The organism is Bradyrhizobium sp. F1.13.3, assembly GCF_040548265.1.
Taxonomy (GTDB): Bacteria; Pseudomonadota; Alphaproteobacteria; order Rhizobiales; family Xanthobacteraceae; genus Bradyrhizobium.
This window is the reverse complement of the sequence record NZ_JBEPRI010000004.1, coordinates 115344-167881: the sequence shown is the minus strand read 5'-3', so window position 1 is coordinate 167881 and position 52538 is coordinate 115344. Positions and strand designations below refer to the sequence as shown.

Annotated in this window: 63 protein-coding genes (1 of these 63 only partly in view); 23 read left to right on the top strand and 40 right to left on the bottom strand. The window is 64.2% G+C overall.

Annotated features, from left to right (window positions below; all coding sequences use genetic code 11):
* Positions 1-50: 50 nt before the first annotated feature.
* Genes ABIB66_RS13115 through ABIB66_RS13105 form a run of 3 tightly spaced genes read right to left on the bottom strand, consistent with a single transcriptional unit; the run spans position 51 to position 2795 of the window.
* A complete protein-coding gene (locus ABIB66_RS13115; protein ID WP_275167247.1) occupies positions 51-1274 on the bottom strand; it encodes an ABC transporter substrate-binding protein in 1224 nt (407 codons plus the stop codon).
* 26 nt (positions 1275-1300) lie between these two features.
* Positions 1301-2047, bottom strand: a complete 747-nt coding sequence (locus ABIB66_RS13110; protein WP_354055201.1) for an ABC transporter ATP-binding protein — start codon at positions 2045-2047, stop codon at positions 1301-1303.
* Entirely contained in the window at positions 2040-2795 is a 756-nt protein-coding gene (locus tag ABIB66_RS13105) for an ABC transporter ATP-binding protein (RefSeq protein ID WP_018459153.1), read from the bottom strand. Before ABIB66_RS13105 ends, ABIB66_RS13110 begins: the two co-directional genes overlap by 8 nt.
* Positions 2796-3130: 335 nt before the next feature.
* Here ABIB66_RS13105 and ABIB66_RS13100 point away from each other — a divergent pair, with 335 nt between their 5' ends.
* Entirely contained in the window at positions 3131-3814 is a 684-nt protein-coding gene (locus ABIB66_RS13100) for a PAS domain-containing protein (protein WP_354204011.1), read from the top strand.
* Between the two features lie 3 nt (positions 3815-3817).
* On the opposite strand, the gene ABIB66_RS13095 is transcribed toward ABIB66_RS13100, so the two are convergent.
* Positions 3818-4192: an ArsC family reductase gene (locus ABIB66_RS13095; RefSeq protein WP_354204013.1), complete on the bottom strand. Its 375-nt coding sequence runs from the start codon at positions 4190-4192 to the stop codon at positions 3818-3820.
* A gap of 105 nt (positions 4193-4297) precedes the next feature.
* On the opposite strand from ABIB66_RS13095, the gene ABIB66_RS13090 reads away from it, so the two are divergent.
* Entirely contained in the window at positions 4298-4669 is a 372-nt protein-coding gene (locus ABIB66_RS13090) for a tRNA-binding protein (RefSeq protein ID WP_354204015.1), read from the top strand.
* A gap of 19 nt (positions 4670-4688) precedes the next feature.
* Here the strand turns inward: ABIB66_RS13090 and ABIB66_RS13085 are convergent, their stop codons facing one another.
* The 10 genes from ABIB66_RS13085 to ABIB66_RS13040 form a co-directional block, all read right to left on the bottom strand.
* A complete protein-coding gene (locus ABIB66_RS13085) occupies positions 4689-5393 on the bottom strand; it encodes a glutathione S-transferase family protein (RefSeq protein WP_275167795.1) in 705 nt (234 codons plus the stop codon).
* An 89-nt stretch (positions 5394-5482) separates the two neighbouring features.
* Positions 5483-5626 carry a hypothetical protein gene (locus tag ABIB66_RS13080; RefSeq protein ID WP_007609210.1) on the bottom strand — a complete coding sequence of 48 codons (144 nt, stop codon included), beginning with the start codon at positions 5624-5626 and terminating at the stop codon, positions 5483-5485.
* A 111-nt stretch (positions 5627-5737) separates the two neighbouring features.
* Positions 5738-6403: a DUF429 domain-containing protein gene (locus ABIB66_RS13075; RefSeq protein ID WP_354204017.1), complete on the bottom strand. Its 666-nt coding sequence runs from the start codon at positions 6401-6403 to the stop codon at positions 5738-5740.
* Between the two features lie 34 nt (positions 6404-6437).
* Complete coding sequence (locus ABIB66_RS13070) at positions 6438-6785, bottom strand: carboxymuconolactone decarboxylase family protein (protein WP_354204019.1); 348 nt, start codon at positions 6783-6785, stop codon at positions 6438-6440.
* Positions 6786-6788: 3 nt separating this feature from the next.
* Complete coding sequence (locus tag ABIB66_RS13065; protein WP_354254926.1) at positions 6789-7310, bottom strand: RNA polymerase sigma factor; 522 nt, start codon at positions 7308-7310, stop codon at positions 6789-6791.
* Positions 7307-7516 carry a YgaP family membrane protein gene (locus ABIB66_RS13060; RefSeq protein ID WP_354204023.1) on the bottom strand — a complete coding sequence of 70 codons (210 nt, stop codon included), beginning with the start codon at positions 7514-7516 and terminating at the stop codon, positions 7307-7309. The genes ABIB66_RS13065 and ABIB66_RS13060 overlap by 4 nt, the downstream gene beginning before the upstream one ends.
* Before the next feature lie 98 nt (positions 7517-7614).
* Complete coding sequence (locus ABIB66_RS13055) at positions 7615-8799, bottom strand: serine hydrolase domain-containing protein (protein WP_354204025.1); 1185 nt, start codon at positions 8797-8799, stop codon at positions 7615-7617.
* Between the two features lie 74 nt (positions 8800-8873).
* Complete coding sequence (locus tag ABIB66_RS13050; RefSeq protein WP_354254925.1) at positions 8874-9566, bottom strand: GNAT family N-acetyltransferase; 693 nt, start codon at positions 9564-9566, stop codon at positions 8874-8876.
* A gap of 4 nt (positions 9567-9570) precedes the next feature.
* On the bottom strand, positions 9571-9918 hold the full coding sequence (locus ABIB66_RS13045; RefSeq protein ID WP_354254924.1) for a Lin0512 family protein: 348 nt from the start codon (positions 9916-9918) through the stop codon (positions 9571-9573).
* Between the two features lie 180 nt (positions 9919-10098).
* Positions 10099-11763 (bottom strand): acetolactate synthase large subunit, encoded by a 1665-nt coding sequence (locus ABIB66_RS13040; protein WP_354204029.1) that lies wholly within the window; start codon positions 11761-11763, stop codon positions 10099-10101.
* A gap of 173 nt (positions 11764-11936) precedes the next feature.
* On the opposite strand from ABIB66_RS13040, the gene ABIB66_RS13035 reads away from it, so the two are divergent.
* The 3 genes from ABIB66_RS13035 to ABIB66_RS13025 all read left to right on the top strand — a co-directional run bounded on the left by ABIB66_RS13035 (position 11937) and on the right by ABIB66_RS13025 (position 13680).
* Positions 11937-12290, top strand: a complete 354-nt coding sequence (locus ABIB66_RS13035; protein ID WP_354204031.1) for an MmcQ/YjbR family DNA-binding protein — start codon at positions 11937-11939, stop codon at positions 12288-12290.
* A 73-nt stretch (positions 12291-12363) separates the two neighbouring features.
* Positions 12364-13236, top strand: coding sequence for a bifunctional helix-turn-helix transcriptional regulator/GNAT family N-acetyltransferase (locus ABIB66_RS13030; RefSeq protein WP_354204033.1), 873 nt, complete (start codon positions 12364-12366; stop codon positions 13234-13236).
* A 57-nt stretch (positions 13237-13293) separates the two neighbouring features.
* The gene (locus tag ABIB66_RS13025; RefSeq protein WP_354204035.1) at positions 13294-13680 is read left to right on the top strand and encodes an ester cyclase; all 387 of its coding nucleotides are present in this window, start codon (positions 13294-13296) and stop codon (positions 13678-13680) included.
* A 22-nt stretch (positions 13681-13702) separates the two neighbouring features.
* Here the strand turns inward: ABIB66_RS13025 and ABIB66_RS13020 are convergent, their stop codons facing one another.
* The 3 genes from ABIB66_RS13020 to ABIB66_RS13010 form a co-directional block, all read right to left on the bottom strand.
* Positions 13703-14923 carry an MFS transporter gene (locus ABIB66_RS13020; protein ID WP_275167265.1) on the bottom strand — a complete coding sequence of 407 codons (1221 nt, stop codon included), beginning with the start codon at positions 14921-14923 and terminating at the stop codon, positions 13703-13705.
* Between the two features lie 271 nt (positions 14924-15194).
* Entirely contained in the window at positions 15195-15773 is a 579-nt protein-coding gene (locus tag ABIB66_RS13015) for a DUF308 domain-containing protein (RefSeq protein ID WP_275167266.1), read from the bottom strand.
* A gap of 98 nt (positions 15774-15871) precedes the next feature.
* On the bottom strand, positions 15872-16456 hold the full coding sequence (locus ABIB66_RS13010) for a TetR/AcrR family transcriptional regulator (RefSeq protein WP_275167267.1): 585 nt from the start codon (positions 16454-16456) through the stop codon (positions 15872-15874).
* Positions 16457-16532: 76 nt separating this feature from the next.
* On the opposite strand from ABIB66_RS13010, the gene ABIB66_RS13005 reads away from it, so the two are divergent.
* The 3 genes from ABIB66_RS13005 to ABIB66_RS12995 all read left to right on the top strand — a co-directional run bounded on the left by ABIB66_RS13005 (position 16533) and on the right by ABIB66_RS12995 (position 17981).
* The gene (locus tag ABIB66_RS13005) at positions 16533-17030 is read left to right on the top strand and encodes a peptide deformylase (protein ID WP_354204040.1); all 498 of its coding nucleotides are present in this window, start codon (positions 16533-16535) and stop codon (positions 17028-17030) included.
* A gap of 110 nt (positions 17031-17140) precedes the next feature.
* Positions 17141-17554 (top strand): GFA family protein, encoded by a 414-nt coding sequence (locus ABIB66_RS13000; protein ID WP_354055227.1) that lies wholly within the window; start codon positions 17141-17143, stop codon positions 17552-17554.
* Positions 17555-17576: 22 nt separating this feature from the next.
* Positions 17577-17981: an MAPEG family protein gene (locus tag ABIB66_RS12995; protein WP_354204042.1), complete on the top strand. Its 405-nt coding sequence runs from the start codon at positions 17577-17579 to the stop codon at positions 17979-17981.
* A 38-nt stretch (positions 17982-18019) separates the two neighbouring features.
* Here ABIB66_RS12995 and ABIB66_RS12990 read toward each other — a convergent pair whose 3' ends face one another.
* The 3 genes from ABIB66_RS12990 to ABIB66_RS12980 all read right to left on the bottom strand — a co-directional run bounded on the left by ABIB66_RS12990 (position 18020) and on the right by ABIB66_RS12980 (position 20633).
* Positions 18020-18382 (bottom strand): ArsR/SmtB family transcription factor, encoded by a 363-nt coding sequence (locus ABIB66_RS12990; protein ID WP_354055231.1) that lies wholly within the window; start codon positions 18380-18382, stop codon positions 18020-18022.
* Positions 18382-19044 (bottom strand): SRPBCC family protein, encoded by a 663-nt coding sequence (locus ABIB66_RS12985; protein ID WP_354055233.1) that lies wholly within the window; start codon positions 19042-19044, stop codon positions 18382-18384. Before ABIB66_RS12985 ends, ABIB66_RS12990 begins: the two co-directional genes overlap by 1 nt.
* A gap of 329 nt (positions 19045-19373) precedes the next feature.
* Positions 19374-20633 carry a serine hydrolase domain-containing protein gene (locus ABIB66_RS12980; protein WP_354254923.1) on the bottom strand — a complete coding sequence of 420 codons (1260 nt, stop codon included), beginning with the start codon at positions 20631-20633 and terminating at the stop codon, positions 19374-19376.
* Between the two features lie 240 nt (positions 20634-20873).
* On the opposite strand from ABIB66_RS12980, the gene ABIB66_RS12975 reads away from it, so the two are divergent.
* A complete protein-coding gene (locus ABIB66_RS12975) occupies positions 20874-21224 on the top strand; it encodes a EutQ-related cupin domain-containing protein (protein ID WP_354055237.1) in 351 nt (116 codons plus the stop codon).
* A gap of 86 nt (positions 21225-21310) precedes the next feature.
* Here ABIB66_RS12975 and ABIB66_RS12970 read toward each other — a convergent pair whose 3' ends face one another.
* From ABIB66_RS12970 to ABIB66_RS12950, 5 genes are all read right to left on the bottom strand, one after another.
* Positions 21311-22069: an SDR family oxidoreductase gene (locus tag ABIB66_RS12970; RefSeq protein WP_354055239.1), complete on the bottom strand. Its 759-nt coding sequence runs from the start codon at positions 22067-22069 to the stop codon at positions 21311-21313.
* Positions 22070-22229: 160 nt separating this feature from the next.
* Positions 22230-23111, bottom strand: a complete 882-nt coding sequence (locus ABIB66_RS12965) for an AraC family transcriptional regulator (protein WP_354204048.1) — start codon at positions 23109-23111, stop codon at positions 22230-22232.
* 238 nt (positions 23112-23349) lie between these two features.
* Positions 23350-23754, bottom strand: a complete 405-nt coding sequence (locus ABIB66_RS12960) for a nuclear transport factor 2 family protein (RefSeq protein ID WP_354204050.1) — start codon at positions 23752-23754, stop codon at positions 23350-23352.
* 1 nt (position 23755) lies between these two features.
* A complete protein-coding gene (locus ABIB66_RS12955) occupies positions 23756-24652 on the bottom strand; it encodes an MBL fold metallo-hydrolase (RefSeq protein WP_354254922.1) in 897 nt (298 codons plus the stop codon).
* Between the two features lie 72 nt (positions 24653-24724).
* Positions 24725-25369, bottom strand: a complete 645-nt coding sequence (locus ABIB66_RS12950; protein ID WP_354204052.1) for a DsbA family protein — start codon at positions 25367-25369, stop codon at positions 24725-24727.
* Between the two features lie 111 nt (positions 25370-25480).
* On the opposite strand from ABIB66_RS12950, the gene ABIB66_RS12945 reads away from it, so the two are divergent.
* Positions 25481-26386 carry a LysR family transcriptional regulator gene (locus tag ABIB66_RS12945; RefSeq protein WP_354204054.1) on the top strand — a complete coding sequence of 302 codons (906 nt, stop codon included), beginning with the start codon at positions 25481-25483 and terminating at the stop codon, positions 26384-26386.
* Between the two features lie 107 nt (positions 26387-26493).
* Here ABIB66_RS12945 and ABIB66_RS12940 read toward each other — a convergent pair whose 3' ends face one another.
* Complete coding sequence (locus ABIB66_RS12940) at positions 26494-27501, bottom strand: methyltransferase (protein ID WP_354204056.1); 1008 nt, start codon at positions 27499-27501, stop codon at positions 26494-26496.
* A gap of 223 nt (positions 27502-27724) precedes the next feature.
* The gene (locus tag ABIB66_RS12935; protein WP_354204058.1) at positions 27725-28621 is read right to left on the bottom strand and encodes a LysR family transcriptional regulator; all 897 of its coding nucleotides are present in this window, start codon (positions 28619-28621) and stop codon (positions 27725-27727) included.
* A 266-nt stretch (positions 28622-28887) separates the two neighbouring features.
* On the opposite strand from ABIB66_RS12935, the gene ABIB66_RS12930 reads away from it, so the two are divergent.
* The 5 genes from ABIB66_RS12930 to ABIB66_RS12910 all read left to right on the top strand — a co-directional run bounded on the left by ABIB66_RS12930 (position 28888) and on the right by ABIB66_RS12910 (position 32182).
* Positions 28888-29622, top strand: coding sequence for an SDR family NAD(P)-dependent oxidoreductase (locus tag ABIB66_RS12930; RefSeq protein ID WP_354204060.1), 735 nt, complete (start codon positions 28888-28890; stop codon positions 29620-29622).
* 50 nt (positions 29623-29672) lie between these two features.
* The gene (locus tag ABIB66_RS12925) at positions 29673-30425 is read left to right on the top strand and encodes an SDR family NAD(P)-dependent oxidoreductase (RefSeq protein WP_354204062.1); all 753 of its coding nucleotides are present in this window, start codon (positions 29673-29675) and stop codon (positions 30423-30425) included.
* Positions 30426-30457: 32 nt separating this feature from the next.
* Positions 30458-31057: an NADPH-dependent F420 reductase gene (locus ABIB66_RS12920; RefSeq protein ID WP_473318094.1), complete on the top strand. Its 600-nt coding sequence runs from the start codon at positions 30458-30460 to the stop codon at positions 31055-31057.
* Between the two features lie 70 nt (positions 31058-31127).
* Positions 31128-31538: a nuclear transport factor 2 family protein gene (locus ABIB66_RS12915; RefSeq protein ID WP_354204064.1), complete on the top strand. Its 411-nt coding sequence runs from the start codon at positions 31128-31130 to the stop codon at positions 31536-31538.
* A gap of 11 nt (positions 31539-31549) precedes the next feature.
* Positions 31550-32182, top strand: coding sequence for a class I SAM-dependent methyltransferase (locus tag ABIB66_RS12910; RefSeq protein WP_354254921.1), 633 nt, complete (start codon positions 31550-31552; stop codon positions 32180-32182).
* Between the two features lie 83 nt (positions 32183-32265).
* Here ABIB66_RS12910 and ABIB66_RS12905 read toward each other — a convergent pair whose 3' ends face one another.
* The 4 genes from ABIB66_RS12905 to ABIB66_RS12890 form a co-directional block, all read right to left on the bottom strand.
* A complete protein-coding gene (locus ABIB66_RS12905) occupies positions 32266-32649 on the bottom strand; it encodes a hypothetical protein (protein WP_354204068.1) in 384 nt (127 codons plus the stop codon).
* Positions 32649-32801, bottom strand: a complete 153-nt coding sequence (locus ABIB66_RS12900) for an integrase (protein WP_354204070.1) — start codon at positions 32799-32801, stop codon at positions 32649-32651. Before ABIB66_RS12900 ends, ABIB66_RS12905 begins: the two co-directional genes overlap by 1 nt.
* A 162-nt stretch (positions 32802-32963) precedes the next feature.
* The gene (gene gstA, locus ABIB66_RS12895; RefSeq protein ID WP_354204072.1) at positions 32964-33566 is read right to left on the bottom strand and encodes a glutathione transferase GstA; all 603 of its coding nucleotides are present in this window, start codon (positions 33564-33566) and stop codon (positions 32964-32966) included.
* A gap of 34 nt (positions 33567-33600) precedes the next feature.
* The gene (locus ABIB66_RS12890; protein WP_354204074.1) at positions 33601-34248 is read right to left on the bottom strand and encodes an NADPH-dependent F420 reductase; all 648 of its coding nucleotides are present in this window, start codon (positions 34246-34248) and stop codon (positions 33601-33603) included.
* A 103-nt stretch (positions 34249-34351) separates the two neighbouring features.
* On the opposite strand from ABIB66_RS12890, the gene ABIB66_RS12885 reads away from it, so the two are divergent.
* Positions 34352-35236, top strand: coding sequence for a LysR family transcriptional regulator (locus ABIB66_RS12885; protein ID WP_354254920.1), 885 nt, complete (start codon positions 34352-34354; stop codon positions 35234-35236).
* 124 nt (positions 35237-35360) lie between these two features.
* Here the strand turns inward: ABIB66_RS12885 and guaA are convergent, their stop codons facing one another.
* Positions 35361-36959 (bottom strand): glutamine-hydrolyzing GMP synthase, encoded by a 1599-nt coding sequence (guaA, locus tag ABIB66_RS12880; RefSeq protein ID WP_473318228.1) that lies wholly within the window; start codon positions 36957-36959, stop codon positions 35361-35363.
* Between the two features lie 147 nt (positions 36960-37106).
* On the opposite strand from guaA, the gene ABIB66_RS12875 reads away from it, so the two are divergent.
* From ABIB66_RS12875 to ABIB66_RS12865, 3 genes are all read left to right on the top strand, one after another.
* A complete protein-coding gene (locus ABIB66_RS12875) occupies positions 37107-37478 on the top strand; it encodes a nuclear transport factor 2 family protein (protein ID WP_354204080.1) in 372 nt (123 codons plus the stop codon).
* 312 nt (positions 37479-37790) lie between these two features.
* A complete protein-coding gene (locus tag ABIB66_RS12870) occupies positions 37791-38123 on the top strand; it encodes a DHCW motif cupin fold protein (RefSeq protein ID WP_219683300.1) in 333 nt (110 codons plus the stop codon).
* A 258-nt stretch (positions 38124-38381) separates the two neighbouring features.
* Complete coding sequence (locus ABIB66_RS12865) at positions 38382-38591, top strand: cold-shock protein (protein WP_007592195.1); 210 nt, start codon at positions 38382-38384, stop codon at positions 38589-38591.
* Positions 38592-38715: 124 nt separating this feature from the next.
* Here the strand turns inward: ABIB66_RS12865 and ABIB66_RS12860 are convergent, their stop codons facing one another.
* Together ABIB66_RS12860 and ABIB66_RS12855 are read right to left on the bottom strand one after the other, a co-directional pair.
* On the bottom strand, positions 38716-40014 hold the full coding sequence (locus tag ABIB66_RS12860) for an RsmB/NOP family class I SAM-dependent RNA methyltransferase (protein ID WP_354204082.1): 1299 nt from the start codon (positions 40012-40014) through the stop codon (positions 38716-38718).
* A gap of 34 nt (positions 40015-40048) precedes the next feature.
* On the bottom strand, positions 40049-40471 hold the full coding sequence (locus ABIB66_RS12855) for an MAPEG family protein (protein WP_275167293.1): 423 nt from the start codon (positions 40469-40471) through the stop codon (positions 40049-40051).
* A gap of 168 nt (positions 40472-40639) precedes the next feature.
* Between ABIB66_RS12855 and ABIB66_RS12850 the strand changes: the two genes are divergently transcribed.
* Both ABIB66_RS12850 and ABIB66_RS12845 read left to right on the top strand, forming a co-directional pair.
* A complete protein-coding gene (locus ABIB66_RS12850; protein WP_354204085.1) occupies positions 40640-41299 on the top strand; it encodes an acriflavin resistance protein in 660 nt (219 codons plus the stop codon).
* A gap of 70 nt (positions 41300-41369) precedes the next feature.
* Positions 41370-42212, top strand: coding sequence for a metallophosphoesterase family protein (locus tag ABIB66_RS12845; RefSeq protein ID WP_354204087.1), 843 nt, complete (start codon positions 41370-41372; stop codon positions 42210-42212).
* Positions 42213-42228: 16 nt separating this feature from the next.
* Here ABIB66_RS12845 and ABIB66_RS12840 read toward each other — a convergent pair whose 3' ends face one another.
* The 3 genes from ABIB66_RS12840 to guaB form a co-directional block, all read right to left on the bottom strand.
* A complete protein-coding gene (locus ABIB66_RS12840) occupies positions 42229-42519 on the bottom strand; it encodes a hypothetical protein (protein WP_354055370.1) in 291 nt (96 codons plus the stop codon).
* A 150-nt stretch (positions 42520-42669) separates the two neighbouring features.
* A complete protein-coding gene (gene curA, locus ABIB66_RS12835) occupies positions 42670-43692 on the bottom strand; it encodes an NADPH-dependent curcumin/dihydrocurcumin reductase (protein WP_354204089.1) in 1023 nt (340 codons plus the stop codon).
* A 255-nt stretch (positions 43693-43947) separates the two neighbouring features.
* A complete protein-coding gene (guaB, locus tag ABIB66_RS12830; RefSeq protein WP_354254918.1) occupies positions 43948-45438 on the bottom strand; it encodes an IMP dehydrogenase in 1491 nt (496 codons plus the stop codon).
* 388 nt (positions 45439-45826) lie between these two features.
* On the opposite strand from guaB, the gene ABIB66_RS12825 reads away from it, so the two are divergent.
* Positions 45827-47317, top strand: a complete 1491-nt coding sequence (locus ABIB66_RS12825) for an MFS transporter (protein ID WP_354204093.1) — start codon at positions 45827-45829, stop codon at positions 47315-47317.
* 104 nt (positions 47318-47421) lie between these two features.
* Here ABIB66_RS12825 and ABIB66_RS12820 read toward each other — a convergent pair whose 3' ends face one another.
* The gene (locus tag ABIB66_RS12820; RefSeq protein WP_007592230.1) at positions 47422-48108 is read right to left on the bottom strand and encodes an RlmE family RNA methyltransferase; all 687 of its coding nucleotides are present in this window, start codon (positions 48106-48108) and stop codon (positions 47422-47424) included.
* 1 nt (position 48109) lies between these two features.
* A complete protein-coding gene (locus ABIB66_RS12815; RefSeq protein WP_354055378.1) occupies positions 48110-49177 on the bottom strand; it encodes a Ppx/GppA phosphatase family protein in 1068 nt (355 codons plus the stop codon).
* 211 nt (positions 49178-49388) lie between these two features.
* On the opposite strand from ABIB66_RS12815, the gene ABIB66_RS12810 reads away from it, so the two are divergent.
* Positions 49389-51761: a xanthine dehydrogenase family protein molybdopterin-binding subunit gene (locus ABIB66_RS12810; protein WP_354254917.1), complete on the top strand. Its 2373-nt coding sequence runs from the start codon at positions 49389-49391 to the stop codon at positions 51759-51761.
* Between the two features lie 124 nt (positions 51762-51885).
* On the opposite strand, the gene ABIB66_RS12805 is transcribed toward ABIB66_RS12810, so the two are convergent.
* Positions 51886-52538: the 3' portion of a hypothetical protein gene (locus tag ABIB66_RS12805; RefSeq protein WP_354254916.1), read on the bottom strand. Its footprint extends 148 nt past the window's final position; 653 of the gene's 801 nt are visible here — the last part of the coding sequence; the start codon falls outside the window, past its right edge; its stop codon occupies positions 51886-51888.

Genomic DNA, 52538 nt, shown 5'->3' with positions numbered 1-52538 from the left:
GGCGTTCCCTGAAAGTCGCCCGCAGGCCTGATGGCCTGCGGGCGGTTATCTTACTTCTTCAAGAGAGCGCACTTGCTCTCGGACAGCGGCGTGAAGGCCTGGTCGCCCGGCACCGTGCCGACCAGCTTGTAGAAGTCCCACGGTCCCTTGGACTCGGAGGGCTTCTTCACCTCGAACAGATAGGCATTGTGGATAGTGCGGCCGTTGGGCTGGATCTCGCCCTTGCCGAACAGATCGTCTTCCGTCGGCATCGACTTCATCTTCTCGACGACCTTGGCGCCGTCATGCGGGTTGCCGCCGAGCGCTTCCAGGGCCTTGAAATAGTGACGCACGCCGGCATAGACCCCGGCCTGCACCATGGTCGGCGGCGCGTTGTTCTTCATCTTCTCGGCGAAGCGTTTAGAGAACGCACGGGTCTGGTCGTTCATGTCCCAGTAGAAGGTCTCGGTGAAGTTGAGGCCCTGTGCGGTCTCGAGGCCGATCGCCTTCACGTCGGTGAGGAACAGCAGCAGCGCCGCGAGCTTCTGGCCGCCCTTGACGATGCCGAATTCAGCCGCCTGCTTGATCGTGTTGGTGGTGTCGCCGCCGGCATTGGCAAGGCCGATGATCTTGGCCTTGGAGGCCTGCGCCTGGAGCAGGAAGGACGAGAAGTCCGGCGTGTTCAGCGGGTGCTTGACGCCGCCGACCACCTTGCCGCCATTTGCGGTAACGACAGCGGTGGTGTCGCGCTCCAGCGCCGCGCCGAAGGCGTAGTCCGCGGTCAGGAAGAACCAGGTGTCGCCGCCGGCCTTCACCAGCGCCTGGCCGGTGGTGTGGGCCAGCATGTAGGTGTCGTAGGTCCAGTGCACCGTGTTGGGCGAGCACTGCGCGTTGGTCAAATCCGAGGTCGCCGCGCCCGAGTTGATATAGACGCCGTTCTTTTCCTTGATGACATTGTTGACCGCAAGCGCCACGCCGGAATTCGGCACGTCGACGATGAGGTCGACCTTGTCGACGTCGAACCACTGCCGCGCGATCGCGGTGCCGATGTCGGGCTTGTTCTGGTGATCACCCGAGATGATATCTATCTTCCAGCCCTTCGCGACCAGGCCGGAATCTTCAATGGCCAGCTGCGCGGCGAGCGTCGAGCCGGGTCCGCCGAGGTCGGCATAGAGCCCGGACTGATCGGACAGCGCGCCGATCTTGACGGTCTTGTCCTGCGCGAAGGCTGCACCGGTGGCAGTCACGGCCAGCGCCGTGCCGAGCAGAAACGACGCAATCGACTTTGTGATCATGCTACTTCCCTGTGAATCTTATTGTTCTAGACGCCGAGATAGGTGTGGAGCTTGTCCATGTTGGCGGCAAGCTCCGCATTGGCAAATCCGTCGATGATCTTGCCGTGCTCGACCACGTAATAGCGGTCGGCGACGGTGGATGCGAAACGGAAGTTCTGCTCGACCAGGAGGATCGTAAAACCCTCCTTCTTGAGCCGCGCAATGGTGTGGCCGATCTGCTGGATGATGACGGGCGCGAGACCCTCGGTCGGCTCGTCCAGCATCAGGAAGTTCGCGCCGGTGCGCAGGATGCGCGCGATCGCGAGCATCTGCTGCTCGCCGCCGGAGAGTTTGGTTCCCTGGCTGTTGAGCCGTTCCTTCAGGTTCGGAAACAGATCGAATATCTGCTCGAGCGGCAATCCGCCGGGGCGCACCACCGGTGGCAACAGCAGGTTCTCCCGGACATCGAGACTGGCGAAAATTCCCCGCTCTTCCGGGCAGAATGCGATTCCCATCCGCGCGATCTTGTCCGAGCTCGTGCGGATGATGTCCTGGTTGTTGAACTTCACCGAGCCGGTGCGCTTGCCGATGATGCCCATGATCGACTTCAGCGTGGTGGTCTTGCCGGCGCCGTTGCGCCCGAGCAGGGTGACGACCTCACCCGCGTTCACGTCGAAGTTGATCCCGTGCAGGATGTGGGACTCGCCGTACCAGGCTTCGAGGTTGCGGACCTGGAGGAGGTTGCCGCCGCTCGCGGCCTTTGCGGGAGCTTCCGCCGATGCAGTCTCAGCCATGACCGGCTCCGAGATAGGCTTCCTTGACGCGTTCGTCCTTGGTGAGCTCGCTGTAATGGCCCTGCGCCAGCACCTGCCCGCGCGTCAACACGGTGATGATGTCGGAGAGATTGGCCACGACGCTCAGATTATGCTCGACCATCAGGATGGTATATTTCGCGGAGATGCGCTTGATCAGCGCCGCGATCTTGTCGATGTCCTCGTGGCCCATGCCGGCCATCGGCTCGTCCAGCAGCATCATCTCTGGGTCGAGCGCGAGCGTGGTTGCGATCTCCAGTGCGCGCTTGCGCCCGTAGGGCATCTCGACCGCGGGCGTATTGGAAAACTCGCTGAGGCCGACATCGTTCAACAGCTCGCGCGCGCGATCGTTGAATTGGTTGAGCACGGATTTGGAGCGCCAGAAATCGAACGAGCTACCGTGCTGGCGCTGAAGCGCGACGCGGACGTTTTCCAGCGCGGTGAGATGGGGAAATACCGCCGAGATCTGGAACGAGCGAACCAGCCCCAGGCGGGCCACGTCGGCGGGCGCCATCGCGGTGATGTCCTGTCCCTTGTACAGGATTTTTCCGGCAGACGGTTTGAGGAACTTGGTCAAAAGATTGAAGCACGTCGTCTTGCCGGCGCCGTTCGGGCCGATCAACGCGTGAATGCTCCCACGGCGAACCTTGAGCGCAACGTCGCGGACGGCGAAGAAGCCCGCGAACTCCTTGGTCAAGCCTTCCGTTTCGAGAATGAACTCATCGGCCAAACAGTTTTCCCCCTGCCCGCACAACGCGCGTGGCTATCCTTGTTGCTTCGGCTTTCCGGAGGCCTTGGAGCCACTCCTTGGAGCCCATCCGGAACGCCGCCTCCGGGCGCGGAATATGCCGGAGGTGACGGGGGTTAGGCAAGGCGGAAAGCTGAGCAGGTCAGGCCTCCGGCCGGGAGACTTATGCTCCCTTAGTCGGACGTGTTTTGATGTCGCGCCTGCCCGGCCTCCCGGTTCGCAAAGCGCCGGTCATCAAGCCGTCGTTAACGGTCTTTCGTTCCCTGCGCCAGCCTTCATAGAAAATTTTCCCGCAGCGAGGATCATGCGCGGGTTTCATGCGTCCGGAATTTCTATTCGCCGGGAATATTGTCTTGGATTTTGCAAGCGCGGCTCCTTCCGTGGTCAAGTCGATCAGGCAGCGTGATCTCCTGAACACGTGGCTGCGGCTCTATGCGCGCCAGCAGACGGCCCCGGCGATCTGGGAGTACCAGCCTGCGCGGCTCGAGGAAGAGCTCTCCGATCTGATCTATTATACGGTGGATGCGTCGACGCCGACGCCGCGTCTGACCATCCAGAGCGAAGGTACGAGAATCTCTCGCGCCTATGGGCACACCGGCAAGGGCGTTCTGCTCGACGAGTATATCGGGCCGCGTCTCGTGCCTTTGGTGATGCCGGTCTATCATGAATGCGTGGCGCGCGGGCTGCCTGTCTACAGCGTTGCCGACGTCGATGACATCTACGGCCGTATCGTCGCCTATGAGCGCCTGCTGCTGCCTTTCCAGACCGACGGCAAGGTCTGTCACATCATCGCATCGCTCAAGACGTTCTGCGAGGACGGCGGCTTCGAGATCAAGAATCTGATGCGCGGAAATGACGCGCTGCCGCGCCCGAGATTGCGCGCGGTGATCGACCGCGACCTGTTCCATCGCCCCCCCGGCCGCATCGCGCCCGCCGAGCCGATCGAGTTCGCGGACCAGCAGGGCTCCGGTGTTCCCACCGAGATCATCGAGCTGAACTAGCGCTCAGCGCGATTTGACGGCGGCTTCCTTGGTCGTGACTTCCTTGGCATAGATCTCCGGCTTGAAGCCGACCAGCAGCTTGCCGCCAACTTCAAGCACCGGCCGCTTGATCATCGATGGTTGCGCTAGCATCAACGCCAGCGCCTTTTTCTCGGAGAGGCCTTCCTTGTCGGCATCGGGCAGCTTCTTGAAGGTCGTCCCGGCGCGGTTGAGCAGCGTCTCCCAACCGACCTTGTCGCTCCACTGCTTGAGCTTGTCCTTCTCCACGCCCGCCGTCTTGTAGTCGTGAAACGCGTAGGCGACGCCATGGGTGTCGAGCCAGGCGCGCGCCTTCTTCATGGTGTCGCAGTTCTTGATGCCGTAGATGATGTTGGGCAAGACAGTCCTCGCGCGTGCGTCATATCGTGATGCTTCGGCGTTGTACGCAACTCCGGTTCGCGCGACAATATTGCGAACGACGCCAGCTCTCCGAACGGACACTCCATGCACGTCACCCACGATCCAGCCGCGACCGCGTCGCCGACCATCGACTTCAACGCCTTCCTCGCGGTCGATATCCGTGTCGGCACCATCATCGATGCAAAGCCGTTCCCGGAAGCGCGCAAGCCGGCCTGGCGGCTGTGGATCGACTTCGGTCCCTCGATCGGCGTCCGCAAGAGCTCGGCCCAGATCACCGAAAATCATCCGCTTGAAACGCTGGTGGGCCAACAGGTAGCTGCGGTCGTGAATTTCCCGCCGCGCCAGATCGGCCCTGTTGTCTCGGAGGTGCTGACCCTCGGTTTCCCCGATGCCGAAGGCAAGGTCGTGCTGGTGCAGCCGAGCAAGCCGGTGCCAAACGGCGGACGGCTGTTCTAGCCTCAAGCCGCTTCGAGCCTCACGGCCGCTTCGGAATGTTCAGCCCGCGCTCGACCGCCGGACGCGCAAGCCCGCGTTCGAGCCAGGCAGCGACGGATTGGAACTGGCTGAACTCGACGAGATCGCCTGCGCCGTAGAAACCGATGAGGTTGCGCACCCAGCCGAGCATGGAGATGTCGGCGATGGTGTAATCGTCGTCCATGAACCATTGCCGGCCGGCAAGATGCATCTCCATCACCCCGAGCAGCCGCTTGGCCTCGCCCACGTAGCGCTCGAGCGGCCGCTTGTCCTCGAAATCCTTGCCGGCGAATTTGTGGAAAAAGCCGACCTGGCCGAACATCGGCCCGATGCCGCCCATCTGGAAATGCAGCCACTGGATGGTCTGGTAACGGCGCGCGGCATCCTGCGGCAGCAGCTTGCCGGTCTTCTCCGCGAGGTATTGCAGGATCGCCCCGGATTCGAACAGCGGCAGCGGCCTGCCGCCGGGACCATCGGGATCGAGGATCGCCGGGATCTTGCCGTTCGGATTGAGCGAGAGGAATTCCGGCGTCTTCTGGTCGTCCTTGCCGAAATCGACGAGATGGACTTCGTAGGGAAGCCCGATCTCTTCCAGCATGATCGAGACCTTGACGCCGTTCGGCGTCGGCAGCGAATAGAGCTGGAGCAGCTCCGGGTGCTTGGCCGGCCAGCGCTTGGTGATGGGAAAGGCGGACAGATCGGACATCAGGACCCCGGCTTCGTTCACGAGATGCCGCCTAGTCTAGGCGAGCGAACGACGCAAGGTCGAGTGGTCAGATCATTTTCCCGCGCAGGTCACAACGGCCGCAGCAAATGGTTGGTGGCGTGCATCACATCGCGCTGTGCGCGTTGCTCGATGAAGAGCTGGCCGGTGACGAGCAGTGCTCCGGTGAAGACGAGCGCAAGCATCGCGGTCGCGAATTGACTGGCATCCCTCATCGGACGAGCTTCTCCCTGGTCGGTTCGCAGGGGAACGCGGGCCGGCCGTCGTCAGTTCCTGCAAGCTTCAAATAAATTGCAGCTTTTTCCCGAACCGCCACACAGACGGCCTCAATAATTGATCTCCATCCGCAAGCCCCGCGGATCGGCCTCCTCCCCTCCGACACATTGCGTGCTGTCGCGCGCTGCGACGGCGCAGGCACAGGCATCGATGAGATCGTCACGGCCGATGCCGGTGCCATGTCGCTGAATCAGCCATTTTGGCAAGCGCGCGAAGCCGCGCTGCTCCAGGAGCGCGATACGCTGCTCGCGGCCCTCCGCCGATGTCTTCTTTGCAAGCCGGACCTGCTCAGCCAGATTCCAGAAAATCAATTCCGGATGCGCTTCGCCGAAGGTCGCCTGCCGCGTCGGCGTCATGATCTCGTCGACCTCCCTGATCTTGTCCCTGATGTTCCAGAGCTGCGCCGACACGCCCCTGCCCTTGCCCTCGCGCTCCCAGTAGTGGCGATTGGCTGCCGGCATATCGGCGAATGTCCAGAGGTCACGGCGCGCGCCGAGAAACACGGCGGGACCGACCAGCTCGCGCGCGCGCAAATCGCAGATGCGATAGCCGCTCGGCTTCAAGCCGACCGGCATGTCGATCATCGCGCGCGCATGCGGCAGCGCGAGCAGCCGCGCGAGACCCGGCGAATAATCGAAGCCGTGATCGCCGCGCTCGTTGATCCAGGCGGCGACCCAGCCGAAGCGGAATCCATCGAGGCCGAGATAGTTTGGCAAGCTCCTGATCCCTGACGGGCATCCGCCCGCTCCTCTATCCCAGTTCCTCGCCCCGATGCCGCTCGAACAGGCGCTGCGCCAGCAACGCATGGCCGAGCGTGCCGCCGGCGCGAACCGGCGCCGCGATCAGCGCGGCTTCCGCGATTTCTTCGCGCGTTGCACCGGCCTTCGCCGCTTGCGCCGTGTGCACGTCGAGGCAATAGGCGCACTGCGTGGTGAGCGCGACAGCGAGCGAGATCAGCTCGCGATATTTTGGCGGAATCAATCCGTCCGTCCGCTCGACCGCGTGGTTGAACGCAAGAAACGCGTTGGCCTCTACCGGCGCCAGCGCCACGAAGGCCGGGATGGATTTCAGATCGTCAGGGCTTTGATAACAGGTCATGGCTCATCTCGTCAGATATTCGCGCATCAGCGCGCGGGCGCGATGCAGGCGGGCCTTCACGGTCTGCCGGGTCGCGCCGAGTGCGACGGCAATCTCGTCGATGGTCATTTCCTTGACATCGCGCATCAGCGCGACATCGCGGTAGTGCGACGGCAGCGCCTCGAAGGCCGCTGCGACGTCGAGCCGCAAATCGGCTTCAGGACGCGACAGCAACAGCGCCTCCGCCTCTGCGTCTTCGATCGCCGGCGCGAGGCCTGCCTTACGGGCGAGCCGCAGGCATTCGCGGCGGACAACACTGAACAACCAGGCCGAAAACGCCAGCCATGAGCGGATCGTGCCGACATGGCGAAACAGGATCCACAGCACCTCCTGCGTCGCATCCTCGGCATCCGCCGAACTGCGACAGGCGGCCCGGGCGTAGCGGCGGATGTTCGGCTGCGCCGTCTCGAGCAGAGACGCGATCGCCTGGGGATCGCCGAGGCGCGCGGCCTCGAACAGGTCCGGCGAGATCACAGTGGCGCTCACGACACGCCTCCCCTTCCGATGCCGGCCATCGCGCACATCGGACAATAGCCGACGAGGCCGGTCAGCGCGAAGCCGCCGCCGCCGAGCGCCACCAGCCACGCCGCGGCGCCGGTCAGATAGACGAATGCCGCGGCGGCCACCGCGACGCCCAAGGCGATCCGCACGGCCTGGTGCAGGCCGCCGATGTTCTTCCTGTAAAATGCCATCACATCCTCCGACATAAGCCGAAGCAAAATGCCTCGGCCGTCAAGAGAGGGCGCGACGATCAGAAAGGATTCGCGGCGACGTGCAATTTTCTTCGCGATCAGCCTCCGACGGCCTGATAGGCCAGACGCTTGAATTCGAAGAAGAATGGATTCCAGAAGCCCATGTAGCGCTGCGCCATCAGCACACCGGCGGTATTGGCCTGCGGGCAGATCCACCAATGGGTGCCGGCAAGGCCGCCCCACTGGAATTCGCCGGTCGAGTTGGGAGGATCGAACGGCATCGGCGCGAAGGTGACGGCGCCGCCGAGGCCAAAGCCCTTGCCGGGGATCGGGCCGAGATTGGCGAAGCGGATGTTCTCGCCGGCGGGCAGCTGGTTCGTCATCATCTGCCGCAGCGTCTCCGGCTTCAGTAGCGCATCCGAGCCGGGGAGCAGCGCCCGTATCAAAGCGAGCATGTCGGGCAAGGTCGAGACCAGTCCGCCGCCGCCCGACAGCCGCGGGAATTGCCGCCGATAGGCCTGCGGATAAGGCAGGTCGTCGGCCCGGGTGAGGCCTGGCTTCATGGGATCGAGCACATCCGTGCCGTTGTAGAGCGCGACCAGCCTGCCCTGCTGCGCGTCCGGCACGTGGAAGCCGGTGTCGGCCATGCCAAGCGGATCGAAGATGCGCGCCTTGAGGACGGCGTCGAGCGGCTTGCCGGAGACGACCTCCACGACACGCCCGAGCACGTCGGTCGCCACCGAGTATTCCCAGGACGCGCCCGGATGAAAGGACAGCGGCAGATCGGCGAGCTGGTCGATCATGGCGGCCAGCGGCGTCAACGGATTGAGAACGCGCGCCTCGTTATAGCCTTTGAACACCACCGTACCGGGATCGAAGATGCCGTAGCTGAGGCCGGAGGTGTGGGTCAGAAGCTGCCGGATCGTGATCGGGCTCTTCGCCGGCTCGACGTCGGCAAGGCTCAAAGCACCCGGCTTCAGAACCTTGCGATTGCCGAGTTGCGGCAGGAATTTCGCGACAACGTCATCGAGCCCGATCCGGCCGTCCTCGACCAGCAGCATGATCGCGCAGGTGACGAAGATCTTGGTATTGGAGAACGCGCGAAAAATGTGATCGGGCCGCAGCGCGGTGCTGGCCTCGCGATCGGCGAAACCGATGCACTGCTGATCGACGACCTCGCGGCCCCGCAGCACCGCCCAGGACGCACCCGGAATGATCTCCTGATCGACGTAACGCTGCATTGCTGTCCGCGCGGCGGAAAAATCAGGTGTTCTGGCGTCCATGTGTTTCCCTAATGATGGCCGGGATCGATATAGCGTGAATTCGCCAGATGAGAAGCCTGTCCGGACGGCGCAGCTCATTCCTGCTTCATGAACGCAGTCACGTGCAGGCTGCGCCGAATCCACATCCCCTGCCGCTGATACAGCGCGATGGCCGATGAGTTGCTCGAGAACACGTGCAGGAACGGAATTTCGCCGCGCGCCTCGATCTGGCGCGCGACCGCCGCCAGCAGCGCCTGCGCGTAGCCCCGCCCGCGATGGTCGGGGTGGACGCAGACAGCCGTCATCTCGACGAAATTGCCGGGCCTCATTCGCTCGCCGGCCATCGCGACCAATTCGCCGCCGGCGCGCATGCCGAGAAACGTTCCGAGCTCGTGCGTGCGCCGGGCGAATGGACCGGGCTTCGTCAACTCCGTCAATGCCATCATGGCGGGAACGTCGGCCGCACCCAGCTGGACGATCTCGGCATCGCGAAGCGGACTGTCGGCCGGAGCACCGATCATCTGCTCGCAGGGACCGGCCAGCACGACTTTGAAACCTGCGGGAACATCGACGGCCTCCGGTGTGAACAGTGCGGCGACCTGTGAGCCCGACAGGAGATCACGGAGCGCGGCAAAGCTCGCCTCGGACATGTCGACCATGTCGGCAAAGGGCGTCACGTCCACCGGATAGCGCAACGCTCGCGGGCCACCTTCGGCCAGATGTTTGTGGCTGGTCGTCAGCGCGCTCCAGATCGGGCGATCCAGCAGCGTCACGTCACCGTTGGACACCGGCCTAGTCCTTTTCGAAGCTGACGATGACGGCGGCATTGGCGATGAGGATGGGGTCGTTGCCCTGTTCCGGGGCTGAGGGAATTTCCAGCCCGCCCTTCACCGCGTTGACGGTGACCGTGCCGTAAGGCAGCTCCTTCGCGACCGCGTCCTTGTCGACGGCTTCGGGATTCGGCACCGCAATCGTGACGTCTACGAACATGTCGTTCGCAGTCTTGTCGATCATCCGGAAGAAGCCGAGGCTCGAATGCCTGATGGCATCGTAGACGGCACGCTTCGCCGCCTTGGTGGCGTCCCTGCCATGGACGTCGACACCCATGCCCATCTCGGTGATACAGCGAACGCGAGCCATGTCTTTGTCCTGTGATTGATTAGATTGGGTTGATGCAAGTTGTTATCGCATTTTGGTTGATCGTCATACTCCGTCATTGCGAGGAGCGAAGCGAGGAAGCAATCCAGACTGCCCCTGCGGAAGCACTCTGGATTGCTTCGCTACGCTCGCAATGACGGTGTGGCTTGAGTGATGAGCACATCACGCCTTCGACTTCTCCCGCCCCCGCAGCTCCTCCACGAGCACCCGCACATTCTCCGAATAATCGATCGGAATCACCACCAGATGCACGCCGCCCTCCTTGAAGGCGGCATCCAGCGTCGGGCCAAAACTGTCGATGCTCTCGATGCGATGTCCCTTCGCCCCATAGGCCTTCGCGTACAGGACGAAATCGGGATTGCCAAAGGTCATGCCGAAATCGGCGAAGTGATCGACGGCCTGTTTCCAGCGGATCATGCCGTAGGCGTTGTCCTCGAGCACCAGGACGACCAGATTGAGCTTGAGGCGGACGGCGGTCTCCATCTCCTGGCTGTTCATCATGAAGCCGCCGTCGCCGGCGACCGCGAGCACGCGGCGCTCCGGATACAGCATCGCGGCCATCATCGCCGACGGCAGGCCGGCGCCCATCGTCGCCAGCGCATTGTCGAGCAGCAGCGTGTTGGCGACGCGGGTCCGGTAGTTGCGCGCGAACCAGATCTTGTACATGCCGTTGTCGAGCGCGACGATGCCGTTCTCCGGAATGACCTGCCGGATATCGTGCACGATGCGTTGCGGCGTCGGCGGCCAGCGCGCTTCGGTGGCGCGGTCGGCGATCTGCGCGAGAATCTTTTCGCGCAGTGGCAGCAGCGCGGCGGCTAGCGGCAGCTTGCCTTCGAGCCGGTCGGCGAGCAGCTCCAGGCTCGGGCCGACGTCACCGACGACTTCCGCATCGGGGAAGTAGACCAGCTCGACGCTGGCCGGCGTGTAGCTGACGTGAATCACCTTCGGGCCCGACGGCCCCATGATGAAGGGCGGCTTCTCGATCGGGTCGTGGCCGATCGCGACGATCAGATCGGCGGCGTCGATCGCGTCATGAACGTAGTCGCGCTCGGACAGCGCGGCGGTGCCCATGTAGAGATTGGTGCCGCCGGGCACCGTGCCCTTCCCCATCTGCGTGGTGAAGAAGGGAATGCCGGTCCGCCGCACGAAGCTGGCGATGCCGTGGGTCGCGCGCGGCCGGCTGGTCGCGGCGCCCATCATCACCAGCGGGTGCTTCGCGGCCAAAATCATCTCGGCGGCGCGGTCGAGCGCGGCGCGATGGGCGACCGGGATCTCGATCGGATGAACCGGGATTATCGGGACATCAGGCACTTCATCGCCTGCGATGTCCTCAGGCAGTTCGAGATGCACCGGCCCCGGTCGCTCCTCCATCGCCACGCGAAACGCCTCGCGGACCACGGTCGGGATGCTGGAGGCGCTGATGATCTGCCGTGACAGTTTCGTCAGCGGCTTCATGGTGGCGACCACATCGACGATCTGGAAACGCGCCTGCCGGCTGCTCATGATCGGCTTCTGGCCGGTGATCAAAATCATCGGCATCGCGCCAAGATGCGCATACGCCGCGCCCGTCGACAGATTGAGAGCGCCCGGGCCGAGCGTCGAAAGACATACTCCGGGCTTGCCGGTCAGCCGTCCGTGCGTCGCGGCCATGAAGGCGGCGGCCTGCTCGTGACGGGTCAGGATCAGTTCGATTTTGGAGGTGCGGAGCGATTCCACCAGATCGAGATTCTCCTCGCCGGGCACGCCGAAGATGCGGTCGACACCTTCGTTCTCCAACGCGGCGACAAACAGGTCGGATCCTTTTGCTTTGCGTTCCTGCCCACTCATGTCGCCTCCCGGTCACAATGTCGGCTCCCGTGTTCCACGGCAGCCGGTGCATGGTAACGGTCCGCGGCGCGGGCACAACTCACAAAGAGGCGCGCAGCTGCATCATCCCCGTGGCGACAAGCTCGTCCCTTCGTGTCCTTGCAAGCCCCATGCGCTGTGCTATCGCTCAGGCGATGACTCCCAAAACTTTCGAAACCCGCTGCCTGCGCCTGCCCGCCGTCACCAAGGTGGTGCAGTGGGAGGGCACCTCCGTGTTCAAGGTCGGCGGCAAGATGTTCGCACTCGGCGGCGGCTTTGCCGCGCGCTCCGGCGGCTACATGTTCAAGGTCTCGAACATGGCCTATGCCATGCTGATCGAGCACGGCCTCGCGCGGCCGGCGCCGTATCTAGCGCGCGCCAGATGGGTGCAGCTCGTCGGCAACAACGCACTGCCGGACGCCGAGCTCACGGGCTATCTGGCGCAGGCGCACGCGCTGATCGCGGCGAAACTCACGCGGAAGTCCCGCAAGGCGCTGGGCCTCGACTGAAGCGCAGCCGCAGCTGAAGCGAAAGCCTTGCACAGATTGACTCCGATGATATGCCTGACTAAAGTCAGACATCATGCTCGACCCTGTTTCCCGCGTCCGCCGCTTCAACCGCGCCGTCACGTCCGCTGTCGGCGCGCTCGACACGTCGTTCCTGGGACGCGGACGGCCATTGGGGGCGGCGCGCGTGCTCAACTCGATCGGGCATGGACGTTCGGACGTGGCCGAGATCCGCGACTATCTGGCACTCGATTCCGGCCTGATGAGCCGTCTGCTCCGCAGCCTCGAGGATGAAGGGCTGGTCGAGACCAACGCGCATGACGACGATGCCCGCCGCCGCGTGGTATCGTTGACGCGTGCGGGCCGGCGCGAGTTCGCCGCCTATGAGGCGCTGTCGAACACGCAGGCCGAGGGCTTCCTCGCACAACATTCGCAACGCGAGGCGCTGCTGGCGGCGATGGATTTGATTGCTTCCGCATTGACGCGCGAGCGCGTCGCGCTGGAGGAGATGGATCCGCGCAGCGAACAGGCCCGTTATTGTCTCGGCGAATATTATGGCGAGCTCGGCCGCCGCTTCAAGCAGGGGTTCGACGTCTCCCTGTCGCGCGATCCTGACGCCAAGGACATGCGCCGCCCGCGCGGCACCTTCATCGTGGCGATGTCGGACACGCTGCCGGCCGGCTGCGTCGGGCTGAAGGGCACGGATCACGGCTATGCCGAGATCAAGCGGCTGTGGGTCGCACCGGCGGCGCGCGGATTGCGGCTCGGCCGGCGCCTGATGGACGCGACCGAGGATGCCGCGCGCGGGCTCGGCATCAAGCTGCTGCGGCTCGACACCAACAGCGCGCTGGCGGAGGCCGGCCAGCTCTACCGGCGAAGCGGCTGGAGCGAGATACCCCGCTTCAATGACGATCCCTACCCGGACCTGTTCTTCGAAAAACGTCTGTGAGCGCGGGCGCCGATCGCCCTGTTGCCGCGTTATGGCCGAAGCCGCAGGAGCAACTCCATGACCAGGTCCGATCTCGCCGACATCTACCGCAACTACATCGCCTGCCTGAACCGGCAGGATTGGCCCGCGCTCGGACAGGTCGTCCACGATGACGTCGTCCACAATGCGCGACCGTTCGGACTGTCCGGCTATCGAGCCATGCTGGAGCAGGATTTTCGCTCAATTCCGGATCTGCATTTCAACATCGAGCTGCTGGTCTGCGATCCGCCCCACATCGCGTCCCGGCTGACGTTCGATTGCACGCCGGCTGGAAAGTTTCTGGGGCTCGATGTGAACGGTAAGCGCGTGTCATTCTGCGAAAACGTGTTCTATCAATTTCGCGACGGAAAAATACGGCAGGTGTGGTCCATCGTCGACAAGCCCGCGATCGAGGCGCAGCTCTAGCGCTACGCCTCGATGAACCTGCTTACGCCGCCGCCGGCGCCAACTCCGCTCGCGGCTTCGGGAACGGCTTGAAATTCATCGCCATCAGGAAGGCGCCGAGACCCATCGCCCAGGAGGCGATATAGAGCCAGACGTAGCTCGAGAACGCATCGTAGATCAGGCCGCCGGCGAGCGGGCCCGTGGCCATGCCGAGACTGCCGGCCATCGCGGTGCCGCCGATCACCGTCCCCATCATCTTGAGCGGAAAGTTTTCGCGGATCAGCACCGCGTATAGCGGCATGGTGCCGGCATAGATGAAACCGAAGACGGCCCCGACCGCATAAAATGTCGTGAGCTGGTGCGCGAAGACATAGGCGAGTGCGCCAAACGCCTGCAGCAGCAGGCCCGAGACGAGCACGCGCTTGGCGCCGAAGCGGTCACCCATCAGGCCGAAGGCGATGCGTCCGCCGAGGCCGGCAAAGCCCTCGATGCTGTAGATCGTCACCGCCGCGACCAGCGGGATGCCGCAGCTCACGGCATAGGAGACGGTGTGGATGATCGGGCCGGAATGGGTGGCGCAGCAGAAGAAGTTGGTCGCGAGCAGGATCAGGAATTGCGGTGAGCGCAGCGCCTCTCCCATCGACATCTCACCTTGCACGGCGCTCTCGCCCGCTGGCGCGACGGCGGCGTGCGCGAGCGCCGGCGGGCGGCGCACCAGGAACGAGACCGGGATCATGATGGCGCCGACCACCAGCGCCACGATCTGCATCGAGGTGCGCCAGTCGTGGCCGGAGACGAGCCAGGCCGCGAGCGGCGCCATCGTCATCGGCGCCATGCCCATGCCGGCCGAAACCAGCGAGACCGCAAGGCTGCGATGGGTGTCGAACCAGCCGGTCACGGTCGCCATCATCGGCGCGAAGATCGCGGCACAGGACGCCCCGACCAGAAGGCCAAAGACGAACTGAAACGCCAACAGCGAGGTGGCATGGCTCGCCGCGAACAGGCTCACGGTCAGCGCCGTGGATCCCGTCAGCACCACCGGCCGCGGCCCGAACCGATCCGTCAACGTGCCCCAGGCCATGCTGGTGCAGGCCATCGCCAGAAAGCCGATCGTCATCGCGCTCGAGATGCCGGTCACGGACCAGCCGGTATCCTTTGCGATCGGCTGCAGGAACACCGGCAGCGAAAACATGCCGCCGATGGCGACGCAGCCGAGCAAGCCGCCCGCGGCGACGATCACCCAGCGATAGGAGGAAGAGTTCATTTTGGTCTCCCGTCAGGTCTGTCTGGGTGGAAGACGAATGGGAACATGGTGGACCGACAGCCCGGCGCAAGTTTTTGCGGCACGCTTTTGTGACCTGCCAAACAAAAAATGCGAAAACAACCCCATGCACAGTAGCCGGACGCTTTGGGATCAAGGACTTACAGCGCAGCTCTTTGGGGTGCGAGGAACCGGCGTTTGACTCGTCGGGCAAAACACCTGCATGATGGCAGCATCCCGCAAATCCTATAGCAAGGCTTCAAAGCGCAAGGCTTCAAACAGCCTCGCTGCGCCGCCACTCGCCGACCGTGAGCCAGATCGCCGAGACCAGGAAGTAGAGCGCACCAACGCCGGCATATCCCGCGACAGTCGCGATCGAGGGAACCGCAGGCGTCGTCGCCTGAACGATGAAGAAGCCGCCTGCAAGCGCCGACTGGCCACCGCTGAGCACCATGGCCCATTGCGCGCCAAAACTCCGCCAGCGGCGGATGGCCGTCCCCAACTGCAGCAGTCCAGACACAATCGCCCACGCCCCGAAGATTCCGAGCACCCAGTTCATGCTCGACTGGAGGGCGACGACGACCGCGATGGTTGCCGCAACGCTTGCCATAGCGTTGAAAACCTGGGTGCGATTCTGATCGAAGCCGCCGCTGCGCAAGGCGTCCGCGAAGTTGGCCGCGGCGTCCCATGCCGGATAGAGGACCAGCAAGGCGCCGGCGATGACTGGAGAAGAAGCCCCGGCGGCAAACGCAGCAGCAACCCAGGCGACCGAGAACGCCGCTCGCACGAAGTAGTATTGCTTCAGCCATCGCGCACGATCGGCACGAACCAGATCCAATTGATATTGCGCCACTGCAGTCTCTCCTATACCTACTAGTTGGTAGTCTCGCACGCAGCGAAGCCGACTTCGCTCCAGCCCACCTGCGAGCTGCGTTCGTTCGCTGATGTCTCTCAGTGCTTGTTGGACAGCCGGTCCAGCAACGGGGTGGTGATCACACCGAACATTTTTGGATCGCCATAGGCACGCGCCGACAGCATCGCGCCGTGAATGGTCGCCATGAATCCTTCCGCCTCGACCCGGGCTGTGCCGGAGAGCTTGAGTTGCCCCTTCCGCTTGCCACGCTCCATGACGGCCGTCAGCCAGGAAGCCAGTGAGCGGAAGTGCGCACGGACTTCGAGCGCGACCTCCTCCGGCAAGATCGGGAGCTCGCTCGCCAGCAGCGCGCAGACGCAGAACGGCGCCGTCGCATCATTGATGCACGCCTTCCAATACGCGACATAGTTTTCGAGCTGGTCGCGCGGATCAGGGACATTGCGCTCGAGCGCGGACAGTCCGGCCTCGGCTTCGGCGCGGTAGCGCGACACGAGGGTGCGGACCAGATCGACCTTGCTGGCGAAATGGTGGTGGATGCTTGGCTTGCGGATGCCGACCACATCGGCCACGTCGGCGTAGCTGAAACCATTATAGCCGCCCGCGATGATCAAGCTGCGCGCGCAGGCCAGGATGTCGTCGGCAGTCGAGGAAACATTAGTCATGACCTTAAGCTACCTTCCAGTTGGTAGGGCGTCAAGAACAGGATGCTTCAACCATCCGTGAGTGCTAGGAGCCTGCATGACCATCCGCCCGATCGTCGGCTATCCCGACCGCCGCCTCGCGATGCCGGCCCGCCCCGTCACCGCATTCGATGCAACGCTGCGCGAGCTTGCAAACGATCTGCTCGATACGATGCGCGCCGCGCCCGGCATCGGCATCACGGCGCCGCATATCGGCGTGCCCTTGCGCGTCGTCGTGCTTGAGCTCGACGCCAAGGAGGGCGCGCAGACCTATGTCAATCCGGAGATCGAATGGGCCTCGCCCGAGATGATCCTGCATCGTGAAGGCAGCGTCTCGATGCCCGGTGTCAATGACGAGGTGCAACGCCACGCCCGCGTGCGGATCAGCTATCAGGATATCGACGGCAACATGCACAGCGAGGAGTCGGAAGCCTTGCGCGCCGTCTGCCACCAGCACGAGATCGACCAGCTCGATGGCATGTTCTGGATCCAGCGGCTGTCGCGGCTGAAGCGCGAACGGCTGGTGAAGAAGTTCGAGAAGATGTCGCGCGGGTGAGCGCGCCGGCGAAGATCGGACTTGTGTGAAATCGCGCCGCCTGTTCGATGTGGAGAAATCAAACCAGCCTGATATGATCAGACCGGTCGGCCCCGTCGGGAGCGAGACGAATGACATATTCAGGTCGTTGCGCCTGCGGCGCGGTTTGTTACACCATTACGTCCGCGCCGATCCGCGGCTTCCAATGTCAGTGCAGCGACTGTCAGCGCGACACCGGCAGTGGCCACAGCTCAATCTTCGTGTTCGCGCGCAGCGCAGTCTCGGTGACAGGCGAGGTGCGCGAAATCGAGCGCATTGCCGACAGCGGCGCAGTCAAGCGCAAGGGGTTCTGTCCGAACTGCGGCTCGCCGATCTACAACAAGCCGGACGAGAAGCCGGAGTTCATCGGCATCTATGTCGGCACGCTGGACGATGCCAGCACGTTCAAACCGTCCGTCGTGCTGTTCTGCTCGCGCGGATATGCCTGGGATCACCTCGATCCCGAGATCTCCAAACTCCCGGAATGGCACCCGGGATCGCGCTGATTTGCAGATTGGGGGACAGCCAATGGCGATGAGCTTCGAGCTATCGATGCTGGCCGCCGCAATCGTCTGGGGCTTCGTACAGCTTGTCGCCGCCGCGCAAGCCGCGAACCTGCAGTACGGCCTCAGATGGGCTGCGAGCCCGCGCGATATCGAGATGCCTCCGCTCAAGCCCATCCCGGGCCGCCTCAAGCGAAATTTCCGCAACTACATGGAGACGTTTCCGTTCTTTGCCGCCGCGATCCTCATCTCTCACTCCGCAGGCGTTCACAATGAGCTGACTTATTGGGGATCGATCGCCTATCTTGGCGGACGCATCGCCTACACCGCGCTTTACCTATCCGGCATACCGCTCGTCCGCTCGCTGTTCTGGAATATCGCCAGCTTTGGCATGCTTGCAGTTTTGGCCGCGGCTTTCGTGCCTCACTAAAGCGGCGCCATAGCGACTTTGCCTTTGCCGCGATGCCTTCACGCCCGCTTCCCGCTCCGCTTGGTCATTGGCGCGTTACGACGCTCGCGTTTGCCGCGTGCGATTTCCGTCGCCAGGGCGTCCAGCTTCGGCTCCCAGAAATTGCGGAACTGACCGATCCATGCATCCACGGCTTGGAGCCCCGCAGCATCGACCGAATAGAGCCGTCGCTGCGCCTCCGCCCGAACCGTCGCGAAGCCGTTCTCGCGCAGAACCTTGAGGTGCTGCGACACGGCGGCCTGCGTGATCCCGAACTCCGCCCCTATCGCCTCGACGACCTCACCGGACGCCATCTCGCAGTGCGCAAGCAGCTCGAGGATGCGACGGCGGACGGGGTCAGCGAGGACCTCGAAGATTTGCATCAGCTTCCTGTGCCAGGATGCGCGACGTCGGGCAGCGTCTCGCCGCGATAGAAAGCGATGGTGCGGTCGGACCGCTGCTTCGCGGAGGCAGGATCCACGCCGCTTGCGACATGCGCCGCGCGCCAATACTCGCCGCTGCTCGTCATGAATGCCTTACCCGCGGGAGAGACCATCCATGCCTCGGCCGTCTCATGGTCGACCGATGCCCCGGTCGCAACATATCGCTCCAGCCCCGCAATGGCGAGATCCCAGCCGATCCCGACCGCCCCCGGACCGAACTGCTCCCAATGATCCTCGATCATCGCGGTGTGCTCAAGCGTCAATCGCGCCTGGCTTCGTTCTGCCGTCAGCTTGACATCGATCCAGCTCATCGCGCCGCCGAATTCCCACGTCGCCGCAAAATGGGTCGGCGGCGTACACGCCGTGATGGTCCCGCCTGCATTCCCCTTGAGCTGGTACTTTCCGCCGAGCCGGAGGTCTCCCTCGACCGGCAGAAACCAGCGCGGAATGCGTTGCTCGCTGGTCACTGCGTCCCAGAGATCGTCGACGCTGGTCTCGTAAAGCCGCGTCAGTGTCACCGCACTGGCCGCTTTCCCGTCCTTCTCGAAATTCCTCACCGAGCGCGTAACCAGCCCCAATACTCTTGCGACGTCGATCTCCATGGCGCTTGCTCCCCTGTCGTTTCGCGCAAGGATGAATATCGGTCTAACCTAATATAAGTCAACTCTTATATTCAGGGGAGATGCCGCTCAGATATTTTCGAGCGCCTTTTTGAACATGGTGATGAAGGCCGCGACGGAGTCGTAGCCGAGACCCGAACGGATCCAGCCTGCCAGCCTGGCCGGCCTATGACGAGAACGACGTCGTGCAGATCCTCGGCAAACCGATCGAATCCCGCCCCAATCCGCAAGCCGCCCGCTTCCGCTTCCTCGACAGTTTCAGGCAGGATGGCATTTTGCCGATGCGCTGGCGGGAGCTGCCGTAGGCGCGCTCACTCGCCCGCCATCAGCTGCTTCGCCAGCGCCATGTAGGCCGGCAGCGTCACGGGGTCGTTGGCGGCGTTGCCCGCTGCGGGGTGCGAGGCGTAGCGCGCGATCACCATCTCGGCCATGGGATCGACGTAGATGCCCTGGCCGTGAACGCCGCGCGCCATGTAGGCGCCGTGGGCGTTGTGCGTGACCCACCATTGATTGCGATAGGACGCACCGGGCAACGTGGTGTAGCCGGCCGGCCTGAATTTTTCGGGATCGCCGCCGCGCGCGATATCCTTGACGACAGATGAAGGCACGATCTGCCTCCCGTTGAAGCGGCCGTGATTGCGCATGGTCTCGCCGAAGCGGGCGAGATCGCGCAAGGTGGTGGAGAGGCCGCCGCCGCCGCTTTCGGTGCCCATGCGATCGACGTGATAATGCGCGTCCTCCTCCGCGCCGATACGGGTCCAGATCCGTTCCGAGAGAAAATCGGACAGCGTCATGCCGCTGGCGCGCCTGATGATCCAGGCCAGCACATCGGAATTAACGGTCTTGTAGGCGAAGACCTTGCCGTGCTCACCCTGCTTCTTCTGACCGACGAGGAAATCGAAAATGTTGGTCGCGCCGTCATAGCCCGGTTCGATCGGCGCCATGCCGTTCGCCCGCCGCAACCCCCACACTGCGGAATTCCTGTCGGTGTAGACTTCGGTGTAGGCGAGCCCGGTGGTCATATCCATGGCCTCGTGCACGCGCGCATCGCCGAAGGCGCTGGCCTTCAGCTCCGGCACATACTCCGTAACAGGCGCCTGCGGATCGATCTTGCCCTCGGCGACCAGGATGCCGGCAAGCACGCCCGTGAACGACTTCGTCACCGACATCGCGATATGCGGCTTGTGCGGCTTCAACGCGCCGAAATAGCGCTCATAGATCAGCCTGCCCCGGTGCAGCACGACGATGCCGTCGGCATAGGTTTCCTCGAGCATCTTCGCGAACGTCATTGGCCGGCCGTCCATCGTGGTCGACGCGGAGGCGCCGATGTCATGGTCTTGGCACGGCAGCACCGATGCAGGCTCCGCCCCGCGCCAGACGTTTACGGTCGGCACCAGCTGGCGGATGTTGCTCCAGGCCCAGCGCAGCTCGGGGAAGCTGCGGAACGAGCCATTCTGGAAGGAGATGGTGCGGTTTTCCGGTGGCGGGAAGCCCTTCATCCAGCCGAGTGTTTCCGGATCGGTTTCGGCGGCGGTTGCGGGCGGCTGACTCGGGGCGGTGGCGGCGGACATGAATATTGGGCTCCGGAAGCGAACGACGGGGATCTCGTATCATGGCGATCGGTGGCGAACATCCAGTGTTTACGCCGAGGCGACCGTCGCCGCGCGCTGGGCACCAACCGTCTCCTGCGCTCCACCATCGTCCGCGCCATCTGCGTCAAACCGCCCCGCAAGGCGGGTTGAACAAAACACTTGCTTGCGACTTCTATCATCCTCACTCCGCCAACTTTGATCGCAGACGGAAGACATCTCATGCAAGTTCGCAAGTTTGCCATCTCGGACGCAACGCTCGAGCGTTCGCCGGGACAGGATGGCGACATATTCGTCGGCAATGTGATCGACCAGCGTCACGACGCGCCGGTCACCATCGGCTACGGCCGCTACGCGCCGAACCAGATCCTCGACGAGAAAATCGCTGTTGACGACGTCATGGTCGTGCTCGAAGGGAAGCTCTCGGTGTCGAGCAACGCCGGCACCGTGACCGCCGGTCCGGGCGAGATCGTCCACATGCCCAAGGGTGCGCAGGTCACCATCCGCTCGCACGAGCAAGGCGCCGTCACCGCCTATGTCACCTATCCGCACTGGCAGGAGGCGCGCGGGTGAGACAGGCTTTCGCGACCGCACCCCGTCATGAACTGGTCTGATCGACGGGGCAGAGCCCCGTCGATCAGACCCGAACGGATTCGTCATCAGGTCAAACGGACCGACATGCCGCCGTCTACCGTCATGGGGCTGCCCGTCATGAACGATGCCCGGTCGCTCAGGAGAAAAACGGCTGCCTGCGCGATCTCCTTGGGACTGGCCATCCGCTTCATCGGGTGGAGCCCGGCGATGAAATTCAGGGCGTCGGGATTTCCTTCGCCTGCCGACGGGGTGACGGTCCCTCCGGGCAGAAGCGCGTTGACGCGAATGCCTTCGGCCGCATGCTCGGCGCCCAGTGATTGAGCCAGGCCGATCAGTCCTGCCTTTGAAGCTGCGTACGCCGCCATTCCCGGCAAGCCCCCGTTGCTGAAGCCAACGAAGGACGAGGTGAAAACGATCGAACCGCCGCCCTGCTTGCGCAGCGCCGGGATCTGCGCCTTTGCGCCGAGGAATGCCGAGGTGAGATTCACCGCAAGCACATCGGTCCAATTTTCGACGCTCATCTCGGGGACCCGCGTCATGTCGCCGACGATGCCGGCATTGTTGAGAGCGCCGTCGAGCTTTCCGAAGGTCTTGACGGCGTGCTCGACAAGGCGGGTTGCATAGCCGGTGTCCCGAACGTCGCCCGGGAGAAAAGTCGCGCGCCCTCCGGCGCTCTTGATGCTTGCAACAATGGTCTGCAGCTCGGGGGCGCGGCGAGCCCCGAGCACCACATCGGCGCCTTCGGACGCGAACAGCGACGCCGCGGCAGCACCGATACCGCTGCTGGCGCCGGTTATGATGATCGTTTTGTTTGCCAGTTCCACCGCGAGACTCTCCTGATGTCAAAGCAAGCGAACAAGACATCAGGCACCGGCAAGCTGCCACCCGTTTCCCGAGTCACATGCGGGATCGGATGGCGGCGGCATTGATCGCGGATAGCGGCCCGCCGGCTTGTTGCGACCGAAAGCCAGGCCGCCGCCAGGGTTATTTCAGCGGCAGAAAGAGGTCCGCGACCGTCTCGTGCTCCGGCACCTCCGGAAAGAAGCTCAGCCGCTGACAATAGATCGGGAAGTCGCGTGCTTCCTCTCCGCTAGCCGGAAGCCAGTCGCGATAAAGGAAGAGCGCGGCCGGCTCGAGGTTGTCGGTGTAGCCGATAACGCGCAGCACCGCGCAGCGTCCGCCGGGGATGTCGCCGGCCTTGATTTCTTCGCCGTTCGCCACGATCGGCTGGTCGGTCCCGACGCAGAGGTCGACGCTGTAATCGGCGGGTGACGCAGGCCGCCGCTCGGAACGCCAGACATTGAAGGTCGGACTTGTGCTGGGGTGCAGGTGAGATGCCTTGCGCCACGCGATGAAGCGCTGGATGGTGGCGGGAAGCGTCGTGGGGTCGCCGCGATGCTCCATGATCGCCACCGGCGTCGGGGGCACATCGCGGATCGTCACGTCGTCGGTGGTAAACGTTTTCTGCATGAGCTTGCTCCTGGCATTGTCGAGAGGCCCGAAGGCCGCAAGCCACGGCTCCCAGTCGGGAGACTTCCGGAACGACGACGGCGATTGCCCGAACCGTTGCCGAAAGGCGCGGGCGAAGGCGTCCGGTGCCTCGTAACCGGCATCCATCGCGATCTCCGTGACATCAAGGGCGTCCATGTAGGCCAGCTGATGCGACGCGCGCTTCATGCGGGCCAGCTGGACATAGCGATGCACCGATACCCCGAAGGTCGCCGAGAACTGCCGGTGGAAATGAAACTTCGAGAAGGCCGCAACAGCACTCACCGTGTCCAGATCCAGATCGCCGTCGAGATGCCGGTCGATATGGTCCAGCACCCGCCGCATCCGGTCCTGGTAGTTTTGCAGCGCCGCCTTCATCGTCCCTCCTCCGTGGCGGCTCCATCTAGTCGTTGACGGCCATGACACGCTCGACCGATCTTGCGGATTAGCAGGCATCCCGTCGATCCTATTTTGAGCGTGCTGGGCGCCTGCGCAACGATCAAGACGGCGGCAACGGACGTGGCGAACTTCATCAGATCTGGCGGCCGTCAAAACGGAAAAAGGGAGCCCGCATGTCGCGGGCTCCCCTCTCCTAGATTCCGAGATCATACCGCTGTTACAGGCCAGCAAGCTCCAGCGCCTTCTGCACCATCGCGGTGTCGACATATTGCGTCATGCTGGCGATCTTGCCGTTCTTCACCAGATAGAGATGCGCGAACGTCGCGCGCATGGTCTTGCCCGTCGCCTTGTAGGTCCCGGAGTAGACGCCGAAGGCCGCGACGCGGTCGCCGTCTTCGAGATAGGTGTGAACGTCGGCGCGGTAGCCGGTCCATTCGGTGGCCAGACGCCGGAACACGCCTGATATGATCGCGTCGGGTCCGACATAGGTGCCCGCGTACGGAAACCCTTCCGCTTCGGTCCATGCGGCATCGGGAGCGAGAGCGGCCAACAGATTGCGGCCGTTCTCTTCCGACGACGATCCCTCGTAGGTGGCGCGGATCAAGTCGAGGTTCGCCCCCATCTCACCCCCATTTCATCTCGCCGGTGGCGACCTTGGCGCCGATGTCGAGCGCAACGCCCATGCCGAGGCTGGGGAAGCGCGCCTCCATCGCCGCCTTGAGCGCCGCGGACTCCTTGACCTTGGCCAGCTCTTCGTCGAACGCCTTGAGGTAGGTGATGGTGTGCTCGACCCCGGACAGATCGGTCTTCCCATCGACCGACAGATGGCCGGGGACGACGACCGCCGGCTTGCGCGCCGCGATCTTTTCGAGATTGGCGATCCAGGCGGCGCGCTGCTCCCGGGTCGGCGTGTCGGCGGTCCAGACATGGACGCCCGAGAAGATCAGCACGCCGCCGAACACCGCGTTGAGCGAGGGCACGAACAGGTAGCGCCGGTTGACCAGGCCATCCGCGCTGACGATCTCGATGGTCTCGCCGTCCACCTTGAGCGTCTTGCCGTCGAACGCTTCGGGAATGACCACATCGGCCAGCACCTGCGGGCCGTTCGCCTTGAGCTGCGGCCCCCAGACGGCAAGCTTCTTTTCGACGCTGGCGTTAATGGCCGCCAATGTCGCGGGCGCCGCGAGCACGCGGGCCTCCGGAAACGCCGCCTTGATGGCGCCGAGGCTGAAATAATAATCCGGGTCCGACTGGCTGATATAGATGGTGGTGAGCTTCTTGCCGGTGGCCTTGATGGCGTCAGCGACCGCCTTGCCATCGGACAACGTGAAGCCGCCATCGATCAGCACTGCTTCGCTCGGCCCGGACACCAGAACGGGAGCCCGGAAGAAGCCGTTCTGTCCGGCTGGAAAATGCTTCCAGGTGAGTCCGCCTGCGGCATGGCCGAGGCCTGCAGGTGCGAAGACTGCCGTGGCCCCCGCGGCGAGAGTGGTTTTCATGATGGTTCTCCTTGTCAGCATGTTGGTCTCCTGGTGCTGGTCTGCGATTTCGAAATTCAAATGGGATGGTCTCGACTGTGTTGATCGCTGCGCTCACGCCGCCTTCAGTCCATCGATCAGGACGTCCAGGCTGCCGAACAGCGCGCTTGCCTGCACAAGGCGGCGATCATTGCCGGTGCCTACGATCAGGGCCGGGACGCCGTTGGCGCCGAGCCGGCGCATTTCGGCACGCGCGGCCTCGAGGCGCGCGCGGTATGCGGTGATCAGTGCGACGTCGGGGCTCGCCAGACGCGCGGCAACCTCCGGCAAATTCATCGCGCAGAGCACATCCAACAGAACGGACATGTCCGTGCTGTCGCGGCCTTCGACATAGCGGACGAACTGGAAGGCCTTCAGCGCCGCGAACTCCCGATCAGGCGCCGTGAGCGCGACAGCCGTGAGCGCCAATGTCGCCGGGCCGGAATCGAACAGGCGCGTGCGGTCGCCCAGCACATCGCGACGATAGGCTTCACTGAAGGGCTGACCGCTCAGACGCGAAATCCGCTGGTCGCTGCTCCAGGCGTAGGCTGCAAAACCATCGTCCATCGGACGGGCGCCCTCGCCGGCGAACAGGCCTGTCGGCGCAAGTTCGACCGCAAAATCCGGTCGGGCGACGAGCTGTTCGAGCAACGTGGAGGCGCCGTGGCACCAGCCGCAGAGCGGGTCGAACAGGTAGGTGATTTGAATCGGCGCGGACATGGCGATCTCCTTGAACCGCAATGTGGCATGCGCACATTGGTAGATGAATATCAACAAAACAGACAGAATGTATGTGATATACTGACAGTAAGATCTCACCGAGCTGAGCCTATGAACCTGAACCGCCTCGCCTATTTCGCAGCCGTCGTGGACACCGGATCCTTCACGCGGGCCGCCGAGCGGCTCGGCATCACCAAGGCCGTGGTGAGCCAGCAGGTGGCACAGCTGGAGCGCGATCTCGGCACCAGCCTTCTCGTGCGCACGACGCGCCGGGTCCATCCGACCGACGCAGGCCGCATGTTTCATGCGCGCTGCGTCATGATCCTGCGCGAGGCGGAGGGTGCCTTCGACGAGCTCGCCCAGGCGGCCGCCGCGCCGACCGGCACATTGCGGATCACGGCGCCCAACGACTACGGCACCGCCGTCGTCGTCGCCGTCGTCACGGCCTACGCGGCACGCTATCCCAACTGCCGGGTGGAGTTGACGCTCGAAGATCAGACGGTCGACCTCGCCTCAGGCCAGATCGACATGGCAATCCGCGTCGGCTGGCTGGTCGATTCCAGCCTGCAGGCGCGCAAGATCGGATCGTTCCGGCAATGTCTGGTCGGCGCTCCCGCATTCACGGATCGGATTGCCGCCGCGCGCGATCCCGACGACCTCGCGACGCTCCCGTTCGTCGCCAACATGGCGCTGCGCGAGCCGCTGCTGTGGCAGTTCTCGCGCGGCGATCTTGATCGACGCGCCGTGCGCCTGCAGGCCAGCATCACCATCGACACGACGCCGGGAGTGCTCGCGGCCGTGCTCGCCGGCGGCGGCCTTTCGGTGTTGCCGGATTTCCTGGTGTCCGACGATCTCGCGGCGGGGCGGCTCATCCACATCCTGCCGCAATGGCAACTGCCATCTGGCGGCATCCACACGGTCTACCCTGCGGCTCGCTTCCGTCCGCCTAAGGTGACTGCGTTTGTGGAGATGTTGATCGCGGCTCAGCGACGGGAAGGTTCGGTTGGGGCGGATTAAGGCATGTACTCGCTAAGTGGCTAGCGGCCATAACCAGACCTCAGGTTACGAAAGCGCATTTGATGCGGCCTCCCTGCGGCGGAAGCAAGGTCCCACACCAGTTCGGTCTAAGCGGGAACTGCCTCGATGACCTGGAAGTGCGATCCCGCGCGAGTTGTGCCGCGCATCTCAAATCCGGCCGTTCGGCATAGCTCGGAATACTCTTCGTAGCTCCGTTCCAGCGCACCGAGCATGACGAGCATATTCAGGTCACTGAATTTCGAGATTGGTCCCTCGTTCGGCGGCTCCACCACACGTTCGACAAGGAGCAATCTGGCATCAGCGGTCATAGCGCGGCGGCAGCTCTTCAGGATAGAAATCGATTCCTTGTCGTCCCAATCGTGGATGATCGCCCGCATCACATAGGCGTCGGCCCCCTCCGGGATCGTTTCAAAGAAACTGCCTCCAACGATTTCGCATCTGTCGGCGACACCATGTTGGTTCAGAACTTCAGCCGCCTTGCCAACCACGTGGGGCTGATCGAACAGCGTTCCGCGCAGGCTCTTGTTTGCGGCGAGAATTCCTGCCAGCAGTTGACCTTGGCCACCCCCAATATCCGCGACGTGCCGAAAACGGCTGAAATCGTAGGCAGCGACGATGGCCTCGATGGCGCCGCGAGAATTGGCCGTCATGGCTCGGTTGAAGATCGCGTTCTCATCTGGACGGGTGCTGCGATACTCCCATACGCTCTGACCGTTGAGATGCCGAAAGGCATTCTCCCCAGTGCGAACGCTGTGTTCAAGATGGCCCCAGGCCTGCCAGGCATAAGGTCGGCCGACATATGCGGCCCAGCCATCGAGTGGCGTCGGCGAGTCAGAACGAAGACACTCGCCGATCGGAGTGAGCGAGAACGTCTTGTTCTCGGCCTCGTGGAAAACACCGGCTGAAGCCAGCGCCCGCAAGAGCCGATAAAGTGTCCTCGGATGCGATCCGCTGAGCCGAGCAAGTTCGTTGCTGCTTAGCGGCCCGTGACTGAGGTGGTCGGGTATGCCAAGCCGGGCCGCTACGTGAATGGCCTGCGAAATCTGATAGCCGTTAATCAGCCGCGTAAGGTCCGAGAAAGCATTCGCGGTCATGGTTTCATCTCCTTGCGCGGCCACGCGCACGGTGAATATCCATCGAGTGCGGGCATTCGTGCAAACGGATGATATCGCAGAAATTGCGGTACGCACGCTGTATCGCAACGAAGGCCCTTCAGATTCGACGCCCGCTTAGGGTCACAAGCCGCAGATCACGCTCAAGGTGGGTGAATCCCGCTTTGCTTTGGCGAGCCGAGCCAAGCCTGCAACCCACCGCGCCTCAGTCGCGCGCCCCCGCCAGCCCCGCGAGAAGCGGCGCGTACGCGGCGAGCCTGCGGGATATGAACTCGGTGAAGAGCCGCACGCGCTTGGTCTTGCGTGTCTCCCCCTGTGTGAGAAGCCAAACCGTTCCGTACATGTGCAACTCGGTCCCCGGCACCCGCACCAGCAGCGGGTCGGCATCGCCGACAAAGCACGGCAGTGTCGTGATGCCGAGCCCCTGCCGGACCGCGGCGATCTGCGCCCCGGCATCCGAGGTCCTGAATGGAATGCCCGTGGTGCGAACCTCGCCCGCGCCGGCCCAGTCCGGGATGCCATGCATGCTGATGACGATCCAGCGGAAGGGATCGGGCGCGCCGGCACGCCACGCGGCCAGCCGATCCCTGGACATGTAGACGGCGCCGAACAGCTCCGGTCCCTTCATGCCGTGAAGATTGAGCGGCAGGGTTTTGCGGTCGTAGACGACGCGGATCGCGACGTCGGCCTCACGGTTGGTCAGGTTGGCCAGCTCGCCAAACGACAGGATATCCATCTCGATATCAGGATGCAGACGCGCGAAATCGGCGAAATCAGGCATGAGCAGATGTGTCGCCATCGGCGGCGCCAGCGTCACCCGCAGACGCCCGCGCACGCCCTGGTCGCGCCCGAAGACGCGCGTCTCCAGCTGGTGCGACGACGCTTCCATCTGGTCCGCGAATTCGAGGACCTCCTCGCCCGCAGCCGTCAGGCGGTAGCCCGAAGGCAGCTTTTCGAACATCTGGACCCCGAGGCGTTCCTCGAGCTGGGCGATGCGTCGCAGCACGGTCGCATGGTTCACATCGAGGCGCTCGGCGGCGGCCCGCACCGAGCCTCCGCGCGCGACGGCTAGAAAGTAGCGAACGTCGTCCCAATCGATCATGGTGCGATCCCGCACCGCGCGGTGCGCCTTCCAAAGCTCGTACCTGAGGCATCTAACAGGAGTCCGGCGGTGATCATAGCCTCTGCCGGCAAGAACGGCACAATTCCGAGCGGCGGACGCCGATGGTGACCGCTGGCGTCAGTCGTCGGGCCGGATCGATTTCGCACCACCGATGTGCGCGCTTCCGCACTCAACGCCTGACGCCGGCGGACCTATGTCGCGGGTCTCGGGGGCAGATTCTGCCCGACACCACGACAGGAGAACTTATGGGAAAGCTCGACGGCAAGGTTGCAGTCATCACGGGTGGCGCAACCGGCATCGGCCGCGCCGCGGCAAAGCGTTTCATCGAGGACGGCGCCTTCGTCTTCATCTTCGGCCGCCGGCAGCAAGCGCTCGACGCAGCTGTCGCCGCCCTCGGGCCCAACGTCCGCGCGGTGAAGGGCTCGGTCTCGGATGAGGCCGACCTCGACCGGCTCTACGCGGCGGTGAAGGCCGAGCGCGGAACCCTCGACATCGTCTTCGCCAATGCCGGAGCGGGAAGCCAGCTTGCGCTCGGCAAGATCACGGCCGCGCACATCGACGAAACCTTCGACACCAATGTGAAGGGTACGATCTTCACGGTGCAGAAGGCGCTGCCGCTGATGCGCCGGGGCGGTTCGATCATCCTGACCGGATCGAGCGCGGGCACCACGGGCGCCCAGGCCATGAGCGCCTACAGCGCGAGCAAGGCGGCCGTGCGCAACCTCGCGCGGACCTGGGCGGAGGATCTGAAGGGCAGCGGCCTCCGCGTCAACGTGCTCTCGCCCGGGGCGACTGCGACCGAACTCGCGAAGGAAGCGCTGGGCGAAGAGGGCCAGAAGGTGTTCGCCGCGATGACCCCGCTGCAGCGCATGGCCGATCCCTCGGAAATTGGTGCCGTGGCGGCCTTTCTCGCCTCGTCGGACAGCAGCTTCATGACCGCCAGCGAAGTCGCCGTCGACGGCGGACTTGCGCAACTCTGACTCCCGGCGCGGTCCCGCGCCAGGCTCACACATAACGAAAGAGAAACGACATGAAAAAACTAGAAGGCAAGATCGCAGTCGTCACCGGCGGAAGCAGCGGGATCGGGTTGGCCACAGCCAAGCGCTTCGTGGACGAAGGTGCGCACGTGGTGATCACCGGGCGACGCGAGAAAGAGCTGAAGGAGGCCGCAGCGTTCATCAAGACAAACGTGACGACGGTCGTGAGCGACGTCTCTCGCTTGGAAGACCTGGACCGGCTCTATGCCGTCGTGAAAGAGAAACATGGTCACATCGACATTCTCTTCGCGAACGCGGGCGCGGGGACGATCGCGCCGCTCGCGCTAGCGACCGAGGCCCATTTCGACCAGACCTTCGATGTGAACGTGAAGGGGCTGTTCTTTACGGTGCAGAAAGCCCTGCCCCTCTTCAAGGACGGCGGTTCGATCATCCTGAATTCTTCGGTGTCGAATGTGTTGGGGTTGCCGGGGTTCAGCGTCTACGCCGCGAGCAAGGCGGCCGTGCGTAACTTCTCGCGCGCTTGGACGCTGGAGCTGAAAGACCGCAACATCCGCGTGAATACGATGAGCCCCGGACCGACCGAGACCCCTGCCCTGGAGACGACGACGGGCCTGACCCGCGAGCAAGCCGAGCAAGCGGCCGCTCAGTTTGCTTCACAGATCCCCATGGGTCGCAGGGGCAAGCCGGAGGAAATCGCGGCTGCCGTCACGTTCCTCGCCTCCGATGAAAGTTCTTACATCACCGGCGTGGATCTCGCCGTCGATGGCGGCATGGCGCAGGTCTGACCGCGGCATCAACACAAAATCAGAGAAACATCATGAGCTACGCAATTATCGGCTTCGGCCATATCGGCCAGGCGCTGGCCAGGGCGTTTGCCCGCAACGGCATCGAAGTATCCGTTGCAACCACGCGCGACCCGGAGAGCTTTGCATCCGCCGCGGCCGCGATCGGACCCACGATCATTCCCAAAACACTGGCGAACGCGGTCAAGGCGGACATCGTCTTCTTGGCGGTCCGTTTCGAGTCGCACCAGGATGTCGCGAAGGCGCTGCCGACGTGGCAGGGCAAGACGATCGCCGATGTGACCAATGCCTACGGCGTGCCCCCGGAGAAACTGGGGGGACAACCTTCGTCCAGGGCCGTCGCGCAAGCCTTCAATGGCGGTCGACTGGTCAAGGGCTTCAACCATCTGGGTGCTGCCGTGCTTGGCCAGGATCCGGCCGTCCATGGTGGCAGGAGAGTCGTGTTCCTGGCGAGCGACGATGATGCTGCTGCAGCGGAGGTTGGCGCGCTTGCGGAAAAGCTCGGCTTCGCGCCGATCAAGCTCGGCGGGCTTTCGGAAGGTGGACTGCTCGTGCAGGCGCGCGGAAACAGCTGGGGTCAGCTGATCTTCAAGGATTTGGTCAAGTTCGGCTGACGAACACGGGGACACGAAGCATGCGATCGGATCGCGCGCGATCCGATCGCAGCGAAATGGAGAAACTCGAATGAGCACCGAGAAAAACATCCAGACCGTAAAGGACTTCTTCGCCGCGATCGGCCGCGGCGACAGGGAGGCTCTGCTGGCGCTGGTCACTGAGGACATCGAGTGGATCATCCCGGGCGAAGACTGGCCGCTGGCCGGAACGCACCGCGGGCACGACGGGGTGACGGATCTGCTCGAGACGGCATCCAAGTCGATCGAAACGTCGACGGAACCCCGGGAGTTCGTCGCGCAAGGAGACCGGGTGCTGGTCGCCGGCTTCGCGAAGGGAAGGATCAAAGCCACGAACAAGATTTTCGAGGACGACTGGATCTTCGCCATCACGGTCCGGGACGGCAAACTGACGAACATCCGGGAGTACATCGACACCCAGGCGCTGGCGCGGGCCGCGCGCGCGTCGAATGCCCGACCGTAAAGGAGATCCCTATGTACGACCAATCCAGGCTATCGGAGTTGATCCGGTTCGCACGAATAGATGCGGGCGCCACCGTCATCGACGTTTATCCAGGCGACGGCGACTGGACCCGTCTCTTCTCCGAGATCGTGGGACCCGGAGGACGGGTTGACAGCTTCGTGCCGGCCGAGATCGCCCACTTCAAGAACGATCCCGTCGGCCGCATGCGGATGCTTGCGAAGGAGCCGGGCCGAGACAACGTCGAAGCCGTCTCGGCGGACCTCGTGGCGATGCCGCAGGCCACGCGACCAGCGGATGTCCTGTGGCTGCACCTGTTCTACCACGATCTCCACACCGCGCTGATCCAGGCCAGGGGCGCGACGGCGGCGCGCTTCAATCGCGCCGTCTACGAGCGGCTGAAGCCCGGCGGGTGCTACGTCATCGTCGACCACTCCGCCGCGCTCGGCGCGGGCACCAGCAACGCCCAATCGCTGCACCGGATCGAGCCTGCATCCGTTCGCAGGGAGGTGGAGGCGGCCGGCTTCGTGCTGGACGCGGAAAGCACCCTGCTCGCGAACAATAACGATCCGCACACGATCAAGGTGTTCGATCCCGCGATCAAGGGCAAGACCGATCGCTTCGCCTATCGGTTCGTGAAGCCGTGAGAGAGATCGTAGGGCGGATTAGCGAAGCGTAATCCGCCATCTTGAGCGCGACTCGGCGAGAGAGGGCGGATTGCGCAGCCGGATCACTTTTTAGTCGTGCTCTCAGATGGCTGCGCTGCCGACCCGCCGATTTTCGTCGAGACCACGTAGACGTCGACGGCGCTCATCGAGCATTCCTCGCTTGATGCCTGGTTTTTCGTGATGACCTCGATTGTCCTGCCATCCTTGGTGTGAAACGTGATGTCGTAAACCTGCTGGTGGAGGTCCTTGCCGATCTTTTCGGACGCGAGACGAACGGCCTTGGTCTGCGCCTCGATCACTGATGGGATATCAATCAGGCCGGCGTTCTTGAGGTGCACGAGGGCCATGTTCCTGGGCCAACTCGCGCAGTCCGGAGACTTCGCCAGAGCCACTGCAGCCGGCATGGCAAATATTGCGGCCATCACCACTTTCAACGCGGCGCGCATCAATGCAACACCTTGATGGTGTGGTCACCACTTTCACATATCTGCTTGCGCCTATCGATCGGCAGGACGGCAATGGACATGCCGTCGCGGTCGCCGTGCTTGCAAAGCTTCTTGCAAGGCTCGAGCTTCTGAAGTCCCGTATCGGTCAACAAGGTATTCTCCGTTCCTTCAACGCCAGATAGCATCATCGACCATGATGGTACAGAACCGACCGAAACGGAGCCCCTAAAAACGTGTCCTCGCGGAAAGAACTGTTTGACGTTGGGCAAGATAAAGATTGGTTCTCAGACACCTAGGCATCTAAATGCCGCTGCCTACTTTTCGGCGTCGAGTGCTAGCCGAACCGCAGGCCTAGCCATGACCCGCTCGGCGTGCGCAACGATGTTGGGAAACGGCGAGAGATCGAAGCCAGTAAACGCTCCCCATCGCTGGATCACGACAAGATAGGCGTCGGGGAGAGTGAAGGCCGAACCGGTCAGGAACGCCTGCCCATCGGCGAGCTCCTGCTCGATCAGCGCAAACCTGCGATTCAGGTAGGCTACGGTCGACGCACGGGAGTCAGGGGTCAGCGCTGGATCGAACAGCCGACCGAACGGCTTGTGCAACTCGGTGCCGATATAGGTCAAATAGCTGTTGACCCGCGCCCGCTCGATCGTGCCGGAGAGCGGCGCGAGTGTGCCAGGCGCGTATCTGTCGACGAGATACTGCGTAATCGCAGGACCTTCGGTTAGAACCTCCCCGTCATCGAGCTCCAGCGCGGGCACGTAGCCCTTCGGATTGATCGTCAGATAGTCGCTTCCAGACTCGGTTCGCTTGGTCGCCGGATCGACGCGGTCGAGCGTAAAGGGCAGATCGAGTTCGCGCAGCACGATGTGCGGCGACAAAGAGCACGAGGACGGAGAGTAGAAAAGCTTCATTGGAAGTACCTTCTAAAGAGAGAGTAGATCAGCTTCATGAGGTGTAGCCTGGCCTCCCTGCGAGATCGGCGAACACCAGCGCTTGGCGCCATCCGGCAGGGCTCGTCCTCATGGCCTGGCGGAACGCGTCGGCCATCGTCTCTGCCAGCCACGCCGCGTCCAGCCCCCCGAGATCAACCGCGGCCAGTCCGGCATCCGTCGCCAGCGCGGCAGCCACCATCTTCGCTTCCGCGTCGTCGCTGGCGAGCAATACCTGCGCCCCTGACGCCGTCAGCCGCTCGGGATTCTCCCTCAGCAACTGCATCACCACAGTATTGAACGCCTTCACCACGCGCGCCCGCGGTGCGGCCGCCTGCAGCCGCTCGGCAAAGCTTGGTCCTTGGGGACGCGGTGAGGCGTAATCGCCGATTGAACCGGGCTCGCGGTTGTTCGGGTCGAGTACGATCTTCCCGGCGAGCATGTCCGGGCTGGCGGGCATGACGCCGCGCGGCGTCCACAATACAACCTCACCGAACGCCGCAGCCTGTTCCTGTGTGGTCGCTCGCGCACCGGCAAGACCCGACACCGCCTCCGCCGCCCGAGCCGGGTCGCGCGAGCCGAAGGCCACTTCGTGACCCGCCCGCGCCCAGATGGTCCCCAAGGTCTGCCCCACCGGCCCAACACCCACGATTCCAATGCGCATCATCGTTTTCCTGCTTCTGACACTCCCAACGTAAGGGCGCGGGGCCGCGCAGGGCAGGACAAATGGTGTTGCGGCTGAAGCAACCAAATGTATTGAATGAAACATGGACACTCTGCGCGCCGCCGTCGTCGTTCTCCGTGTTGCCGAGGCGGGCTCCTTCGCCGGGGCCGCGCGCGAGCTCGGCGTGACCCCGGCCGCAATTGCCCGCCTCGTCGGCCGCTTCGAGGCCACGCACGGTGCGCGCCTGTTCCGCCGCTCGACCCGCGCACTCTCCCTCACACCCGACGGTGAGCGCTTCCTTGCCGAGGTCCGAGGCCCGGCGCTCGCACTCGCGGCTGCCGCCAGCCGTCTCGGCGCACCAGTAGGGGTCGCGGGTACGGTGCGCGTGACCGCAGCCGCCTCCCTCGCTCCGACCCTGCTGCACGCCTTGGCCTCGCTTCTGGAGCGGTACCCGGCCCTGCGCGTGGAGTTCACCCTCGATGACCACTTCGCCGACCTCGGCGGCGGCCGCTGGGATCTCGCGGTGCAGATCGCGCCCCGGATCGCCGACGCCAGTCTCCTTGCCCGGCGCCTTGCACCGTTGCCGCTCGTCACCCTTGCCGCGCCCGCCTATCTCGCCAGGCACGGGACGCCTCTAACGCCTGATGATCTCGCAAAGCACCGGCTGATCGGCCTGCGTTTTCCGGCGACGGGACGGCTGATGCCCTGGCTGTTCCGCGCACCGGGCGGCACGCGCCGCCTCCAGCCCGACTTCGCACTGACCGTGGACGGTTCGGATGCCCTGCGCGCAGCGACGGTGCTTGGGGCCGGGATCGGGCAGGCTGGAACGGCGGCTCTCCTCGGCTCGGGCGGTCTCGTGACGGTACTCGGCGCCTACGCACCGCCTCCTTGGGCCGTGTGGATGTTGCGCGCGCCGGGGCCCGCAGGATCGGCGCTTGCCGCAGTCATGGACGCGTTCGTCGCGGCGTTTCGGCGGAAGAAGAAATGACGACAGAGGCGATGGGCCGTGCCGGATGGGCGGACGCTTACCGGCCTTCCACCACTTTTCGTCACTCCAGGGCGGGCGGCCCACGTACCGTGGCGTATTCCCGGACACCTTCGGAGGGCGAAAATTATTCCCACTCAATCGTCCCAGGCGGCTTGCTGGTCACGTCGTACACCACCCGGTTCACGCCCTTCACCTCGTTGATGATGCGCGTGGCGGTCTCGCCGAGGAATTTCATGTCGAACTGGTAGAAGTCCGCGGTCATGCCGTCGGTGGAGGTGACGGCGCGCAGGCCGACCACAAAATCGTACGTACGGCCGTCGCCCATGACTCCGACCGTCTTGACCGGGAGCAGTACCGCAAAGGCCTGCCAGATGTCATCGTAGAGCCCGTGCTTGCGGATCTGGTCGATGTAGACGGCATCGGCCTTGCGCAGGATGTCGAGCTTCTCGCGTGTGATGTCGCCGGGACAGCGGATGGCGAGGCCGGGGCCCGGGAACGGGTGGCGGCCGACGAAGATTTCGGGCAGGCCGAGTTCGCGGCCGAGCTTGCGCACCTCGTCCTTGAACAGCTCGCGCAGGGGCTCGACCAGCTTCATGTTCATGCGCTCGGGGAGACCGCCGACATTGTGGTGTGACTTGATCGTCACCGAGGGACCGCCGGTGAAGGAGACGCTCTCGATCACATCGGGATAGAGCGTGCCTTGAGCCAGGAAGTCGGCCCCGCCGATCTTCTTGGCCTCCGCCTCGAACACCTCGATGAAGAGGCGGCCGATGGTCTTGCGCTTGGTTTCGGGGTCGGTGACGCCTTCAAGCTCGCCGAGAAACTGCTTCGAGGCATCCACGTGCACGAGCGGGATGTTGTAGTGGTGGCGGAACAGGTCGACCACGGTCTTGGCTTCGTCGAGACGCAGCATGCCGTGATCGACGAACACGCAAGTGAGCTGCTCGCCGATGGCTTCGTGAATCAAGACGGCCGCGACTGCGGAATCGACTCCGCCGGACAGGCCGCAGAGCACCCTGCCCTTGCCGACCTGGGCGCGGATCTTCGCGATCTCCTCCTCGCGGAAGGCGCGCATGGTCCAGTCGCCGGACAGGCCTGCGATTTTGCGAACGAAGTTGCGGATCAGTTTGGCACCGTCGGGGGTGTGCACCACTTCCGGGTGGAACATCAGGCCGTAATATTTGCGCGTCTCGTCCTGGATGATCGCGAACGGCGCGTTCGGCGAGGTGCCGGCGACGGAAAAACCCGGCGGCATTTTGGTGATGCGGTCGCCATGGCTCATCCAGACCTGGTTCTTGCCGCCCGGCGACCAGATGTCCTCGAACAGCTTGCTTGGCGCCTTCACCTCGACATCGGCGCGGCCGAATTCGCGGTAATGGCCGCCCTCGACAGTGCCCCCGAGCTGCTCCGCCATCGCCATCTGGCCGTAGCAGATGCCCATCACGGGCACGCCGGAATCGAAGATCGCTTGCGGCGCCCGGGGCGAGCCCGCCTCATGCACCGACTCAGGACCGCCGGAGAGAATCACCGCTTTCGGCTTCATCTCGTTGAAGGCTTGTTCGGCCTTGTTGAACGGGACGATCTCGCAATAGACGCCGTCCTCGCGCACGCGACGCGCAATGAGCTGCGTCACCTGGCTGCCGAAGTCGACGATGAGAATCTTGTCGTGCGCCGAGGCCACCGAGGGCGTCGACGCGGAGCGGTCGGTCTGTGCTGCTGTCATGGCAAGCAGATACGCGACGGGGGCTTTTCCCGCAACCGCGCGGGCCGCGCGCCCACATTCTTCTTTGGGCATGGACAAATCAATACAGGTAAGTATTATTGACCTAATTGCGCCATCCTCAAACAGCGCCAATCAGGGAGAACGCTCGTGTCACAACACAATCAGCCATCACAGCTCGCCGCGCTCGGCCGGACCTGGGTCGAGGCCTGGAACGCGCGCGATCTCGAGCGCGTGCTCACGCTCTATGACGAGGATACCGTGATGACGTCGGACCGCATCCCCATGTTGGGATTCGATGAAAGCGGCACCGTGCGCGGCAAGGATGCATTGCGCGCCTATTGGGGCAAGGCGCTCGCCTTGGTGCCGAACCTGCATTTCTCGCTGATCGAATTGTTTGTCAGCCCTGACAGCGTGGTGGTGTTCTACGAGAACGAGCGGGGAAAGCGGATCTGCGAATATCTGCGGGTGAATGCGGCCGGAAAGATCGTGCAGGGCTCGGCGAATCACCCGGTGCATTGACGCTCGCTGGGTTGGACGACGCGCCCTCACCCACCGCTGTCATTCCCCGCGAAGGCGGGAATCCAGTACGCCGCGGCTTTTCCGTATCACGGCACGGCCTCTGGAATACTGGATCGCCCGGTCGAGCCGGGCGATGACACCGAGAGTGAGGCGCGAGCGTGCCTCAAGCTCGTCATTGCGAGCGCAGCGAAGCAATCCAGGCTGCCGCTGCAGATGCATCACTGGATTGCTTCGCTGCGCTCGCAATGACGGAGACTGCTGGACGAGCGTGCGCTAACAACAGCGCTGCCGGCTCTGACACAGGATCCCCCCATGAAGCTCCCCACCTCCCCCTTCACCGTCACGGATTGGAGCAAGGTCGAGCCGACCATCCATCCCGGCGAGACCGGGCAGGCGCAGTGGCGCACGCTCAACATCGGCGATCTCCGGGTTCGGATGGTCGAGTATACGCCGGGCTATCTCGCCGACCATTGGTGCGACCGCGGCCACGTGCTCTACGTGTTGCAAGGCGAGCTCGACAGCGAGCTGCGCGACGGGCGTAAGTTCAAGCTCACGGCGGGGATGAGCTACCAGGTCTCGGATTTCGGCGACGCCGCGCACCGGTCCTCGACGGCGACCGGGGCGACGCTGTTTATCGTCGATTGAGCGCCCTGGACGGGTTAATTTGCACCGCAAAATAGCAAAATACGGGGACATCCCGAGCGGCGGGTGGTGCCTTGAAGTGGCCCCAAAATCTCGCTATATTGTGATCATCGATACTTGGCCGAACGACTGGGCCGCTTCGCTTCGTTGCTGACGGGCGCGCACGCTTCAGATGATTTCTCCAACATCGACTGATCAGGACTATGGGCGCAATAATGCGTACCGGTCCGCGTGTTAACTTCTTAAGCAAAGGAAATTCCCATGGCTATGGGCACCGTGAAGTGGTTCAACAATCAAAAGGGTTTTGGTTTCATTCAGCCGGATGACGGCGACAAGGACGTGTTCGTGCACATCAGCGCCGTCGAGCGCGCTGGCCTCTCGACCCTCAACGAAGGTCAGAAGGTCTCGTTCGACATCGTCGCCGATCGTCGCAGCGGCAAGTCCTCGGCGGACAATCTCCGCGTCGGCTAAAGCCCGCGCACCGTTCTGACCACGGACGTACCGGCAGAACGTCAACTTAGAAAACCCCGCGACCGGGTTCCGGTTCGCGGGGTTTTTGTTTGGGGTCGCCGCACCCCCAAGAGCGACTATGACGCTACGATTTCTTCAGCACCGAGACGAAGAACCCGTCCGTCCCCGTCCGCCGCGGCGTCATCATCCACCCTTCGGCGGATCGTAGCGCGGCTTGCTCAAACTCCTCCGCCTTGTCCCAGAGCACGCTCGCGGTCTGCTCGGGCGGCACCACCGCGAACTCGGGATGGCGGGCGGTGAACGCCCTCACCTGCTCGCCGTTCTCCTCTGAAAGCACCGAGCAGGTGATGTAGGCGATGCGGCCGCCGGCCTTGACCAGCGGAACCGCGCGGTCGAGCACCTCGGTCTGGTCCCGCAAGCGAATCTCCAGCGCGCCCGGGCGCATGCGCCATTTGGCATCTGGGTTGCGGCGCCAGGTTCCGGTTCCCGTGCAGGGCGCGTCGATCACGACGAGGTCGGCGGTGGCGCTGATCTCGGCCAGCGGATCGGCGTCGCCCTTGGGCGTGCGCACATCGGCATTGTGGACGCCGGCGCGCGACAGGCGTTCGTGGATGGGCGCGAGTTGCCGCTTGTCGCTGTCGGTCGCGATCAGCCGGCCCTTGCCCTGCATCATCGCGGCGAGCGCCAGCGTCTTGCCGCCGGCTCCCGCACAGAGATCGATCACCTGCTCGCCGGGTTTTGCCGCGGTCAAGGCAGCTGCAAGCTGCGACCCCTCATCCTGGACTTCAATGGCGCCCTTGATGAAATCCTCCTCGGCCTGGATGCCGGGGTTGCGCGCATCGGCCGAAAGCTCGATGCGCAGCCCGGTTGCGGACCACTGCGTCGGTTTCGCATGAAGATGAGCAAGCGCCCCCAGCACCTTGTCGCGATTGGATTTTAGCGTGTTGACGCGCAGGTCGAGCGGCGCCCGGCTCGCCATCGCGGCCGCCTCCGCGACACGCTCGTCGCCGAACGCCTTTGCCAAATACGGATCCAGCCATTCTGGATAGTCGCCGGCGATCGCGGCCGGGGCCCCTTCAAGCGACCGCGAGGCGAGCGCGGTCTGCTCGGCCTCGGTCAACGGCGCGGGAGCAAAGCGGCTGCCGTCGAACAGCGCGGCCATCGTCGCCGCATCCATGTTGCGCTCGAGGCGAAGCATGCCGATCAGCCGCGACCGCGCGGTGTCCGAATCCATCAGGTAGGCGCTCGAGGCATAGCGGCGCAGCACGTCCCAGACGAGGCCGGCAATGGCGGCGCGGTCGCCGGATCCGGCGAAGCGGTGCGCGGTGCCCCACTCCTTCAACGCCTTGGCCGCGGGCACGCGGTCCTTCTCGATGGTGTCGATCAGTTCGATGGCTGCGGACAGCCGGGCAGCGGGAGTCATTTGAATCTTTCAGATCAGGATCGGCGAGTAGCGCCTAGATCAGCAACAGCATTTTCAAAGCGAAGTAGATCCACATCGCGAGCAGGACGAGCACGCCCGCGAGCCAGATCGTGGAGCGGCGGCCGAGATTGTTGGAGGAGACGAAAATTCCGGCATGGACGAAGCGCGTCACCACGAACACCCAGGACATCAGCACGATGAACAGATCGGCATGGCGCAACGGGAGCGCCAGCGCGATCAGGGCGTAGAACAGCACCGGCAGTTCGAACTGGTTGCGGTAGCAATTGGCGAATTGTGTGGCCCCCTTCGGCCAGTTGGGCTCGCCCAGCGCAATGTCACGGCTCTTGGTCTCGCCGGACACGAGCGCGCGCCGGCGTCCCATCGCCATGGCGATCAGGAGCGCGAAGGTGAGACCGACCTGCACGAAAACCGGCAGCAAAACCATTTGAACGGACATCGGAATTTCCCGGGATTTCCCAACCGGCGGAAGCCGCAGCTAGCGTCCATTAGCGGTCACCGCTGGTCCTGACAATCAACGAGTTGAACCGGCGTTCCCGATGAGGCGACCAACTGTCGACAGTTAAAGCGATTTTGCCCCTTGGGGCGCGCAAGGCGAGAGACCGCCATGAACACCCTCTTCAGCCAGATCGGCAGCCTGACCGGTGCTTTGACCGAGTCCGCCGACGGCCAGTTCGGCATCCTGATGTCGGCACTGGCCGGCATCGCGACGGCGCTTGCGGTGGCGCTGGCGATGACGGTCTACTTCCGAATGAGCTATCGGACCTGGCGTGATGTCCTCAGGCACGGCCTCGCTGCGCTCGCCGCCCTCGCTCTGTTCGCGTTTGCCGCCTACGACATGCGCCATGCCGCGCTCGCCTATCTCGGCCTCAATCCCTCGAAACCCGCGATCGAGTTCGAGATCCGCATGCCGAGAGAGACCTTGGCGGCCGTGTCCGACACCCAGATCGAGCTGCATACCGACCGCAACCAGACGCTGGCGCTGGTCGACGGCGTGCGGGAGCTCGGTGATGGCCGCTCCGTGCTGCGTGGCGTGGTGGCGCTCAACCATCGCACCGCAGACCGCGTGCTGATCGTGAATCTGCCCGGCAAGGGCACCTTCGAATTCCGCCTCCGCCTGCCGGCCGAGCCGCATCGCTCCGAGCAGTTTGGCACCCAGTTCGGCCCTCAGTTCGGTCCCTGGCACCTCGCCGACCGCATCGCCTCGCCGCTGGCAAGCCCGGTCGCGCCGCAGGACGCCTACACGATCCGCTACCGCGTGCTTTAAACATTGTTCGATCGCGGACCGCGGACGCGCCGTCATCGTTCCGACGTCGGGCGGGGCCTATGATCGATCCATGTCCGAATTTCGCCTGACGCAGATCTCCGACACCCATCTTGGCCGGCGCTTCCCTGGCCTGATCGCCAACTTCCAGGCGCTCAGCGAGCATATCGACACCGATAGGCCCGATCTCGTCGTCAACACCGGCGACGTCTCGTTCGACGGGCCGACCAGCCGCGACGACGTCGAATTCGCCAAGGCCCTGCATGATGCCCTGCCCGTCGCCTGCCGCTACATCCCCGGCAATCACGACATCGGCGACAATCCGACCGCGGTCGGCCCTGCGCCGAAGCCGCCGGTCGCGGAAGCGCATCGCCAGCAATTCCGCAAGATCATCGGCGAGGACCATTGGTCGTTCGAGGCCGCGGGCTGGTGCTTCATCGGCCTCAACTCGCTGGTGATGAACTCAGGGCTCGCCTTCGAGGCCGAGCAGTTCGATTGGCTCGCCTCGGAAGTGTCGCGCACGAACGGCAAGCCGGTCGCGCTGTTCGTACATAAGCCGATATTTCTCAACCTGCCCGACGACCCTGAAACACCGGAGACGTCGATCCGCTACGTGCCGCAGCCGGCCCGCGCGCGGCTGATTGAGATGTTTGCACATGTCGACCTGCGCCTCATCGCCAGCGGTCACGTGCACCAGCGGCGCGACTTCACCTGGCGCCACACCCGCCACGTCTGGGCGCCGTCAGCCGGCTTCAAGATCAACGATGCGCGCCAGGAGCGGATCGCGATAAAGGAGGTCGGGCTCGTGGAGTACCGCTTCCAGCCCGACGGCTTCGAGGTTCGCCACGTCAGGGCCGCGGGCCAGGTCGATATCGATATCGAGGAGCTGCTCGCCCAGATGGGCGGTGCGCACTAGCGCTGCCCATCGCTGCTCAAGCGACGCTCTTGAGATCCTGCTGGATCGCGGCAAGCAAGGACTGCAGAGCGTCGCTGTTCACCGGCTTGGCCCCGGTATTGGCGGGCTGAACATTGGCAGGCCGCGCGGCTTTGACCGGGCGCTTGGGGAATGGCGGCGTGGGTGTGGGCATCGCGGATTGCGCGAACACGTCCTCGGTGTGAACGAACTTGCCATGAATGACGTCGTCGCGACGGCCCATGACAAACATCGTCGCCCAATAACCGGCAGCCAGCAGGATTACGCAGAAAACAACAAGCTCTAACATCATCGCACCTGAAATATGCGCAATGATTCAATGCCTTCGCCTGCCCGTCAATGAACCGACGGTCACACCTGCGGCTTTTACGGGCAGGTGTGGCCGATCGGTCACTCTTTGTTAACGATACCCGGCCCCGAGGGGGCCGAGAGCAGCGGATCAAGCCTTATCCGGCCCGACCCGCACCAGCTGCTTGCCGAAATTGGCCCCCTTCAGAAGCCCCATGAAGGCCTCGGGCGCGCTCTCCAGGCCCTCGGTGACGAACTCCTTGTACTTGACCTTGCCCTCGCGGACCCAGCCGGACATGTCGCGCAGGAAGTCGCCATGGCGTGAGGCGAAGTCGGAGACGATGAAGCCGCGGAAGGTCAGCCGCTTGGTCAGGGTCGCGCGCATCATGCTGGCGGCCCATTTCGGCGGCTTCGCTTCGGTATCGTTGTAGTGGGCGATGAGGCCGCAGACGGGTACGCGCGCAAACGCATTGAGCAGCGGGAACACCGCCTCGAACACCGCGCCACCGACATTCTCGAAATAGACGTCGATGCCTTTCGGGCAGGCGTCCTTCAGCTTCGCCGCCAGATCGGGATCGCGGTGATCGATGCAGGCATCAAAGCCGAGCTCCTTCACGACGTACTCGCATTTGTCCTTGCCGCCGGCGATGCCGACCGCGCGTGCGCCCTTGATCTTCGCGATCTGTCCCACGGCCGAACCGACCGCACCGGAGGCACCGGCGACGACGACGGTCTCGCCCGCTTGCGGCTTGCCGATATCGAGCAGCCCCGTGTAGGCGGTCATGCCGGGCATGCCGAGCACGCCGACGGCCGTCGAGATCGGCGCGAGCTTCGGGTCGATCTTGTTCAGCCCCTTGCCGTCGGAGATCGCGTGCGTCTGCCAGCCCGCGCGAGAGAGCACGATGTCGCCCTTGGCGAAGTTCGGATTGTTGGAGGCTGCGATCTCGCAGACGGTACCGGCTTCCATCACGCCGCCGACGGGTACCGGCGTCGCGTAGGACGGACCGTCGCTCATGCGCCCGCGCATATAGGGATCGAGCGAGAGCCAGATGGTGCGCAGCAGGACTTCACCTGCCGCAGGCGTCGGCACGGCGAATTCCTCGATGCGGAAATCGGACGGCTTTGGCTCGCCGACGGGACGCGCGGCGAGAACGATGCGTTTGCCTTGGGACATGATGGCTTCCTCCTGAGTTTTCTTCGTCGCGAACGGAAGCGGAGCGAGCGGAGCACGTCAATACAAAAGCGACGGAGCGTAGTTGCAGGACAGCGCGGCAAATGGAGTTTAGTACACGCCAACCACGCCCTCGCTGTCATCGCCCGACTTGATCGGGCGATCCAGTATTCCAGAGGCGGTCGTGGTCGAGCCGAGAAGCCGCGGCGTACTGGATGCCCCGGTCAAGCCGGGGCATGACAGCGGAATGTGGAGCGCCTAACCCCCGCCCGGATAGTTCGGCGCCTCGCGCGTGATGGTGACGTCGTGGACGTGGCTTTCGCGCAGGCCCGCTCCGGTGATGCGCACGAACCGCGCCTTGTTGTGCAAGTCCTTCATGTCCTTTGCACCGACATAGCCCATCGCGGCGCGCAGGCCGCCCGCGAGCTGGTGCATGACGTTGCCGACCGGGCCCTTGTAAGGCACCTGGCCTTCGATGCCTTCGGGCACGAGCTTGAGCGTGTCCTTGATGTCCTGCTGGAAGTAGCGGTCGGCCGAGCCGCGCGCCATCGCGCCGACCGAGCCCATGCCGCGATAGGCCTTATAGGAGCGGCCCTGCCACAAGAACACTTCACCGGGCGTCTCGTCGGTGCCGGCGAGCAGCGAGCCGACCATCGCGATGTCGGCACCGGCAGCGAGCGCCTTGGCAAGATCGCCGGAGAACTTGATGCCGCCGTCGGCGATGACGGGGATGTCGGACTTCTTCGCCGCCTCGACCGCATCCATGATCGCGGTGAGCTGCGGCACGCCGACGCCGGCGACGATGCGCGTGGTGCAGATCGAGCCCGGGCCGATGCCGACCTTGATGCAGTCCGCGCCTGCATCGATCAGCGCCTGCGCACCCTCCGAGGTCGCGACGTTGCCGGCAACGACCTGCACGGAATTGGACAGGCGCTTGATGCGGTTGACCGCATGGAGCACGTGACGGGAATGGCCGTGCGCGGTGTCGACCACGACGAGATCGACGCCGGCATCGATCAGCCGCTCGGTGCGCTCGAAGCCGCTATCACCGACCGTGGTGGCGGCGGCGACGCGCAGGCGGCCCTGCGCGTCCTTGCAGGCCAGCGGATGGGCGACCGCCTTCTCCATGTCCTTCACGGTGATCAGGCCGACGCAGCGATATTGCTCGTCGACCACGAGCAGCTTCTCGATGCGGTGCTGATGCAGCATCCGCCGTGCCTCGTCCTGGCTGACATTCTCGCGCACCGTGACGAGACCTTCGTGCGTCATCAGCTCGGAGATTTTTTGCTGGCGGTCGGTGGCGAAGCGGACGTCGCGGTTGGTGAGAATGCCGACCAGCTTGCCCGGCGTGGACTTGCCCGCACCGGTGACGACGGGAATGCCCGAGATGCCGTGATCGCTCATCAGCTTGAGCGCGTCGTCCAGCGTGGCGTCGGGGCTGATGGTGAGCGGGTTCACCACCATGCCCGACTCGTAGCGCTTGACCTGCCGCACCTGGGCGGCCTGCCCTTCCGGATCGAAATTGCGATGGATGACGCCGATGCCGCCGGCCTGCGCCATGGCGATTGCCATGCGGGCTTCAGTGACCGTGTCCATGGCGGAAGCCATGATCGGGATGTTGAGCGGAATGGCGCGGGTGACGCGGGAGCGGATGTCGACCTCGCCCGGCATGACGTCCGACAGGCCCGGCTTCAGCAGCACGTCGTCGAACGTGAGGGCTTCGCGAATGCCTTGTTGCACCGTGGCCATGTGCCAACTCCTTCCGCGGCCCTGCCGCAAATAACTATGGATGAGCGCCGCCCTCGGCGTACCTTGCGGCAACGCCGGAGAATCGGAGCCCATCGGTGGGGTTGACGCGGGTCGATAGCACGGGCGGGCGACGAATCAAAGCAAATCGGACCGCCGGCCAGCCATGCACAGGCTATTTTTGGGCAGGTTCGGCGGCGGCTCGTGCTGGCGGATGGCGTCCACGACCTCCGGTGCCGATAGATCATCGCCATCTCCGGCACGGGACGGGCACCCACCTGGGCTCACGCAGGATTTAGGTGCCATGCGTCGATCCGCAATGGTCGCGGCCCAGCGGCGGTGATAAGCCGCAATTCGCGCCCTTCCTTCCGATTTCCCTTACCAATCCGTCATGGTTGACAAGCAACGCATCATTCCGCTGATCGTGGCCACTGCTCTCTTCATGGAGAACATGGACTCGACGGTGATCGCCACGTCGCTGCCCGCGATCGCGGCCGACATCGGCACCAGCCCACTGACGCTCAAGCTCGCGATCACCTCCTATCTGCTGTCGCTTGCGGTGTTCATCCCGGCGAGCGGCTGGACCGCCGACCGGTTCGGCGCGCGCATGGTGTTTGCGATTGCCGTCGGCGTGTTCATGGTCGGCTCGGTCGGCTGCGCGCTCTCGACATCGGTCACCGACTTCGTGTTCGCGCGCATCCTGCAAGGCATGGGCGGGGCGATGATGACGCCGGTCGGGCGCCTCGTGCTGTTGCGGTCGGTCGACAAGAGCGCGCTGGTCAATGCCATGGCGTGGGTGACGGTCCCTGCCCTGATCGGCCCCGTGATCGGGCCGCCGCTCGGCGGCTTCATCACGACCTATGCGTCATGGCACTGGATCTTCCTGATCAACATCCCGATCGGGTTGCTCGGCATCTTCATGGCCTTGCGCTTCATCGATCCCATCAAGAGCGAGGAACGAGAGCCGTTCGACCTCTACGGCATGGTGCTCGCCGGTCTCGGGCTCGCCGGCATCGCCTTCGGGCTGTCGGTTGCCGGCCTCAATCTGCTGCCATGGAGCACGGTCGCCGCCCTGGTCGTCGGCGGATCGATCTCGATGACGCTGTATGTCCTTCACGCGCGGCGAACGGGGTCGCCGGTGCTGGACTTTACGCTGCTGAGGCTGCCGACCCTGCGCGCGGCCATTCTCGGCGGATTCATGTTCCGGCTCGGCATCGGCGCGCTGCCGTTCCTGTTGCCGCTCCTGATGCAGATCGGCTTCGGCCTCTCGCCCTTCAAGTCCGGCCTCGTCACGTTTGGCTCCTCGCTGGGCGCCATGGGCATGAAGGCGCTGGCCGCACGCATCATCCGCGCTTTCGGCTTCCGCAACCTGATGACGGTGAACGCGATCATCAGTGCGGTCTTCCTCGCCGCATGTGCGCTCTTCACCGTGACGACGCCACTGCTGATCATCATGATCATCCTGGTGGTCGGCGGCTTCTTCCGTTCGCTCGAGTTCACCGCGATCAACACGGTCGCCTATGCCGAGGTCGAGCACGCGCAGATGAGCCGCGCAACCACGCTCGTCAGCGTCAACCAGCAGCTCGCGGTATCAGCCGGCGTCGCGGTCGGCGCCGCGTCCGTGGAGACGACGATGTGGCTCAGCCACGCCAGCGAGCTCAACGCCAGTGTGTTCGCGCCGGCCTTCCTCGTGGTCGCCCTGACCTCGGCGGCATCGAGCTGGTTCTTCTGGCAGATGCCCGCCGATGCCGGCCACGAAGTCTCCGGCCGCAAGGCGGTGGAGATCGCGAGCCGCAAAGGTGCCGGCAAGGGCGCGGAGAAGGCGGCCGTGAAGGCCGCAACCGAGGATACGCAGGACGTGCGGGATCAGCGGCTGGGGTAGCCCAACTCGTCATTGCGAGCGAAGCGAAGCAATCCAGAATCCCTCCGCAGAGACAGTCTGGATTGCTTCGTCGCAAGAGCTCCTCGCAATGACGGAGTTTGTTGCTATTCCGTCGCCCCGCCCCGAAACCCCGTCGCCAGCACGTAGCGCTCCGAGGAATCCGCACGGCTTGCGGCCGGCTTGACGTGACGCACCGTGGCGAAATCGCGCTTGAGCTGGGCGAGCAGCTCGGCGTCGGCCCCGCTCTGGAACGCCTTGGCGAGGAAGGTCCCGCCCGGCTTCAGCACATCGCAGGCGAATGCGGCGGCAGTCTCGATCAGGCCGACGATGCGAAGCTGGTCGGTCTTGCGATGACCGGTGGTATTGGCAGCCATGTCGGACATCACGATGTCGGCGCCGCCGTCGAGCATCGCCTTGAGCTTGTCCGGCGCGTCATTGTCCATGAAGTCGAGCTGTGCGAACTCGACGCCGGCAATCTCGGGGATTTCGAGCAGATCGATCGCGATGACCTTGCCCTTGCCGTCGACCGAGCCGACGCGCTTGGCGGCGATCTGGCTCCAGCCGCCCGGCGCCGCGCCCAGATCGACCACTGCCATGCCGTGCTTGAGCAGCCGGTATTTGTCGTCAATCTCGAGCAGCTTGAAAGCGGCGCGCGAGCGATAGCCCAGCGCCTTCGCCTTCACCACATAGGGATCGTTGAGCTGCCGCTCCAGCCACAGCTTGGACGACAATTTGCGCTTGCCGTGGGTCTTGACCTGGACGTGCAAGCGGCCGGTGGTGTCCTTGGCCATCTCACCAGCTCCTGAGCGCGCCGTCTTCGCGCATCATCTCGACCAGCATGCCTTCACGCAGGCCCCGGTCGGCGACGCGCAGGCGTGGCAGCGGAAAGGCGCGGCGGATCGCGTCGAGGATGGCGCAGCCGGCCAGGACGAGATCGGCGCGCTCGATGCTGATGCAGCTGTTGCCGGCGCGCTCCTCGTAGCTCATGCCGAGCAGCTTGTTGATGGTCGCGGTGACATCGGTATCGTTCATCCAGACGCTGTCGATGCGTCGACGGTCGTAGCGCGCAAGGTTGAGATGGATGCCGGCGAGCGTCGTCACAGTGCCTGACGTGCCGAGCAGATGCATGTCTGCGAGATCGCCGCCATGCTGTTCGGCGAACGGCTTGATGTGGTGGGCGACCTCGCGCTCCATCGCGGCGTAGATCTCCGGTGTCACGTCGCGCCCGCCGAACTGCTCGGCAAGGGTGACCACACCGAACGGAATCGACATCCAGGCTTTGATGCGCGGCTCCGGATTTGCGGCGTCGCGCTCGATCCGCACCAGCTCGGTCGAGCCGCCGCCGATGTCGAACAGGATCGCACCGCGCCCCCTGGGATCGACCAGCGGAGAGCAGCCGAGCACGGCGAGCGCCGCCTCGGTCTCGCGGTCGATCACCTCGAGCTCGATCCCGGTCTCGGCAGCGACGCGGCTGCGAAAGCCTTCGGCGTTCGAGGCGGCGCGGCAGGCTTCGGTGGCGATCAGCCGCAGCCGCCGCGCTTTGCGCAGGTTGATCTTGTCGCGGCAGATGCCGAGCGCCACGATGGCGCGCTCGATCGCGGCCTCGCTGATGCACCCCGTTGCCGAGACGCCCTCGCCGAGCCGGATGATGCGCGAGAAGGAATCGACCACGCGAAACCCGTCGTGGGTCGGACAGGCGATCAGGAGCCTGCAATTGTTGGTGCCGAGGTCGAGCGCCGCGTAGACGCCGGTTCCCGGCGCTTGCGCGCCGACGGCCGGTTCAGTGGCGAACGCCGCCGCCATCGACCCCAGCTCACCGTGCGGCGCAAGGCCGTCGCGGAGCCGCGTGTGGTCATTCATATAAACTGTCTTTCCGCGGCCGGTTGGGCCGATCTGGAATTGCTTTTTCGCCTGAAACATTAGCAGCGCGCCAATCCTGCGCAACAACGCATCACATGGGACCATGCCCATTCGTGCGTTGTCGTGAACGGGCCGGTAGGTTATTTTTGAAGGGTCCGGTCCCCCAGGCGCCTCCCAAACCGCGCAATTGCCGGCTTTTCAGGTCAATTCCATGCAAGAACACACCAAATCCTCCACGCTCGAAAACGCTATTGCACTGCAAAAATATGGCGTCGGGCAGCCGGTCCGCCGCAAGGAGGACGATACCCTGGTGCGCGGCAAGGGCCGCTACACCGACGATTTCAACCTGCCCGGCCAGGCCCATGCCGTGATCGTCCGCTCGACCCATGCCCACGGCGTCATTCGCGGCATCAACATCGACGCCGCCAGGGCGATGCCGGGCGTGCTGGGGGTGTGGACCGGCAAAGACCTCGATGCGGCCGGCTACGGCCCCTTCACCTGCGGCCTGCCGCTGAAGAGCCGCGACGGCTCTCCCCTGCTCCAGACCAACCGCCAGCCGCTCGCAACCGACAAGGTCCGCTTCGTCGGCGATCCCGTCGCCTTCGTGGTGGCGGAGACGCTGGCCCAGGCGCGCGACGCGGCCGAGGCGGTCGAGCTCGATATCGAGCCGCTGCCGGCGGTGACCGACCCCGAGCAAGCCGCAACACCCGGCGCGCCGCAACTCTACGACCACATCCCGAACAATGTCGCGCTCGACTACCACTATGGCGACATCGAGAAGGTCAACGCCGCGTTCGCCAGCGCCGCGCACGTCACCAAGATCGACATCGAGAACACCCGCGTCGCAGTTGTCTCGATGGAGCCGCGCGTGGGGCTCGCCTCCTTCGACAAGAAGACCGAGCGTTACACACTTCAGGTGCCAACGCAGGGAGTGGCGGGTAACCGCGCCAATCTCGCCAAAAACCTGAAAGTGCCGAACGAGAACGTGCGTATTCTCACCGCGAATGTCGGCGGTTCGTTCGGCATGAAGAACATCAACTACCCCGAATACATGTGCATCCTGTACGCGGCCAAGGAATTGGCACGGCCGGTGAAATGGCTGGACGAACGCTCGACCAGCTTTCTCTCCGACAGCCACGGCCGCGCGCAGAGGATCCATGCCGAACTGGCGCTCGACCCCGAGGGCCATTTCCTCGCGGCAAAGCTCGAAGGCTACGGCAATCTCGGCGCCTACATCACCGGCGTTGCGCCCGGCCCGCTTTCGCTCAACACTGGCAAGAATTTTTCCAGCGTCTACCGTACTCCGCTGATGGCGGTGGACATCAAGGTGGTGCTGACCAACACCACGTTGATGGGCGCCTATCGCGGCGCCGGCCGGCCAGAGGCCAACTACTACATGGAACGGCTGATCGACCGCGCCGCCGACGAGATGGGCATCAACCGCCTGACCTTGCGCAAGCGCAACTTCATCAAGCAGAACCAGATGCCGTTCGCCGCGTCCTCCGGCGTCACCTATGACAGCGGCGACTTCCAGGCTGTCTTCAACAAGGGGCTCGAAATCTCCGACCACGAGAATTTTGCCAAGCGCAAGAAGGAGAGCAAGAAGGCCAGCAAGCTGCGTGGCATCGCCGTCGGCTCCTATCTGGAGGTGACCGCACCTCCCGGCGTCGAACTCGGCAAGATCGTGTTCGATCCCGATGGCTCGGTGCAGCTCATCACCGGTACGCTCGATTACGGCCAGGGCCACGCATCCGCATTCGCGCAGGTGCTCTGCCAGCAGCTCGGGGTGCCCTTCGACAGCGTCAAGCTGGTGCAGGGCGATAGCGATATCGTCCACACCGGCAATGGCACCGGCGGCTCGCGCTCGATCACTGCGACCGGCATGGCGATCGTGGGCGCCGCCAAGCTTGTGATCGAAAAGGGCAAGCGCGCCGCAGCGCACATGCTGGAGGCATCCGAAGCCGACATCGAATTCGAAGGCGGCAGTTTCACGATCGCCGGCACCGACCGCAGCATCGACATCATGGAGCTCGCCAAGCGCCTGCACGACGGCAAGGCGCCGGAGGGCGTGCCCGACAGCCTCGACGTCGATCACACCAGCGAACCGGTGCCGTCGGCCTTCCCGAACGGCTGCCATGTCGCCGAGGTCGAGATCGACCCTGAGACCGGCGTCGTGCAGATCGTGCGCTACAGCGCGGTCAATGATTTCGGCACGGTGATCAATCCGCTGCTGGTCGCGGGCCAACTCCATGGCGGCGTCGTCCAGGGCATCGGCCAGGCTCTCATGGAGCACGTTCGCTACGACGAGAGCGGCCAGCCGATCACGGGCTCGCTGATGGACTACGCTCTGCCGCGCGCCGAGGACGTTCCGAACATGACGGTCGGCGACCACCCGGTACCGGCCACGACCAATCCGCTCGGCAGCAAGGGCTGCGGCGAAGCCGGCTGCGCCGGCAGCCTGTCGACGGTCGTGAACGCGGTGATCGACGCGCTCTCCGACTATGGCATCAAGCACATCGACATGCCGCTGACGCCGGAACGTGTGTGGCGCGCGATCCAGGATGCGAAGGGGAAAGCGGCGTAAGTCACGCTCTCTCCTTCGTCATGGCCGGGCTTGACCCGGCCATCCACGCCGTGAGGCATCAAGAACGTGGCTGCCCGGGACAAGCCCGGGCATGACGGTGTTGTGGCGATGTGCCTTTTCGCGCCTACGCCGCCGCCTGCTCGCGCGGCTGGTAGATCGCGGTGTGCTGGCAGTGCGCCAGCGGTGTCGTGCCGTTGGCGACCACCAGCGCATCGAGCTCGACGAAGCGGTGGCCCTTCTTCTCGTAGTTCGCAGTGACTTTTGCCCGCGCGGCGATCTCGTCACCGGCGCGTGCGGCTGACAGCAATTGCATGCGGCTGCCGACATGGATCCACGGACCGAGGATCGTGTTGTCCACCAGCACGCGGTTCATGACGCGCTGGATCAGGCCGGGGTGGCCGAGCCCCTCGCGCGCGAAGATCGGATCGGTCTCCCTGACATCAGCGAGATAATCGGCTGTATCCTGGCCGGCCCAGCGGCGCGGCGTCGTGCCGAACCACTTGCCAGTCTCGAATGTTGCCGGGCTGACTGGTTTGCGCTCTGCAATCGCGGGGACCTCGACATAGTCGCTCAACGACACCGCAGCCGCAGTCGCCGGCAGCGACGCCGTCCCCGTCGCACAGAGCTCGGTGCGGCTGAACACCTCGATCGTGAGCAGGCCGTTGTGCTCGGTCGCATCGATATCCGCGGTCTCGCCGTCATAGACCGGCTTGATGAAACGCGCCTCGATCAGCCCGCGCGACAGGAAATCGCGGCCCCAGCGCGCCACCGGCACAT

What these genes read in the sequence shown, in the direction of transcription:
- ABIB66_RS13115 (WP_275167247.1), bottom strand. Translation starts at nt 1,274, where the DNA reads ATGATCACAAAGTCGATTGCGTCGTTTCTGCTCGGCACGGCGCTGGCC.
- ABIB66_RS13110 (WP_354055201.1), bottom strand. Translation starts at nt 2,047, where the DNA reads ATGGCTGAGACTGCATCGGCGGAAGCTCCCGCAAAGGCCGCGAGCGGC.
- ABIB66_RS13100 (WP_354204011.1), top strand. Translation starts at nt 3,131, where the DNA reads ATGCGTCCGGAATTTCTATTCGCCGGGAATATTGTCTTGGATTTTGCA.
- ABIB66_RS13090 (WP_354204015.1), top strand. Translation starts at nt 4,298, where the DNA reads ATGCACGTCACCCACGATCCAGCCGCGACCGCGTCGCCGACCATCGAC.
- ABIB66_RS13085 (WP_275167795.1), bottom strand. Translation starts at nt 5,393, where the DNA reads ATGTCCGATCTGTCCGCCTTTCCCATCACCAAGCGCTGGCCGGCCAAG.
- ABIB66_RS13080 (WP_007609210.1), bottom strand. Translation starts at nt 5,626, where the DNA reads ATGAGGGATGCCAGTCAATTCGCGACCGCGATGCTTGCGCTCGTCTTC.
- ABIB66_RS13070 (WP_354204019.1), bottom strand. Translation starts at nt 6,785, where the DNA reads ATGACCTGTTATCAAAGCCCTGACGATCTGAAATCCATCCCGGCCTTC.
- ABIB66_RS13060 (WP_354204023.1), bottom strand. Translation starts at nt 7,516, where the DNA reads ATGGCATTTTACAGGAAGAACATCGGCGGCCTGCACCAGGCCGTGCGG.
- ABIB66_RS13055 (WP_354204025.1), bottom strand. Translation starts at nt 8,799, where the DNA reads ATGGACGCCAGAACACCTGATTTTTCCGCCGCGCGGACAGCAATGCAG.
- ABIB66_RS13045 (WP_354254924.1), bottom strand. Translation starts at nt 9,918, where the DNA reads ATGGCTCGCGTTCGCTGTATCACCGAGATGGGCATGGGTGTCGACGTC.
- ABIB66_RS13040 (WP_354204029.1), bottom strand. Translation starts at nt 11,763, where the DNA reads ATGAGTGGGCAGGAACGCAAAGCAAAAGGATCCGACCTGTTTGTCGCC.
- ABIB66_RS13035 (WP_354204031.1), top strand. Translation starts at nt 11,937, where the DNA reads ATGACTCCCAAAACTTTCGAAACCCGCTGCCTGCGCCTGCCCGCCGTC.
- ABIB66_RS13030 (WP_354204033.1), top strand. Translation starts at nt 12,364, where the DNA reads ATGCTCGACCCTGTTTCCCGCGTCCGCCGCTTCAACCGCGCCGTCACG.
- ABIB66_RS13025 (WP_354204035.1), top strand. Translation starts at nt 13,294, where the DNA reads ATGACCAGGTCCGATCTCGCCGACATCTACCGCAACTACATCGCCTGC.
- ABIB66_RS13020 (WP_275167265.1), bottom strand. Translation starts at nt 14,923, where the DNA reads ATGAACTCTTCCTCCTATCGCTGGGTGATCGTCGCCGCGGGCGGCTTG.
- ABIB66_RS13010 (WP_275167267.1), bottom strand. Translation starts at nt 16,456, where the DNA reads ATGACTAATGTTTCCTCGACTGCCGACGACATCCTGGCCTGCGCGCGC.
- ABIB66_RS13005 (WP_354204040.1), top strand. Translation starts at nt 16,533, where the DNA reads ATGACCATCCGCCCGATCGTCGGCTATCCCGACCGCCGCCTCGCGATG.
- ABIB66_RS13000 (WP_354055227.1), top strand. Translation starts at nt 17,141, where the DNA reads ATGACATATTCAGGTCGTTGCGCCTGCGGCGCGGTTTGTTACACCATT.
- ABIB66_RS12995 (WP_354204042.1), top strand. Translation starts at nt 17,577, where the DNA reads ATGGCGATGAGCTTCGAGCTATCGATGCTGGCCGCCGCAATCGTCTGG.
- ABIB66_RS12990 (WP_354055231.1), bottom strand. Translation starts at nt 18,382, where the DNA reads ATGCAAATCTTCGAGGTCCTCGCTGACCCCGTCCGCCGTCGCATCCTC.
- ABIB66_RS12985 (WP_354055233.1), bottom strand. Translation starts at nt 19,044, where the DNA reads ATGGAGATCGACGTCGCAAGAGTATTGGGGCTGGTTACGCGCTCGGTG.
- ABIB66_RS12980 (WP_354254923.1), bottom strand. Translation starts at nt 20,633, where the DNA reads ATGTCCGCCGCCACCGCCCCGAGTCAGCCGCCCGCAACCGCCGCCGAA.
- ABIB66_RS12975 (WP_354055237.1), top strand. Translation starts at nt 20,874, where the DNA reads ATGCAAGTTCGCAAGTTTGCCATCTCGGACGCAACGCTCGAGCGTTCG.
- ABIB66_RS12965 (WP_354204048.1), bottom strand. Translation starts at nt 23,111, where the DNA reads ATGAAGGCGGCGCTGCAAAACTACCAGGACCGGATGCGGCGGGTGCTG.
- ABIB66_RS12960 (WP_354204050.1), bottom strand. Translation starts at nt 23,754, where the DNA reads ATGGGGGCGAACCTCGACTTGATCCGCGCCACCTACGAGGGATCGTCG.
- ABIB66_RS12955 (WP_354254922.1), bottom strand. Translation starts at nt 24,652, where the DNA reads ATGCTGACAAGGAGAACCATCATGAAAACCACTCTCGCCGCGGGGGCC.
- ABIB66_RS12950 (WP_354204052.1), bottom strand. Translation starts at nt 25,369, where the DNA reads ATGTCCGCGCCGATTCAAATCACCTACCTGTTCGACCCGCTCTGCGGC.
- ABIB66_RS12945 (WP_354204054.1), top strand. Translation starts at nt 25,481, where the DNA reads ATGAACCTGAACCGCCTCGCCTATTTCGCAGCCGTCGTGGACACCGGA.
- ABIB66_RS12940 (WP_354204056.1), bottom strand. Translation starts at nt 27,501, where the DNA reads ATGACCGCGAATGCTTTCTCGGACCTTACGCGGCTGATTAACGGCTAT.
- ABIB66_RS12935 (WP_354204058.1), bottom strand. Translation starts at nt 28,621, where the DNA reads ATGATCGATTGGGACGACGTTCGCTACTTTCTAGCCGTCGCGCGCGGA.
- ABIB66_RS12930 (WP_354204060.1), top strand. Translation starts at nt 28,888, where the DNA reads ATGGGAAAGCTCGACGGCAAGGTTGCAGTCATCACGGGTGGCGCAACC.
- ABIB66_RS12925 (WP_354204062.1), top strand. Translation starts at nt 29,673, where the DNA reads ATGAAAAAACTAGAAGGCAAGATCGCAGTCGTCACCGGCGGAAGCAGC.
- ABIB66_RS12920 (WP_473318094.1), top strand. Translation starts at nt 30,458, where the DNA reads ATGAGCTACGCAATTATCGGCTTCGGCCATATCGGCCAGGCGCTGGCC.
- ABIB66_RS12915 (WP_354204064.1), top strand. Translation starts at nt 31,128, where the DNA reads ATGAGCACCGAGAAAAACATCCAGACCGTAAAGGACTTCTTCGCCGCG.
- ABIB66_RS12910 (WP_354254921.1), top strand. Translation starts at nt 31,550, where the DNA reads ATGTACGACCAATCCAGGCTATCGGAGTTGATCCGGTTCGCACGAATA.
- ABIB66_RS12905 (WP_354204068.1), bottom strand. Translation starts at nt 32,649, where the DNA reads ATGCGCGCCGCGTTGAAAGTGGTGATGGCCGCAATATTTGCCATGCCG.
- gstA (WP_354204072.1), bottom strand. Translation starts at nt 33,566, where the DNA reads ATGAAGCTTTTCTACTCTCCGTCCTCGTGCTCTTTGTCGCCGCACATC.
- ABIB66_RS12890 (WP_354204074.1), bottom strand. Translation starts at nt 34,248, where the DNA reads ATGCGCATTGGAATCGTGGGTGTTGGGCCGGTGGGGCAGACCTTGGGG.
- ABIB66_RS12885 (WP_354254920.1), top strand. Translation starts at nt 34,352, where the DNA reads ATGGACACTCTGCGCGCCGCCGTCGTCGTTCTCCGTGTTGCCGAGGCG.
- guaA (WP_473318228.1), bottom strand. Translation starts at nt 36,959, where the DNA reads ATGACAGCAGCACAGACCGACCGCTCCGCGTCGACGCCCTCGGTGGCC.
- ABIB66_RS12870 (WP_219683300.1), top strand. Translation starts at nt 37,791, where the DNA reads ATGAAGCTCCCCACCTCCCCCTTCACCGTCACGGATTGGAGCAAGGTC.
- ABIB66_RS12865 (WP_007592195.1), top strand. Translation starts at nt 38,382, where the DNA reads ATGGCTATGGGCACCGTGAAGTGGTTCAACAATCAAAAGGGTTTTGGT.
- ABIB66_RS12860 (WP_354204082.1), bottom strand. Translation starts at nt 40,014, where the DNA reads ATGACTCCCGCTGCCCGGCTGTCCGCAGCCATCGAACTGATCGACACC.
- ABIB66_RS12855 (WP_275167293.1), bottom strand. Translation starts at nt 40,471, where the DNA reads ATGTCCGTTCAAATGGTTTTGCTGCCGGTTTTCGTGCAGGTCGGTCTC.
- ABIB66_RS12850 (WP_354204085.1), top strand. Translation starts at nt 40,640, where the DNA reads ATGAACACCCTCTTCAGCCAGATCGGCAGCCTGACCGGTGCTTTGACC.
- ABIB66_RS12845 (WP_354204087.1), top strand. Translation starts at nt 41,370, where the DNA reads ATGTCCGAATTTCGCCTGACGCAGATCTCCGACACCCATCTTGGCCGG.
- ABIB66_RS12840 (WP_354055370.1), bottom strand. Translation starts at nt 42,519, where the DNA reads ATGTTAGAGCTTGTTGTTTTCTGCGTAATCCTGCTGGCTGCCGGTTAT.
- curA (WP_354204089.1), bottom strand. Translation starts at nt 43,692, where the DNA reads ATGTCCCAAGGCAAACGCATCGTTCTCGCCGCGCGTCCCGTCGGCGAG.
- guaB (WP_354254918.1), bottom strand. Translation starts at nt 45,438, where the DNA reads ATGGCCACGGTGCAACAAGGCATTCGCGAAGCCCTCACGTTCGACGAC.
- ABIB66_RS12825 (WP_354204093.1), top strand. Translation starts at nt 45,827, where the DNA reads ATGGTTGACAAGCAACGCATCATTCCGCTGATCGTGGCCACTGCTCTC.
- ABIB66_RS12820 (WP_007592230.1), bottom strand. Translation starts at nt 48,108, where the DNA reads ATGGCCAAGGACACCACCGGCCGCTTGCACGTCCAGGTCAAGACCCAC.
- ABIB66_RS12815 (WP_354055378.1), bottom strand. Translation starts at nt 49,177, where the DNA reads ATGAATGACCACACGCGGCTCCGCGACGGCCTTGCGCCGCACGGTGAG.
- ABIB66_RS12810 (WP_354254917.1), top strand. Translation starts at nt 49,389, where the DNA reads ATGCAAGAACACACCAAATCCTCCACGCTCGAAAACGCTATTGCACTG.